Here is a 57,671-nt window from a genome sequence, read left to right on the forward strand (position 1 = left end):
CCCCGTTCAGGCTCAGGTACATGCACCACTTCTTCATGGTGGCGTTGTAGTAGACCTCGGGCGCCCACATGTTGCCGGTCACGTCCGGATTGGAGGACTGCTTGGGCCATGCCTTCCAGATGGGATCCAGAATGCGCTGGTAATCCCGGCTCAGATTGTTGGTGAAGGGCTCCCAATGCTTGAGGTCGGTGCTGCGGGCCCAGGCCCGGTGGGAACCGAAGATGTAGTAGCGCCCTCCGGCCTTGACCACGGAAGGGTCATGCACGGAGACGCGCGAGTAGGCGTTCTGACCGTCCTTGGAGGTGCCCCTGACAATAAGCCGGTAGTCCTGCTGGATGGCTTTAACGTCCCGGGATGACCTCGAGACCTTGTTGGCCTGTAGCCGGGCCGTCAGCGTAACTGGGACATCCCGCTTGCCGGGGACCACATGGGCCCTGCCGGTAGCCGCATTGACACTGACCGTTCCAGGAGCCGAAGAGGTCCACCCCACTGATGCGACAGTAGTGGAGACCGGCAGGTTGAAATCACCGTCCACGGCTGCGGGAACCGCCAGGGATGTGGCCTGCTGGTCGATCAGATCCCCAAGGTCCTCCGAAGGCAGGGTGGCGACGATCTGGTCGGCATCCAGGGCCTGTGGATAGACAGCGAATGACTGCACTGCGCCGTGGAAGAGTGCATCGCCTATGCCGGGGTATCGGGACTGGCCGATTACGTTGTGATGATGGTCGCCAAAAGCGGCAGGATTGACCGTGGCCTTGCCCTCAGCCACCTGTAGACCGTTGATATAGAGCCGGACCATATTGCTCTTGCCATCGATGGTGGCAGTCAGCGTGGAGAAGCGGTCATCAGGCAGATTCTTGGATGCCGGCAGATAGGTCTCGCCCTGGCCGTTGGCCTTGGAAGTGATGGAGGTGTAGAGGGAAGTGTGGGTGGAGGCGGTCCAGGAGCCGACGGCCTGCTGACCGGTCCCCCCTAGCGACCAGAGGTAGGTCCAGGGGTTTGAGGCGTTGAACCGGTCGTTGCGCACGCGGATGGACACCGTGGCGCTGGCACGTCCGCTCAGTATGTCATCAGGAAGCTTGACATAGGTGGATCCATCGAACAGGAGCGCGTCGTCGGTCTTGACTGCCCCTGTCGGCTGACCATCGGCGTCCAGGATGCGGGCCGGGCCAAAGGGTGAGTCTGAGACAGTATTGTTTGCCTCCTTGGCCCCTGGAGCAAGAGCAGAAAAATCGTAGCCGAGCAAGGGCTGTGGCTGGTCGGCTGACATCCTGGTTGTAGCGCTGCTGTCGGTTTGGGATTGATCCGCCCAAGCTGGAGAAGCGACTGTGCCGCCCGCCAGTATCATGCCCACGAGGGCCGCTGCTGCAACTCCTCCTCGGCTCCGTCGTCCTGCGCCTGATGACGATTGATGACGCATGTTCACACCTTTCCATGTCGGCATCGGAGCGACTGCGCTCCGACCGGCAGGCCTCCATGGTCCGCCGATGCCACCTCGAATCGTTCGAGAACGTCTTCAGTATATTACAACGTTAGAAATCAAGAAACCAGGAACACCCGGAAAAGAACATCAGCAATCAGACGGCAATCTCGTTTCCTGGCAGGGCACGGGTTGAATTGCGGACCACCAGCGAAGAGGACACCTTGCGGAAGACGTGCTCGCCTTCCTTGGTGTTCAACGGCTGCGCCCCGTTGATCCTGTCCTTGAGAACACGAACCGAGAGCCTGGCCACGGCCTTGAGCCCGGGCGAAATGCTGGTCAGCGAGGGCGACAGATACTGGGAATCGTCCGAATTGTCGAAGCCGATGACCGAGATGTCGTCCGGCACCGACATACCGTGCATTTGTATGGAATGCAGAACCCCTGCCGCCAGCATGTCGTTCAGAGCCACCACCCCGTCGGGGACGATACCCTGGTCCAGCAGGGAGTTCATAGCATTGACCCCGTCGATACGGTGCCACATGCGCGATGGGGCCACCAGCCGGGGATCGTAGTCCAGGCCGGCCTCCTCCAGACCCTGTCTGTACCCCTCCAGGCGAAGAGCAGCCGAACCCAGCTTCTCGCCGGGATGGGTGCCGATGACCGCCACCCGACGGCAGCCGGTATTGATCAGATAGGCGGTGGCGTGCTTGGCACCCTCAACGTTCTCCGTCGCCACATGATCAAATTGGTCGCTGAAGATCCGCTCCCCCACAACCACCAGGGGATAGTCCACCCGCAACTGGTCCAGGTCGTCCATGCCCAGCTCCAGCGGGCTGTAGATGAGGCCGTCGATCATGGATCGTTGTGAGCCATGCAGGGCCTCGATTTCACCCTCGCGCGAGTAGAGGGTGGGCTCCACCAGCACACGCATCCCCAGCTTCTTGGCCTCCTCGATGACCAGGGAGGAGAGCTGAGCGAAGTAGGGCATGGCCAGATCCGGTATGGCCAGGGAGATCATTCCCGTGTAGCCCAGCCGCAGGTTTCTGGCCGGCACGTTGACCCGATAACCCAGCTCCTCTATGGCCTTGTTGACCTTGCCCCTGGTGGCCTCGGAGACAAATTCGTAGTCATTGACCACGTTGGAGACGGTCTTTACCGACACTCCTGCAGCCTGGGCCACATCCTTCATGGTCGGGGTGGAACCACGTCCTGTGCCGGGGGAAGCGGCTAAACTCATAAGACCCTGACCTCCAAGGTTACCGTGGCGCGGGTGGGGTCAAGCTCCTCATCCGTCTGCATATCCAATACGGGCATCCCCTCAGCAGACCAATGTACCCGCCGTACCTGACTGTCGCGGCCAAGGTAGCGGTCCTGATCATGCTCGGCATTGTGGAAGACGTAAATCATGGTGCCGTCCTCGTCCTGGGACCACATTCCGTGGCCGGTGCCCAGCTGCCAGTGGCCATTGTACTTCCCGGACTTCTGCAATGGGTAGTCCAGCTTCTTCCACACGCCGGGATCGCATAGATCGGCCCCGACTCCGGCCGGCGCAGTCACCAGTCCGGTGGTGTAGTCGATGCCCACCAGGGAGCCGGAATAAATTAGGAAGATCCGGCCGTCGTGGACCACGGCGTTGGGCCCTTCGGCAATCATGTTGTCCCAGGCGAACTCCGGGACGATGATCTGGCGCGGCGTGCTGGTCAGACGGTCGGGCCGGGCCGGATCGAAGGCGGCGATCCAGACTGACCCCAGCTGCTGCCAGGCGTAATACCAGCGGCCGGTATCGTGCAGGACCGTCATGTCCAGGCTGATGCGCTGGATGGGGTTGAGGGGGGTGCCTTCAGCCCGCAGGATGGGTCGGGGCTTGTCCCAGTTCTCAGGCCGGCGCGGGTCCAGATCCTGGCCCTGGTCGTCGCGGCGCAGCTGCATGATGTGGCAGCAGCCCGTCCACATGTCCGGCTTTCCGGCCCGATCATTGGCGGTCCCGTCCGGGTTGGTCTGCGGACCATCGAAGCAGGGCATGAAGAGAATGGAGAGCCTGCCGCCGATCAGATGAATCTCCGGGGCCCAGAAGCAGCCGGTCATGACCCGGCCCTCGCTGTTGCGATCGCCCCTGCGCAGCAGGTCCACCTCCTTTTCATGGCCGCCGGCCTGATCGCTCAGACCCTCGATGGTATCGGCCACCCGCAGGGGCATGTGCGTGTGCCCGTTCAAGGGGTCAACACAATTGCCATCCGCATCCTCGGTGGCGATGAACATGAAGAGGCGCTGACCCCTCCAGGACCAGCGGAAAATGGAGGGATCGGCCCGCTGCCGGGCGAAGGGGACCGGGTAGGCCGTCTGCCGGACCCGTCCACCTATCAGCCTGGTCTGACCAGGATTCAGACGACCCTGGTCCAGATCACTGGCCAGGCGCTCCAATTGACTCTGTTCCCAATCCACTCCGCGCAGGGCGGTGGATCCGTCGCTGTAGAGGAGCCGCGCCTGGGCCTGCCGGACCGATTCCAGGCCATCGCCCCGGGTGACCTGAACCGGATCCACTTTCACGTCCGTATTGTAGATGCGGCCGAAGCGTTCCAGCAGGCCCCGCTCACAATCGGCGCTGACCAGCACCACATTGCCAGCCAGGATGCCCTTCATGCCGCAGTCCTCCTCCAGGGCCCGCCGCCGATCCAGGGGCAGGGGGTCGCCCTGGGCCAGGGGATTGTCATCCTCCAGGACCTTCATGTCGGCCACCATGCCCATCCGCGTCGGGTCGTCCACCGTGGCCATGCACAGCCGCCCGCGATCGTCGTCCCAGTAGAGTCGGCAGCCCCGGCCATCGTCCAGAAGCCGCGCCCTGGGCCGGTGGACCCCATGAGCGCCCAGGATATGGACCTGCGGCAGCCGTCGATATGTCAGCAGATCCGGTGAAAGAGCAGTCATGAAGGAGTCGGACTGGGAACCGTCCAGCTGGCCACCCCTGGCCGTCCTGGTGGCCAGAATGACGAAGGTACCGTCCCTCAGGGGCAGCAGGAAAGGGTCGATCAGACTCTTAAGGATCAGATCCTGCCCTGGGACCACCGCCAGTTCCTGAGCCGCCTGTGAAGCCTGGCCACCATCGGCATTGTCGCCGCCATCAGCATCAGCATTGGAGCCCTCGCCCTGATGAGCGTCCAGTCCAGGATTTTGCTCGCTTTCTTGCGGCGCCGCCTCGCCTGGCAGGGCAGCCCCGGCCGTGCAGGCCCCGCGGGCGCTATCCGGCACAGCCCTGGTGGGCACAGCCGCAGCGAAGAAGATGCCGTAGTCACCGTTCAGGGGCTCCCAATGACCGGTCGCCCGTGAACGCAGGGCCAGGTGCATGCTCAGGGCGACATCCTCGTTGTTGGCCTCCTGCCGATCGGTGGGATGCCGGGTATAGCACATGAGTGCAACCCCATTCCCAATTTCGCGTCCACCGTCCAGAGCATCCTCACCCATGACGATTCCTTCCATCCGGCTTGCCGGCTTCAACGCCGACGACTATCGTTTCTAACGATAGAAATTATACATGGAGACCAGTCCCCGACGCCCGATGCCCGCATGGATGAGGCCGGGCTGTTCGCTCATCCAAACCGACTCCGCAAGGTCGGCCATACGTCGCGGGTCGTTATCGATGTCGATCGGACTGCCTTCACGGAAAGCGAGGAACCATGAGAAGACCCAAACGCACCGGACGGGCCATGAAGGCCTTGACTGCCCTGACGGCGGGTCTGGCGATGCTGTTGACAGGGGCGTTGGCCGCCTGCTCGAGCCAGCAGCCGTCAGCCGGCGGAACAAAAACCGCCGCCACCCAGGAGCCCAAGCGCGTCTCGGTACACGATCCCTCCGTGGTTCGCTCCGGCAAGAACTACTATGTCTTCGGCTCGCATCGGGCCTATGCCCGCAGCACGGATCTGGTCAACTGGACCCCCTTCACCAACAACCTGAGCCGCGATTACAAGAAGATCTTTGCCAAGATATGGAAGGACTGGCCCAAGCAGTCCTCCAATCCGGATGTGACCGGCAACATGTGGGCGCCCGACGTCTACTACAACGCCACCATGAAGAAGTGGTGCATGTACCTGAGCCTGAACGGGGCCGAGCATCGTTCGGTCATTGTCCTGCTGACCGCCGACCGGGTGGACGGCGACTGGACTTACGTGGGGCCAGTGGTCTATTCCGGCTTCACCCGGGCCAATTACATGCGCACCGACGTTCCCAAGGTGCTGGGCTCGGACCCGGAGTTGGACCGCTATCAGTCCTACACGGATACGGGTATCAATGCGATTGATGCCTGTGTCAAGGATGACGGGCAGGGGGGCCTGTGGATGAGCTTCGGCTCCTGGTTCGGCGGCATCTGGATGATCCGTCTGGACCCCAAGACCGGGCTGCGCGACTACTCCACCACCTACCCCACCCAGGCCAACCAGTCCGACGCCTACTACGGACACAAACTCGCCGGAGGCTTCGGCAACTCAGGCGAAGGATCGGCGCTGCTGCACACCAACGGCCACTGGTACCTCTTCCTCTCCTACGGCAAGCTGGTGCAGACCGGTGGCTACCAGATGCGAATGTTCCGCTCGGACTCCATCACCGGCCCCTACCTGGACCAGCGGGGCAACCCGGCCATCGCCACCAGCGGCGAGGCCGACAACTGGACCAGCGAGACAGGCATCCGCCTGATGGGCTCCTACCAGTGGAGCGGGGACAAGAAGGGCGACATCGAGGTCTCGCAGGGCGGGAACACGGCCCTGCACGACAAGGACGGCCGGGACTATGTGGTCTACCACACCAGATTCTCCGACCGCAAGGAGGAGCATCAGATCCGGGTCCGGCAACTGATGCCCACCGCAGACGGCTGGCTGGTAGCCGCCCCCTATGAGTACCTGGGCACCAAGGCCAGAGGCCCATACAGCGCCAAGGACGAGGCCGGCACCTATGAGCTGGTGGAGCACGATCCGACCATCTTCTTCAAGGGACCGCGCAAGGTGACCGACACTCACAGCACCCGATACCGGGGCGTGGTCAAGGCCGTGGACATCCGTCTGGAGCCCGGCGGCCAGGTGACCGGAGCACGCCAGGGCCACTGGCAGGTCGACGACCAGGGACGGTTGTCCATGGACCTCCAGGAGGAAGACGGGACCGTGACCTACCAGGGCGTCTTCGCCCGGTTGCCCAGGGACAAGGACCACCGCAAGGTCATGACCTTCAGCGCCCTGGGCAACAACGTCTGCATCTGGGGCTCCAAGCGCTGATCTCCTCAGCGGGGATCCAGAGCCACCCAGACCACGCCGTGTGCAGGCACCAGGGCCACCAGATCCCGGTCGGCACCCTGTCCTTCCAGGCTGACCTGGGCGGACTCAGTGGCCCGGCCCTGCCACAGGTCGACCGGGGCCCAGGCACTATCCGCCCCATCCAGACCCACCAGGGAGGACAGGGCCGTCCTGACCCGCCGGGGGCGATCCCCGGTCCAGAAGACAGCCGCATAGACCCCGCCGGCATGGGCCGAGGGGGTTCCGTCGGCCCAATCCCTGGCCAGGGCCCTCCAGACGATCTCCTCGCCTAAGATTGCCTTGTCTTGGTCATCCCCGCCCTCGACCGGCTCCCGGATGATCTCACCGTTGTCGGCCGAACCGGCGGTGACCTCCTCCAGGGCCGGGTTGTCCAGCAGCGACAGGGTGGCCTCATCGCTGCTGGGAAGGTCGCCGCCCACCATCAACGGCGAGCGCCCCATGGCCCAAAGGGTCAGCATGGTGCGTTGCTCGTCGGCCGTCAGGAGGCTGGACCGGTCCCCGCCTCTCTCGGCCCGCAGCCCGATATGCCCCAGGGGCAGCATGTCCGCATCGGCCCAGTGGCCTGTGCTCTGCAGAGGTGCCCAGCGGGCCAGACGGGCGAACTGGGCATAAAGGTCCTGCCAACGATCCCAGAGGTCGTCCGAAATCCGCCAGAGTTGAGCATGGTCCCGCAGGAAACCAAGATGGGTGGTGGGCACCCGGGTGCCCGGGGACAGGGAGAGGGTCATGGAATGCCCATGGGCCTGCTCGGCCTTGCGGATGGCCCGTGCGTAGGCATCGATCTCACGGTCCATGAAGGGGGCCTGCATGTCGTCCACTTTCAGGTAATCCACCCCCCAACGGGCGAACTGGTCGACCTGTGCGTCGTACCAGGCCTGGGCTCCCGGATGGGACTGGTCCAGACCGTAATTGTCGGGATTCCAGGCACAGACATGGGTGGTATCAGCCACCTGGGCGGCCGTATAGGAGGTGCCGAGGACGGGCAGATTCCGCTCGACCGCCAGCCTGGGGATACCCCGCATGACATGGATGCCGAAGCGCAACCCTAGACCGTGAATCCGGGCGGCCAGAGGAGCGAACCCCTGGCCGTCGGCCGCCGATGGGAACCGGACCGGATCGGGCAGCTGCCGACCATAGTCATCCAGGACCAGAGGCGCCTTGGCGTTGTAGCCATGGGCCCTGGCGGTCGGGTCATACCAGGCGATGTCTATGACGACCGTGTCCCAGCCCGCCGGAAGCAGTCTGTCGCGCATGACCTGCGCGTTGTTCAGCACCTCCTGCTCGGTGACGGTGGTCCCGTAGCTGTCCCAGCTGTTCCACCCCATGGGTGGTCTCCAGGCCTTATCCATGTCTTGCTCCTTTCTCGGTCCTTTTGTTTCAGTTCCGCCACGCCAGGGGGCGCAGACGTTCGTATTCCTGCCGGGTCAGGGACAGAACCCCGCCGTGCTTGGTATGGGGGCGCAGGTGGAAGTCCTGCTCCCGGGCGTAGTCGAACCCGGCATCCGGATCATCACTGACCATGGGCCTGTAGCCCACGGAGGGGATCACATCCACCAGCAGGTACCAACGGTTCAGGGCATGGTCGGCATAGAGGGCCGGACCCTCCACACCCGAGGGGTTGCCATCGGCGCACCAGCCGGCGCCGATCCGCTCCTGGATGGTGGACCACCGGGCCTGCGGCAGCCACCATCGGGGATCGTCGGTGCTGTCCAGCCAGATGCCCCGGCCAAAGCCGTTGTCCTTGGTGGCCCGGTAGGTACGCAGGCCGCCCCCGGGCAGAGGACGCTGGACCATGGTGGTGTCGATGGCATTGCGACCGGTATCGATAAGGACTCCGCCATAGCGGAAGTGCTCCTGGGTGAAGTCGGTGGTCGACCCCCAGAGCACCCGGTCGTAGGCCGACGGGTCGGTATGGTCGGAATCGGCCCGGTCAAAGAGTTTGGATGACCAGTAGAGGACGAAGGCCCCCTGTCCCGGTCCCTCATAGTCGGGCACCCATAGGCACTCCGGCGCCCAGGCCATGCCCAGCTGGACCCTGCTGCCGTCCTGCTGCAAGGACACATCCAACGGCCAGGGACCCGACCAATGAATCAGGTCGTCAGTGGACCAGATCATCAGCTTGGTGCTGCCGTGGTGGGACCAGTGCTCCCAGCCGCTGCCCTGCGACTGATCGCCGCCGAACACCCGTAGATCGGTGGCCATGACATAGACCCGGCCGTTGCGCGGGTCACGTACCATGTAGGGATCCCGCAGACCGGTGGTGCCCAGGTGCGAGGTCAGCAGCGGCCTGCCCCCGTACAGCGGATCCCAGCTCAGAGGGTCGTCGCCTCGCGACAGGTCGAAGTAGAGGCGCTCGGCATACCCCTGGGGGTCTTCGATGAAGTGCACCATCAGATACCCGTAGGGGTCGGCTCCTTCGACGTCCTTGTGAACCGTATTGCTCAACGTCTGCTCCTTTGCCCTGGCTGCCGAACCAGTCGGCTTTGACTTGTCGTTACTTATTTTACAACGATGTAATACTGCTAGCTGGAGACCAGTACCGACACATAGGTCAGCCTGCTATTGGGCAGAGACAGCCGAATCCTGCCGAACCTGGTTGTCCTGTCCTGCATCATCGCCAGGCTGTGCCGATTGCGCCTGGTCGCCGTTGGCTGTGCGGATCATGGCGTACTGGGACTCATGCAGCCTGTAGTAGGCGCCCCTCTTGGCCAGAAGCTCCTGGTGGGTGCCGTGCTCCACAATCTGCCCATGATCGATGTAGAAGATCTGGTCCGCATTCTCGATGGTGGACAGCCGGTGGGCGATGACGAAGGAGGTCCGCCCTTTGAGCAGGTGGGCCAGTCCGGCCTGGAGGGCCTCTTCGGTGCGGGTGTCGATGCTGCTGGTAGCTTCGTCCAGAATCAGGATGCGGGGGTCGGCCAGAAGAACCCTGGCAAAGGCGATCAGCTGCCGCTGACCTGCGGAGAGGGTGGAACCGCGCTCCTCGACCTTGGTGTCGTAGCCGTCGGGCAGCTCCATGATGAACTCGTGGGCATGGACGGCCTTGGCGGCCTCCTCGATCTGCTGGTCGGTGGCATCCAGGCGGCCGTAGCGGATGTTCTCGCGCACGTTGCCGGTGAAGATGAAGGTGTCCTGAAGCATGACCCCCATCTGCCGGCGCAGGGATGCCAGGGTCACGTCGCGCACGTCATGCCCGTCCACGCAGACGCTTCCCTCGCTCACGTCGTAGAAACGCGAGAGAAGGTTGACGATGGTGGTCTTCCCGGCGCCCGTGGGCCCCACCAGGGCGACCGTGCTGCCTGCCGGCACATGGAAGTCCACCAGGTTGAGGATGTTGCGGCCTCCGGGCTCGTACTTGAAGACCACGTCGTTGAAGTCCACCCTGCCCTTGACCGGCGGCAGCTCTATGGCCCCCGGGCGGTCCTCGATCTCCGGGCGGACGTCCAGGGTCTCGAAGATGCGCTCCAGGTAGGCCGAGCAGGTGATCAGCTGGTTGTAGAAGTTGCCGATGTTGATGATGGGGTTCCAGAAGTTGTTGGCATAGCCGACGAAAGCGATCAGCATGCCCGTGGTCACCTGCACGCCGCCCAGGCCGGTGATCCCCAGATAGTAGATCAGCGCGATGGTGATGGTGGAGATGTTCTGCACTCCCGGCCACATCAGGTACTGGATGTGCACGGCCCGCATCCAGGAGCTGCGAACCTGCCCCTGCTGCTCCTGGAAGGTGTGGAACTGCTCGCGCTCCCTGACGAAGGTCTGCGTGGTCTTGACGCCCGCGATGGACTCATGGATATAGGCGTTCAGATTGCTCTGCTTGTTGGACAGGCGCTGGTAGGCCCGCCGCTGGAAGCGTTGGAGTACCAGCACATAGAGCACCAGCAAGGGCATGAGGACCAGGGACCAGAGGGTCAGTCTCCAGTCGATGACGAACATGACCACCAGGGTCAGCAGGAAGGTGAAGATGTCCGCGATCACGTTGATCAGACCCGAGCTCAGGGTATCCGAGAGGGTGTTGACGTAGTTGACCACCCTGATCAGGATCTTGCCGTGGGGCCGGGAGTCGAAGTAGGAGAAAGGCAGGGTCTGTATGTGGGTGAAGAGGTCCCGGCGCATGTCCTTGAGCATGAGCTGGCCCACCTGGGTGATGGCCACGGTCCGATAGCGCAGGAGGAGCTCGTAGACCACGATGGCCAGCAGGAAGACCGCGCCCAGGGTGAAGAGCCGGACCGGATCCTTGGAGGGGATGACCGTGTCGATCATGGTCTTGGTCATGTAGGGAATGGCCACGGCGATGGCGCTCATGGACAGGACCGCCGCCAGGATGATCACCCCCTGGCGCAGGTAGGGCTTCAGATAGGCCCCTATGCGCTTGATGTCACCGAAGTCGATCTGCTCCTCCAGGTCCTCGTCCTCGCGGAAGGTGTTCCTGCGCGCGGTACCCGTCGAACGTTGCTTTTGCTGCTTCATCGTCTCACCTTGCCAAGCCTGCTGATGTGTCAGAATCCCGCTGACTGCCCGGATTGCAGCCCAAGCTGCTTGCGGTAGATCCGGTAGTAGCGGCCGTGGGCATGGACCAGATCCTCATGGGACCCGCGCTCTACGATCCTGCCGTGGTCCAGGACCAGGATCAGGTCGGAATCCTTGATGGAGGAGATTCTATGGGCGATGGTGACCATGGTCCTGGTGCCCTCCATCTCCTGCAGATGCCGCTGGATGGTGGCCTCGGTCTCCATGTCGACGGCCGATGTGGTGTCGTCCATGATCAGGATGGCCGGGTCGTCAGCCAGGGCCCGGGCCAGGCTGAGCCGCTGCTTCTGGCCACCCGACAGGCCAACTCCGCGCTCGCCCACCACGGTGTCATAGCCCTCGGGCATCCGGTTGATGAAGGAGTCGGCTCCGGCCATGGAGGCCATGGTCCTGACGTACTGCTCGTCGTCGCGGTGGGCCCCGAAGGCGATATTGTCGCCGATGGTGTCCGAGAAGAGGAAGGTGTCCTGGGCCACGATGTTGACCTGCCGCCGCAGCAGGTCCAGGGGCCACTGCCTGGCGTCGATCCCGTCGATGAGCACATGGCCCACGGTTGGGTCGTAGAAGCGAGCCACCAGGCTGACCAGGGTGGACTTGCCCGAGCCGGTCTCCCCCAGTATGCCCAGCCGGGTGCCGGCCGCCACATGGAAGTCGATGTCCTTGAGGATGGGGGTCTCCGGGTCGTCAGGGAAGGCGAAACTGACATGGTCGAAGCGGATGTCCCCGCGAATCCTGACCGGATCACCTGTCTGCTCGCCGTTGACCTTGGCACGGACCGTGGCCGCCTGGACCACGCCGGCCTGGGCGTTCTTGCGCTCGACGATTCTGGGTTCGGCCGTCAGCAGCCGACGGATCTTGACGCAGGAGGCGTTGAAGCGCTCCACATCGTTGATCAGCCAGCCGGACTGGCGCACCGGGCCGTCAATCATCCACAGGAAGCTGTTGAAGGAGACCAGGGCGCCCAGGGTCATCTGCTGGCGGATGACCAGCCAGCCGCCCAGGATCAGGGTGATCAGCTGGAGCATGTAGGAGCAGCCGTCCAGCCAGGGCATGTAAGTGCGGCTGTTGCGGGCGGAGTCCATGTTGCGCTGCATGTAGTCATCGTTGTGCCGATCGAACTTCTCGGTCTCATAAGGCTCGCGGACGAAGGCCTTGACCACTCGGTTGCCCTCGATGTTCTCCTCGACCATGGAATTGAGTGATGCCAGCGAGTTGCGGATGGCGTAGAAGAGCGGGTGGGCGTGCTTGGAGAGCTGCCAGGTGAAGTAGAAGAGGAATGGGGTCACAGCCAGCAGGGCCAGGGCCAGCCGCCATTCGATGGTGAACATGACGGCCAGGGACCCGGCAAAGAGGCAGACGGCATCCAGGATGTTGTAGGAGACCCAGGAGACGAAGTGACGGATGGCATCGGTGTCCGAGGTCATCCGGCTCATGATGTCGCCATTGCGGGTGTGGTTGAAGTAGGTGAAGTCCATGTCGTGGAGCTTTTCGTACTCGTCGCTGACCAGTCGATAGATGGTGTTCTGGCCGAAACGCTCCATGAACATCTGATAGCCATAGCGGCAGATGCTACGACCAAGGGTGACGGCTATCATGGCGAAACAAAGCTTGGGCAGCCGATCCTCATGCCCCTGGCCAATGACCTGATCCACGATCATGCCTGCCAAAATGGGCATAAGCATGACCAGGACCTTATCCCCCGCAAAGAGCACGAGGGCGGCGGCGATTCTACCGGCGTCCGGCCTGCAGTAGGGGAGGATCCATCGAAGGTTGTTGCTGTGCTGATTCTTCGCAGAATCGACGTACATTGGAGGACACCCTCACGTTCCCTGTTGAGCTTCTCTGATCTGGTCTCTTCTCATTGCCGTGACCGTCCGGGAGAGTGACTGACCGATGGTGACGCCCGGCTGTGTTCCTCGCCTCTGCAACGCCGCGCGTGTCCGCCCTGGATTCGTCAAGCGTTGCCTATTCTATTGGAGCCTGAATCAGATGCAACCCCGGATCCCAGGCGTGTCTAGACCCGGAATCCGGAGTTCATATGTGACGCGGATGCCCCTGAACCAGAAGGTCCAGTTCGGGTCCTGACAAGCGCTTCAGATTGACACCGTCTGCTGTTACAGCGACCTGGAACCTGGTGCCACGCACTTCCAACTCATAGGTCAGCGAGCGCCAGGACGAAGGCAGGCGGGGATCGATATTCAGCCCGGTTCCGCCGGTGTCGCGCAGGCCTCCAAAGCCGCAGACCAGGCTGGACCAGACGCCTCCGCATGCGGCCAGGTGGATGCCATCGGTTGTATTGGCATGCAGGTCGTCCACGTCCGTAAACAAGGACCGACGGAAGTACTGCATGGCCAGCTGTTCATGCCCCACCTCGGCGGCGAGGATGGACTGGGAGGCTGCAGACAGGGTCGAATCCCCGGTGGTCAGCGGATCGTAGTAGTCGAAGTCAGCCAACTTCTGTTCCGGAGTGAACCAGGAGCTGAGCAGGTAGAGGGCCATGACCACGTCGGTCTGCTTGAGCACCTTGTGCCGGTAAATGACCAGTGGATGGTAGTGCAGCAGCAGGGGCCTGGCCGTGAACCGGTCGAAGTGCCAGCGGGGGCGTTGCATGAACTGGGCGTCCTGGGCATGGACCCCCTCCTGATCGTCGAAGGGGACAAACATGGCCTCAGCCGCGCTGGACCACTTGTCGGCCTCAGCGTCGTCGAAATGCAGCCTTTCGCGTATGGTGCCGATCAGGTCTGGATGCTTCTCACGCAAGTGCTGATAGGCCTTGTAAGCGGCCAGAAGGTTGAAACGGGCCATCTGGTTGGTGTAGAGGTTGTCGTCAACCAGGACCGTGTATTCGTCGGGGCCGGTCACACAGTGGATGTGGAAGCGGCCGTCCTCCTTGTAGCGCCCCAGGCTCATCCAGAGACGGGCCGTCTCCACCAGGATGTCGATGCCCTCGGCCTGCAGGAAGTCTTCATCGCCGGTGACCTGTACATACTGGGCCACCGCGTAGGCAATGTCGGCATCGATGTGGTACTGGGCCGTGCCCGTGGGGAAGTAGGCTGAGGCCTCCTCGCCGTCGATGGTCCTCCAGGGGAAGAGGGCGCCATTCAGGTTGAGTGTGCAGGCCCTGCGCCTGGCGGCGGGGAGCATCATGTAGCGGTAGTGAAGGACGGCTCTTGCCCGAGCAGGTGCCGAATAAATCAGGAAGGGGAGAATGTAGATCTCGGTGTCCCAGAAGTAGTGGCCGCTGTAGCCGGATCCGCTCAGGCCCTTGGCACCCACACCGTTCTCGATCTGGGCCGTGGACTGGGCCAGCTGGAAGAGTTCCCACCGCACCATCTGCTGGGTACGACCCCCATCGTCGGCCTGGATGCGGATATCCTGACGCTCCCAGAACTGATCCAGCCATTCCCTTTGGCGCTTCTCCAGCTCATCCAGAGAAAGAGTACTGACCTCCTCCAGCCTATCGCGGCAGTCCTCGACCAGATTCCTGGTCCCCTCGCCCCGCGTCTGCACGACCAGACCGTTGCCGCTGGTGCCGGCCGGAAGAATGGGGTGGCTGCGGTAGACGGCATAACGGACCAGACGGGTGGAACCGCCCTTGGGCACATCCATGCGCCAGCCCGATCCCTCGACAGGTCGGCCGTCCCTGAACTGCCGGACACCCAGGGCCAGGCTGAGCCGTGAATTATTGCAACGGAAGACCCTGCAATCCGCACTCAGTTCGCCATAGACTGCATTGTCCAGCACCTCGTGGATTCCGCACCCGTCCACAAAGTTCGACTTGCGGGGGTCGCTGGAGTTGACATGGCGGGGGTTGTCGACATTGACCGGACCCTCGACCACCACAGCCATGTCCCGGTCGGGCGACTCAACGGTAAGCGTGCAGACGCTCAGACTGCGGTCATACAGGCAGACCATGCGGGTGAGCACGGTCTTCAGGTGGATGCCATGGCCCAGATCATACAGATTGGTGGTGGTCGCGATTCCGGTTCGGAAGTCCAGGCGCTGAGTGGTCTTCTCCGGCCTACCCAGAGGTAGCCCCTCCACCTTGATGGTGAAGTCCGAAGCATCGGGCACCCCCTGGATCAACTGGCCCACCTTGGCATATCCGTAGGCGCTTTCGGGATGGGCTATCCGGAAGGTGTCATGGAAACCGCTCAGGAAGGTGCCGTTGCCCAGGCAGCGTTCCCCGCCACCTTCGCCCCTGACACCGACGGAGCCGTTGGTGACCGAGAAGACCGTGGCACTGACCGCATCGGGCCGACCGACCTCGCTGAACCCCCAGTCCTCCACAGGGAAGCGATCCTCATCCAGACCGGGGTCCTCCCCCTGCCCACGCTCGCTGGCATCATCGTCGATCAGTTCGATCAGTTGGTCCACCACCAGGTCCGCACCCGCCTTGAGCAACTGCTCACGGCCGGCGCCCCTGTCCACGCCCACAACCAGGCCGAACCTGCCCGCGTGACCGGCGGCCACGCCAGAGAGGGCGTCCTCGACCACAACAGCATCCTCATTGCGCAGGCCCAGCACCTTGGCCGCATAAGCGTATGTGTCCGGGGCCGGCTTGCCCTGAAGACCCATCTCGTCCTTGAGGTTGCCATCCACCACGGTGTCGAAGTATCCGGCGATTCCAGCGGCCTTGAGGACCTGGGCCGTGTTGCGCGAACTGGACACCACGGCCAGACGCTTCTTGTCGGCGCGCAGGTGCCTGAGCAGATCCACCGTGTCCGGGTAGGGATCAATGCCCTTCTGCTTCAGCATCCGCTCAAAGGTCATGTTCTTGCGATTGCCGTATCCGCAGACGGTGTCCAGCTGCGGATCGTCATTGGGGCTGCCCCAGTCCAATTCGATACCCCTGCTGCGCAACAGGGCATCGACACCGTCATAGCGGGGGCGACCATCCACGTAAGCGTAGTAGTCCTGCTCCGTGTAGGCCGGGACGTTTGCAGGCAGGACCTGATCGAACAACGCCTTCCAGGCGGCCTTGTGCAGGATGGTCGTGGGCACCAGTACCCCATCCAGATCGAAGAGCACACAGGCGAATTGGGCAACCTTCATGGTTACTCATCCTATGGGTCTTCCATGACGAAAGAACCCGGCGGTTCGAAGAACCGCCGGGCGAGAAGAGAGAGAAGAAGGGGTTCAGTTATCGGGGCCGCATGACCCCCATCGGCCAGTACCTCAACCGACAGAACAAATATAACCAGCGCTACCTTGGAGGAAGTGCCCGAAAACCTCAAAGTTCTCTGTGAATCACAAAAGCCGTCCCGGGCGCGTCGACCGTTACTTGCCTTGGTCGCCCAGTTTGGCCTGCTCAGCCTCGAATCTGGCACGCTCCTTGGCCTTGCGGCGGTCCAGCTGCTCCTGGAAGCGGTCCAGCTCCTCCTGCACGGCTTCCTTGGGAATACGCGGGAAGATGGGTGTGGGCTGATCGATCGGCGTACCATCCCTGAGGGGCTCGCGCGTCCAAGGATGGACCGTCTCCCCCAGCCGGTAGTCGCCGGTGATGATGGGATAGTGGAAGTCGGACCGATCCAGATCGTCAACCTCCTCGACATGAGGCAAGGGCGAGAAGGTGCCCTTGCCGCCCATGGTCTCCCAGACCCGCTGAGAGGCATGGGGCAGGAAGGGGGCCAGCATGATGTTGGCGTCCAGTACAGCCTGGGCGGCGGTATGCAGGACGGCAGCCAGACGATTCCGGTCGTCCTTAATTTTCCAAGGCTCCTGGGCAGAGATGTACTTGTTTATATCGCCCACCAGGGCCATGGCCTCGACCAGGGCGGCCTTCTGACGATGATGCTCAATCAGCGATCCCACGGTATCGAAGGCCTGCAGGCTGCGGTCCAGCAGGGCATTGTCCTCCTCGGTCAGCCAGTCCTCCTCGATGTGGGGGATGCTGCCGAAGTCCTTGTTGAGCAGGTTGGCCACGCGATTGACCAGGTTGCCCCATGAGGCGGCCAGCTCCTCGTTGTTGTGCCGGACGAACTCCGCCCAGGTGAAGTCCGAGTCCGAAGTCTCCGGTCCGGCGATGGAAATGTAGTAGCGGACCGCATCGACCGGATAGCGTGCCAGGATGTCCTTGACGTAGATGACGATGCCCCTGGAGGAGCTGAACTTCTTGCCCTCCATGGTCATGAACTCGCTGGCCACCACCTGCTCAGGCAGATTGAGCTCGCCGTAGGGGCCCGGCTGTCCACCCTTGGATCCCTGGCCGTTGTATGCCAGAATCTCCGAGGGCCAGATCTGCGAATGGAAGGTGATGTTGTCCTTGCCCATGAAGTAGTAGCCAAGAGCCTTGGGGTCATTCCACCACTTGCGCCAGGCCTCGGGATCGCCCTGGCGGCGGGCCCATTCGATGGATGCCGACAGGTAGCCGATGACGGCGTCGAACCAGACGTAAAGCTTCTTGTTGGGGTCGTCGACCCAGCCATCCACAGGCACGGGAATCCCCCAGTCGATATCGCGTGTAATAGCCCGCGGCTTGACCTCCTTGAAGAGCCCCAGGGAGAAGTTGAGCACATTGCTGCGCCAGCCCTTCCTGGTCTTCAGCCAGGCCAGGTTGGCCTCGGCCAGAGCGGGAAGATCAAGGAAGAAGTGCTTTGACTCCTCAAAGCGAGGGGTCTCCCCATTAATCTTGGACACAGGGTTGATCAGCTCGTCCGGATCCAGCTCGTTGCCGCAGTTGTCGCACTGGTCGCCGCGAGCGCCATCAGCGCCACAGATGGGGCAGGTACCCTCGATATAACGGTCCGGCAGGGTCCGGCCCGTGGAAGGCGAGATGGCCACCTTCTGCTGTCCCTCATAGATGTAACCATTGGCCCGGCACTGGCGGAAAAGCTCCTGCACCACCTTCTCGTGATTGCCGGTCGTGGTCCTGGTGAAGAGGTCGTAGCTGAGCCCCAGATCGCACAAATCCTTGACAATGACCCGGTTGTAGCGGTCAGCGATCTCCTGAGGCCCCACTCCTTCGGCGTCAGCCTCAACCAGGATGGGAGTGCCATGCTCGTCGGTCCCCGAAACCATAAGGACATCATTGCCCTTCATGCGTTCGTAGCGTGCATAGACGTCCGAGGGGACGCCGAACCCAGCGACGTGGCCGATGTGACGGGGCCCATTCGCGTAGGGCCAGGCGACGGAAACAAGGATATGACTCATACCAGCAAGATTATCGACTCAGGCCTACAATCCCCCCGCTCGTCCACAGGACCGCTGCCGAGCAAGCGAATTATCCACAAATGCACAAATTTTGGCCCTCCCTCAGGCAAACCCGGGCACGACCATTTACAGTCGAACCATGAATCGAGAACACGCGCTCGGGGGAGCGCCGCGGACGCCTACCACCGCCATTGGCGCCAGCCGCCCCCCTAGGGCTACCACCAAGCCGCCAAGTCGACCACTACAAGCCGGGGGAGCGCCGACACATACTCGCAGCCGTCCTTCTACGACCGGGTTCGGGGCCCAGGCCCCCGAACCCGAGCCACTGCCCAGTCTGATCCGAACCGAGGATTTGCCCGGTCCACTCAGCCTCAGTCTGCTGGTGAAGGAAGGGATCGTGACCTGTCTGGACCAATCCTGCTGCTATCTGAACGAACAGGCTGAGGGACTCTACGGTCGCGCCTCCATCGTCACGCCCATGGTTCCTTACGGCGCAGCGGCATGCGGCGGTCTGGCGCTCTGGATATGGATCAACGGCCAATTCCCCGATGCGCTGGACATCATCTCCAACTCCCACTTCCGCACGCCGGTTCACGGCAGGCCCCTGCGACCCCACCAGCGACAGCTGGATGCCCGCTATCTGATGAAGCTCGGGAAGCTCTGGGTGACTTCGCCGCTCTGGACGGCCTGTGATCTGGCCTGCGACTCCTCGGGCCAATGCAACGGGGAGGAGATTACAGCGGTCTTGCATGAGCTCATGGAGCGGTATCAGGTCAGCTGTGGAGCCTGCGAGGAGCTCCTGTCCTCCAACCCGCGCTGGCCTGGCCACGCTCAAGGACTTGAGACCATAAGACGACTCAAGGCGATCCTATGAACCAGACGATGATAGGCAGCCAACGTGGGCATAGCCATCATCGGCACCGCGGCCGTCGTGGATTCTCCGCTGCTGAGCGCATGGCCCGGCTCATGACTGCCGTCAGCAGCCGGTCGCTCCCCCGGGCGGAAGACAATTTGAACCGAGACGATTCCGATAGCTTGGACTCCGATAGCTTGGAACCAATGGCCGAGGTACGCGCCCCACCGCCAGAGCCTCCTTTGGTGCCAACGGCCCTGATGGCCACAGACCCAGAGACCGACCCGAGCATCCTCTGGGCCATCGCCCGGGAGGAGCCCCAGCTACGTCGATGGCTGGTAGCCAATCCCGCTGCCTCGCCCGCCTTGCTGGAGGCCGTTTCTCAACTGGGCGGGCCCGGTGTGCGCAGGGCACTGGAGGTACTGCTGGAAGGGGGGAACGGGAATCAGTCCTCTTTATCCTCTTCAACGGCCAGGGCATAAATCCTTTTGCGATTGGGCAGACTGCCATCGGCCAGGGGATGCTCGCCGGCCACCCGGGCGATGGCCTCCTTGAGCCGCAGGCCCTCGGACCGGGACAGGTCACGTGCCAGAGCAGCCAGCTGCCGGTCATCCATAGCATCAGGATCATTGCGCCTGGCCTCCAGGGCGGAGGCACCGGCCACGACCAGGACCATCTCACCCCTGGGAGGGTCCTCCTGAAGGGAGCGCACAATGTCGCCGATGGTGCCCCGCCGGATCTGCTCATGCTCCTTGGTCAGCTCCCGGCAGAGGGCCATGAGCCTGTCGGGGCCAAAGACCTCCTGAAGGTCCTGCATAGCCTGATCAATGCGGTGGGGAGTCTCGTAGAAGACCATGGTCCGCTCCTCACTACGCAGAGTGCGCAGATGCCGTAGCCGCTCCTGGTGTCGGCGGGGAAGAAACCCCTCGTAGCAGAAGCGGTCGGTGGGCAGGCCGGAGAGGGCCAGGGCATCCAGCACGGCGCTGGGTCCAGGAGCGCAGGTGACCGGTATGCCTCGCTCGATGGCCCGCCTGACGATGGCCATGCCCGGATCGTTGATGGTGGGCATGCCCGCATCCGAGACCACCAATGCGCAAGCTCCGTCGCGAACCTGGTCCAGAATGGGATCGGCCATCCGCCGTTCGTTGTGATCGTGATAGGCCATGACCCTGCCGCCTACGCGCACTCCCAACCGGTTGGCCAGATCATAGAGCCTGCGCGTGTCCTCCGCAGCCACCAAGTCCGCCGACTGCAGGAGCTCCACCAACCGTGTCGAGGCATCAGCGACATTGCCTATGGGCGTGGCCGCCAGCACCACTGTTCCACGTGAAACACTGGATGAAATCGGCTCCTTAAGACTTTCTCCGCCCTGTGTATGTCCATCGCTCCGGCCATTCATGCTGCTCATGCCTTTAGTATGGCCTAATCTAGGGGTGATGACATCTTTGGTAGGGCTTTCTTCGCAGCATCGCTCCTCCAGACACGGCAGGCACGCCGCCCACCGGTCCGGTCGCCCTGCCATGCTGTCCATCTTCAGCAGGCCCAAGGGTCAGCATACCAAGAGAGGGATCAACTGGATTCCCCGGCTCTCCCATCGGCAAAGCGGCTGGCTGGCCTGCATCCTCATGGCTCTTCTAGGCGGGCTCCTGCGGTTTGTACGGCTGGGCAGCCCCCGGGCCATCGTCTTCGACGAGACCTATTACGTCAAAGATGCCTGGACCATGCTGATGACCGGCGAGCCACGCAACTGGCCGAAAACAGCCGGCCCGCTGGAACTACCCATCGACCAGATCTTCGCCCAGGGGCACACCAGCGGCTGGCTGCCTCAGGCCGAATACGTGGTTCACCCGCCGGTGGGCAAGTGGTGCATCGCCCTGGGTCTCAAGCTCTTCGGTGGAGCCGGCAACCCCTTCGCCTGGCGAGTGGCTACTGCCTTGGCCGGCACCATCGCGATCCTGCTGCTCTGCCGTGTAGCACTGCGCCTCTTCCATAACCTGCCAATCGCTCTGACCGCCGGCTTCCTCATGGCCATAGACGGTCTGGGCATCGTCATGAGCCGTACCGGCCTGCTGGACAACTTCGTCATGATCTTCGTCCTTGGAGCCTGGCTGTGCCTGATGGGCCATCGGGACTGGGCTCGGGCCAGGCTGCGACAATCCTGGGCCAAGGACCAGGCTGACTTCCGTCTGCATTACCGGGTGAAGGTCGTTCAGTCACAGGGGCATCAAGGGCAGGAAAGCCGTGTCGAGCTGCCCGTGGCCACCACCGGCCCCTTCATCGCCTGGTCCTGGTGGCGGACGGCCGCCGCCCTGCTACTGGGTCTGGCCACCGGCACCAAGTGGTCAGGTGCCTATTTCTTCGCCGTCTTTGCCCTGATTTCGGTGCTCTGGGACGGCTGGGAGCGCCATCAGGCAGGGTACGGATCCTGGCTGCAGAGCGCCGTGTTCAGGGACGGGCTGCCGGCGGCCTTGCTTATGATTCCCGTCTGGGCAGGCACCTATCTGGCCTCCTGGACGGGATGGTTCCTGCACGGTGATTCCTACATGCACAGCTGGGCAGCCCAGCATCCTGGCCAGGGTCTGACCTGGTTGCCGGAGGGACTGCGGTCCCTGGCTGAATACCACCGACAGATGTGGCACTTCCACACCACCCTGCATACCCGCCACCCATACATGGCCAACCCCCTGACGTGGCCCTTGCAGATCAGGCCCACCAGCTTCTACTGGCAGAAGCTCACGGGCTTCCCCGGTCTGTGCGGGCTGGCCAAGGACTCCCCCTGCGTGGCGGCCGTCACCTCCCTGGGCAATCCCCTGACCTGGTGGCTTGGCAGCATCTGCGTGATCCTGGCCATCGTCATCGCCGTCGTGGTCAGGCACGGAGATTGGCGCATCTGGGGTGTGTTGGCAGGCATGCTGGCCGGCTGGCTGCCCTGGATCCAATACATGAACCGGACCACCTTCACCTTCTATTCCATCGTCATCCTGCCCTGGATGATCCTGGCAATCTGTTACGTGGTCAACTGGCTACGGCAGAACTCGGACAGCGTCCTCTACCGGCAGACCATGATCATGGGCCTGACCCTGCTTGGCCTGACTTCGGTCTTCTTCTATCCGCTGTGGACCGCCATGCCCATTCCATACGACTTCTGGCGCATGCACATGTGGCTGTCCAGCTGGATCTAAGACAAAGGCGAGGCGGTCGGACAGCGATGCCCGACCGCCTCGCGGACGCGTTTATAAGCCTTCGTGCTCAGACTACCCGGTCGTGGATGATCTGCGCATACCGCAGACCGGAATCCTTCCAGATTCGCTCCTGGGTGTCATAGTCGACCCTGATCAGCCCAAAGCGCTTGGTGTAGCCCAAGGCCCACTCAAAGTTGTCCAACAGGGACCAGGCGAAGTAGCCGGTCACACGGGCACCGGCCTGAATGGCCCTGGCCACGGCGCGCAGGTGCTCGTCCAGATAGGCTACTCGCTGAGGGTCGTGTACCCCTTTACCTCCAGGGAAGGATGGATCCGCGCTGACCTGGTCCTCCCAGGCAGAGCCGTTCTCGGTGACCATGAGCTCCAGCTCAGGGAAACGCCTGGAGACCTCCATAAGCAGATCAGTCAACCCCTGTGGCTCCTGGTTCCAGCCCATGGCAGTCAACGGCCCCTGAGGAGGCAGCGTTTCGACCATATCCTGGGCAGGCATGGGGTTGCGCTCGGAACCAGCAACGCTTCGACCCCGCACATGGTTGGTTGAATAGTAGTTGATCCCCAGCACGTCCAAAGGCTGATGAATTTGCTCCAGATCGCCATCATGAACGAAACTCCAGTCAGTGATACCCTCAGCGGTATCATGGATGCGCTGGTCATAGGTTCCGGCCAGCATGGGACCCAGCCAGACCTCGTTGGCGAAGAGGTCAGCCCGGGTCTTGGCCGCCTGATCCGCCGGGTTGTCGCTATCGGCTCGGTTGACCTGCAGATTCAGGGTCACCGATACGCGCGCCCTGTCGCCCAGCTCGGCACGGATGGCCTGGGCTCCCAGCCCGTGGGCAAGATTCAGATGATGGACCGCTGCAAGAGCCTGCCCATAGTCGCAGATGCCAGGGGCATGACCGCCATTGCCGTAGCCCAGATAGGCCGAGCACCAGGGTTCGTTCAGGGTAGTCCAGGTCTGCACCCGATCGCCCAAAGCCTTGGCCAGGACGGCCACATAGTCGGCATATCGTTGGGCGGTGTCGCGATTGCCCCACCCCCCAACCTCCTGCAGGTACTGGGGCAGATCCCAGTGGTAGAGGGTGACCACAGGCTTGATGCCGTTGTCCAGCAGCATGTCCAGCACCCGCCGGTAGTGGTCCAGGCCGGCTTGGTTGATGGCACCGCCTGCCTGCGGCACGATTCGAGGCCAGGCCACAGACAGCCGGTAGGCCCCCACCCCCATCTGCTTCATCAGAGCAATGTCCTCTGGGTAGCGGTGGTACTGATCGCAGGCGATATCGCCATTAGAGCCATCAACTATCGTCCCCGGCTGCCTGCAGAAAACGTCCCAGATTGACTCTCCCCTGCCGTCCTCATGCGCTGCACCCTCTACTTGGAAGGATGCCGTTGCCGTACCCCAGGTAAAGTCCTGCGGGAATTTACACAACATATCGTTCTCCATGCCTATCTCACTTTCATTATCTGATTTCAGCTTATCTGTCACACGTGGAGAGCCCATCTAAAATGCCCTATAGACCTGACCACCTATATATCCATTGCTCATCAACCCTTTACAGCTCCGGCCATAATACCGGAAACCAGCTGGCGTCCGGCGAAGAAGAAGAGAAGTATCAATGGCAATGTAGTGAGGATGACACCTGACATGACCACCGTGTAGTCGGTAAAATGTGCACCTTTCAGAGCTGCCGCCGCCACCGTAAGCATCTTGTTTTTATTGGGACCGAGCACAAGCATGGGCCAGAAGTAATTGGTCCACTGACCGATGAATGTGAAGAGGAAGAGCATGGCTGCCGCAGGCCTCGCCGCCGGCAAGGCCACAGACCAAAATGTCCTGATCATCGTCGCCCCGTCAACCCTTGCTGCCTCAATCAGTTCATACGGCAAGGCATCTTGCAGATACTGGGTCATCCAGAAAACGCCAAATGCACTGACCAGGCCCGGAATGATCACAGCCCAGATCGACCCGAAGAGCCCTGCCTTGTTAGCAAGGATATACAGTGGAATCACACTCAGCTGTTGAGGAATGGTCATGGTTGCGACAACCAGTGTCAGCAGAACACCTCTCCCCCGGAACCGAAGCTTCGCAAAGGAATAGCCCGCTAGCGTACTGAAGAAAACTGTAGAGACAGACACAATGGCAGCCACTGTGAAGGTTCCTCCCAATGCCTGCCAGAAATCGATGTCATGAAAGGCTCTGGCTATATTGCTAAACAGACTTCCACCTGGTATTAGCGCTCTGACACCGTACTGCGTACTGGGACTGTCCTGCGAAGCAATTGAAAAGGCATAGTAGAGAGGAAAGATGCTCAAAAGCAAAGCGACGACCAGGATCGCGTAACTCCCGCTGCCGGGCCTGCGCCCTTCTGAGGTAACAGCCAGGCGCTTCTTTCTGGCCGCCCGGGCCACGCCTTTCCCATAGAGCTGATCCAGGGTTTCAACACCCAGTTCCCTATTATCGGATCCAAGCGTTTTCCGCACCATGATGCTTACCTTTCCTCGTCGTGACGGATGAGCGAACCAATCGATCCCGGACCATCAGAATTCACTTGGACATCGTGACCAGACCGGCCAAGGCGTGCGACGACCCCAGTATTTACAGCTTGCTCATACTCCCGGAATCTGACCGCTTTAGCGGTCTTTGCCGTCTGCCGCGTATTCCGCGCACCACTCCCGTTAGTCAACCGCTTGGTCAACCAGTAGTTGAGCAAGGCTATAACCACGATGATGACAAATAGGAACCAGGCAACCGCAGCGGCTCGCCCCATATTGGGCTGTCCTATAGTCACGTTATTGAAGCCCAGTGTCCATAAATACATGGATATAGTCAGATACTGCTGATTGGGCCCGCCATACCCCGAGGTACCATTGTGGAAAAGCTGGGCTTCATCGAAAATCTGCAGACCTCCAATGGTGGAGTTGATGATCACAAAAATCAGTGTTGGCCTGAGCAGGGGCAGAGTCACTGAAAAGAATGTTCGTGCTTTGCCGGCCCCATCGACGACCGCTGCCTCCATCACATCATTGGGAATGGCCTGCATGGCCGCAAGGAATATCAATGCGTTGTATCCGGTCCACCGGAAATTCACGATTGTGGCAATGGCTATATGAGACCAGATGGCACTGCCATGCCACATAATGGTCGGCAGCCCGATAGTTTGGAGGAGTACGTTGATGGCGCCCATCTTGTCGGAAAAAATCTGCGAGAAAATGATGCCGGCAGCCGAAGGGGCAACAACATATGGCAGAAGCACGCCCATTCGCCAGAAGGTTTTGGCTTTAAGATTAGCATTGAGGACCCATGCCAAAAGGAGAGCCAGAATCATTTGAGGAATGGTGCTGATAAGAAATATAGAAAGCGAGTTCCGCAAGGCCACATAGAACGAGGGTTGGTGCAACACCCATAAGAAGTTGCCCGTCCACCCGGGTGTGGCATTGTGGCAGACCGATCCGCACACAGCCCATCCGGCATCTCCGGTAAGGGTATTGTACTGGCGCATAGCCACCCAGACCGTATAAATCAGTGGAACCAAACCTACAAACATGAAGAGTATGAAGAAAGGTGCTACATACAGGTATGGCGATGCCTTCCATTCGAGGATGCCTAATCTTGACCTCAAACTGGAACCGCCCGGTTTCACATGAGTACTGACATGACTCTCAGTCATTTTTACTCCAGTATCTGTTATGAGTTATGAACAGCATGACGATTCTGAGACGGTCATGCCGAAAACCGTTCACATTGAAAGGCCAATCATCCAACCTCAGAGAGCCGGATGATTGGCTGATTATCAAGAAAGGGCTTTAACGTCCTGCTCGAAACGCTTCCAAGACGCATCAGGATTCTGTTCCTTGGTTACGTCCACCCTGCCCAAGGCGTCACCCAGCTTCGCATCGATGTCATAATACTGACTGCCTGTATAGGGAACGATTTTCACCGCTTTTGCCCGATCCGTGAAGATCTTGCCCACCGGTGCATTGTTCATCGAAGGGTCGAGCTTGCCGGAAACTGTCGGGTTCTTTTGGGCCGTTGGAGAGCTGGGGAAGTTGGATGCTGCCTTGAAAGTGCTTACCTGTTGCTCGGGTGCCGTCAGCCAGGCAACCAGCTTGGCAGCCTCATCCTTGACTTTGGAGGTTTCGGGAACCACCAGCCAAGAACCACCTTGGTTGCTTCCGCCACCAGGAGTCACATCGGCAATATCCCATCCCTTGAAGTCACCGGAGTTGCCCTTGATGTTGTTAAGCAGCCAGGCGGGGCACATGATCGTAGCAAAACCGTTATCAGCCTTGAATTGCGAGTTCCAGTCATCAGACCACTGGGACAGATGCGCTGACATTTCCGTGGTGGCAGTCAACTGGTCATAGAGGTTCTTGATTGTTGAATTCGTTGCGATTATTGTTCCGTCCTGTTTGACGTAAGACTCCTTAATCTGGGTCTTCATAGCGCCCCAAATGCCGCCCATGGCATCATACCAGGGCTTCCCTGTCTTCTGGTGATACTCAGCGCCTACTTTGAAATATTGATCCCAAGTGGCAGAATCACCGCCAAGGAGGTCCTTGACTTGCTCACGGTCAGTAGGTATACCTGCCTTAGCAAAGAGATCGGAACGGTAGCAGACGGCTGTAGGCCCGATGTCGTTGCCAGCGCCAATCGTCTTCCCGTCGGCAGCCTTGCCACCCTGAACCTTCCAGTCCATCCAGTCATTGTTCTTAATGTAAGAGGATAAGTCAATGAATTTATTGGGCATGGCGGTGATGGAGGGCATCCAAGCTATATCTGCGGCATAGATGTCATAAGCCCCAGAGTTGGAGGAGATGGCGGTGTTGAACGTTGATCTGGCATCATCCGAAGAAGCGGCGACAGTTTCCTCCACTTTGATGTTCGGGTGTTCCTTTTCGTACTGCGCCCAGAGGTTGGCGCCCGGCTTCTCCGAGGTACTCTTGCCATATCCGAAGTTGTTAAAGGTCTGAATCTTGATGACGGTCTTCCCGTTCTGCTTCGCGGCATCTGCAGATCCCCCACAGCCGCCCATGCTAACCAAGCCCAGAACCACAAAGGTCGCGGCTATGGCTTTGAAACTACCTTTCATGTCAATTCCTTCCATTCATACATCCGTGTACGAATCGGCTACTGTCTTTCAGTTTTTAAATTCGGAAGCCATTCCTTTCAAATCAGCTTTGAATTTCACCATTGAACAGTTAACACTAACGTTTTGGAACCGGTTCCAAAACTGTTATACCACATTCCCCGCCTCGGTGCATTTACTTCGTGCTGACAACCGGTCCAGAAACCGGCCGTAAACCACAAACCCTTTCATGAAGAGGACATGGAATGCCATCTACTGTGGCCAAACCGAAAAACTACAAATATCGGTTTAATCCCCTGACACTCAAACCGAGCCACGAGTAATCAGCTTCACCTCGAATATCTTTTTCCTGGTGACCCAAACACCCGTTTCTATTCGTTTGGTCAATATGTCAGTAGCCATTTTGGCCATATCTGAAACGGGTTGGGCTACGGTCGTTAGAGAAAGAGGCTGGACGTTGGCGACATCCAAGTTGTCGAAACCAACAATTGACACATCCTCTGGGCACCTTACCCCATGCTCCCGCATAGCTTGCATGGCTCCTACCGCAATCTGGTCGGATTGGGCAAAGACCGAATCTGCATCTAACCCAGATCTGATATGTCTTCCCATGGCTTCGTAGCCATGTTGCAAGGCAAAACGCCCCTCGTCCACCTCAACCTCGCCACCAGCCTGGGCGAACACTTCAGCGAAGCCCTGCGAACGCTCCTTGGGAGCCCGCATATCCTTGGGGCCCGCAATCATCAATGCCTTGGACCGTCCCTTCTGCAGCAGAGCGCCGGCCGCCAATCTGCCACCCTGCCGGTTGTCAATGTCGACATAGGGGTAGTCCAAATTGTCCGGCGGACGACCAATAAAGATGGTTGGCTTTCCAAAGTTCTCAATGACGCTGACGAATGTCTTGGAATACCGGAAACTAGTGATAACCATACCTTCGGCACCAGAGCTCTCCAGCAATCTGACAAACCCGCTTTCATCCTTGGAATCCACCAAGGCCAGAAAAGGCAGATATCCGAGTTTGGACAAGGAAACCGTCAGCTGGCTCACAACAGCCGCTATAAAAGGGTCATGAAAAATAAAGGTGGTCTCTTCTGGAATGGCGATGGCAATGATTCGAGTATGGCCGTTGGAAAGTTGACGCGCCGTTGCACTAGGGGTGAAATGCAATTGCTCAGCTGCCGCCCTCACCTTCCTCCGAGTTTCGGGAGAAGCCGACCCTTTGCCCAAGGCGCGGGAAGCAGTGGAGACAGCCACTCCGGCCAATGCCGCCACATCACGTATTGTGGCTATATTCATACGTTTCCTAGGCATGTTCACATCATCTCATAGCCTGTAGTTCGTGCTACTGCTCGATAACGCAAGTTTGTTAGAATTTACAGACCTGGAGCTGCAGCATAAGAGAGTGGGCCGGGATAAGGCTTCACAGACATCAACAGCTAAGATTGCTCCTTGAAGAGTGCTGCCAAGCAACCCTCGCGATCGGCGCAAGAACCAATGCCGCTCTGCTCTGAACTGGGTTGCTATTCGCTTCCTCACGCGAGTGACTTTCCACACGTCTCCTGCCCTGAGTACTAATCAAATCCGACATTGATCCATGTAAATTGCCCTTCCGCCATCTTCGCTGGTCTCCGCCCACCATTGCACAGAGAAAAGCGCTGTACCGATTGCAGCGCAGCTTTTTATTGCTCCTGTGTCCAATGAAAGGATACAGAGAACCAAATTTGGATTGGCGCCATAAAAGCAATGGTAAAACCATAAAACTCACCGGAAAAGAGACCGTTGCAAGTGCCAAGCTGATTCTTGTTGTCTCGGTGCAGCACTTTTTAAGGCAACCAATTATCTGGTTTTTCAATAACATTTATACTATCTATACTCAAAAGTTGCGTCGGTTGGCTCATCCTGCAAGTACCTTGACTCAGCTCACTAAGGCTGAATCAGTAGCGAACAAACATCCATCCCATAGTTGGAGTGTCCATTTGGCAATGTAGCAAATTAGTCCAGCGTCTTGTTTCGCAGGAAATCCAACACCTATCCGCTTCAACAGAATTAATGACCATGAGCATCTGTCGCATACATCGCAGCTGTCTAGGTTGTGTTGTCCTCGCAAGGAATAGGACCAGCGGGTACCGGGCGCCAGGACCAGCTTGTTAAAGTGTGTCTCGGTTCTGGAAAAGCACACATCGACGGAATGGAACACGATTCATGGGGTTCGTCAACTGGCTGATACACCTGCTCAAGGATCCGCGCAGCGCCATCGCGAGCTGGATCGCCATGGGGCTGGTACCGACCTACGGGTTCATCTTCCTGATTATCTTCATTGAGACCGGCGTGGTTTTCATGCCTTTCCTGCCGGGAGATTCCCTGCTCTTCGCAGCCGGCGTCTTCGCCCATGACCCATCCAGCGGCATGGCCCTGGACGTGCTCCTGCCAGTCGTCTGGCTGGCCCCCATCCTTGGCGACCAGAGCAACTACTTCATCGGGCACTTCTTCGGCCGGGCCATCGTTCGCTCGGGGCGTGTGAAGTCATTGACCCCCGAGCGAATCGCCAAAACCGAAGGTCTGATTGACAAGTGGGGCCCCCTAGCCGTGGTCCTGGGACGTTTCCTCCCCTTTATCAGGACCTTCATGCCCTTCATATCGGGCATTTCCGGAATGCGCTGGCGGCGCTTCACCCCCTTCAGCGTTCTAGGCGGGTTGGTATGGTCGAGTCTCTTCACCCTCCTGGGCTATTTCTTCGGTGGCATCCCCGCAGTCCAGCAGCATTTCGAGCTGGTCATCATTCTGATCCTGGTCATCTCGGTCCTGCCCACAGTCATCGGCCTGCTCAAGGCAAAGTTCGGCAAAAAGCACGAGAGCACGTCAAAGCCAGCGGAGACGGAATGAGCCTACTTGTCAGGCGTGCTTGCCCAGTGCACATGTCGATGTCTGCTCTCCTCCGAGCGATATAAGCCGATGTGATTTTCACCTCTTGCTTCGACCATGAAGGCGGCGCCTTTGCAGGGAACCGCCAAACAGCAGGACCCCCTCCGCCAGAACGGCTACCACATCTGCAGCAAGCAGCCCGACTTTCCAGGGACTCGGAGATACGCCTAGTCGCGACCGAGGGGGAACCCCGTTCATGGCATTGGAATTGACCGTCATATAGAGTATGCGATGGATGGCCTGACGCATGACAGCCCTTGCGGTTGGACTGTCATAATCCTCAGCATTGAATCCTGGGGTCTGAATCATGTACATATCGCTGCCGGCACGCAATGCCAGGTCGCGCTCTGCATGGGACTTGGATAGAAAGAGGTCGGTTATTACCGCCCCATGAAAGTTCCATTCGCCACGCAGAATATCCGTGAGCATGCCACGGTGGCCAAAGCCGATGACCCCTCCGATCAGGTTCTGCGCAGACATGATCCCGGTCGCAGCTCGCATGACCTTCATATGCCGCTTACCCTTGGTGTCCAAGTAGGGCACGGCAGTGATGGCCTCCCGACAGACAATCTGGAAGGGTTTGAGGTATATCTCCCGAATCGCCTGCTCGTTGGCCCAGGTGGCCAGCCCCTCTGAGCGGAAACTTTCCTGGTCATTGAGCACCATGTGCTTGAGGTAGCTGAATACGCCCTTATCCCCAGCTCCCTGAATGCACGCGGCTGCCAGCTTGCCAGACAAAAGTCCATCCTCGGAATAGAATTCGTAGACACGCCCGGCGAAGGGAGAGCGATGTATGTTGACACCAGGCGCATACCATCCATTGAGCCCGGAGTGCAGCGCCTCCTCACCCAGGCAGGAGCCCATCCGCCGAAGAAGATCCTTGTTCCAGGTGGCTCCCATCACGTTGGCTCCAGCCCAGGAGGAAGCTCCCTTGATACTCCAACCCATTGCCCCATCCTTGTCGACGGTCATAGGCTTGCCCAGAGAGAGTAGATCCTTGGTCTGATAGGCGGCCATAAACAGCAGCTGCTGGATATCGCTCCTGTCCTTTTCCCAGTCAATCTGATCCAGAAGCTGCTGCCAGTCAGGGTCGGCGTAAGGCTTGGCCCGTAGATCGATCAGCGACAAACGGTTTTTAGCGCCGCTGACCGGCTCCTGGTCGCAATGGACCTGGCTGGTCTTCCCATTGCCCATCGTCGGATCGCAGCGTGGATCAAATCGTTCATAGCGTTTGAATTCATCCAGGGCCGGCTGAGGGGCAGCTTTGGTCCGAGCAGGTATAGGTCGCAGCTGACTTCCCCTCCAATCGCTCCGAGTCAGCTGCACCACCGAGGGATCATCCATGTAGACGTTCAGGCTTTCGAAATGGTTGCTGACCGGCCTCCATGTGCCCGACTCCGACTTACCAGTGGGCCTGCCCTCATCATCAAGCGAAGACTGTGCCAGACGGTCGCCCTCCGGAAGATGCTGCCCTTGGAAAACCTGTGTACAATCGACTGTTATTATGGCTGAGTCGATCAGATCGTGGGCATTGGCCTTCAACTGGATTGCATAGTCGCCCGCCTCAAGCACATAGGCGCCAATGGTTCCGTCTTCGTTGGCATGATGATAGTCGTATGAAGCCATGTCATCACGCAGAAAGGTGAGAACAACCTCTTGGCCGGCTCCGGGTTCAAGAATCCTGGTCTTGGCAAAGGCAGCCAGAACAGTAGCGGATTTCTCAATATGCTCTGTTCTGTCATACTCGGTATAAGGAGCCGAATAATATAGCTCCACCACGTCCTTGCCTGGCCGCGAACCAATATTGGTTACATTCACCCTCGCTTCGATGAAACCGTCATCGCGCAGATACACCCGGTCAAGTGTCTGTCTGAAATTGGTATAGCTCAGGCCGTAGCCGAAAGGATATGCCACGGCGCCCGGCGACTCCACTGCTCCCTTGCCGTCCAGCTGTCCATATCTGAATTCCGAGTCTTCAAGGGCTGCGGTCTCGTAATACCGGTATCCCAGGTAGATGCCTTCCCGATATTCAACAAAAGGCCGATCAATGGTTCCGAAGCTGCCATGGGGAACCAAATCACCGATAAGGGTCCGATCGGTAACAGAGGCGTTGTTGTAGTGGAACTCACCGAAGTCTGTAAAAGTAGGATCTGCAGTGAAATCGGTAGGGTAGGTATCGGTTGTCCTGCCTGAGGGGTTGACCGAGCCGGCCAGAATGTCGCTAAAGGAGTCGAATCCCCTCGATCCGGTTGTTCCGATCCACAGGATTGCGTCGACTTCATGAGTGCCGGCCATCAACGGACCGAGCTCCATCGGGTTGGCCGTGTTCAGAGCCACCACTACTGCACCGCAGAGCCGCTTAGCCGCGTCGATGGTACCCAGCTCAGCCTTGGTCAGAGCCAGATAATGGCGGGTCCCATCCTCATAAGGCTCTGTCCGTTTGTCAATGCCTTCAGACCCGTCCCTCCTTATAATCACCAGCCCCACCGTTCCAGTGACCTGCTCCTCCAAGTTCCTATATATGGCTGGATCATATTCCGGAATCTGGGCTGATCGGCCCTTGTCCATGACCGCCTGAAGGGAGTTCCTGTCAGCATCCAAGGGTCTGGTGCCCGCAGCTGCCTTAGGATAGGAGGTCTTAGCCGATTGCATGACATGGCAGGCGCTCTCGTCAATGGAAAAATGCCTGGCAAGGGCCTGGGCCGGGGTCACCCGATCCCGGTCGGTCGTCGCGGCAGCCCCGGTCCCAGCGTAGGCCGGATCCAGATAGGCTCTGCCAAAAGGCGTGATACAGGTACCTTCCTGCAAGGGCAGGAGATCCTTGTTCTTGAGAAGCACGATGCCTTCGTTGGCCATCTCCTGTGAGACCTGATCGCTGGCAGCCTTGGCCGCTTGGAGGGAATTCGTGACAGGCTGATAGTACCTTGCGTCCCAGTCACGGGTCCCCGGAGCTCTGTCAATCCTTAACTTGCCTGGGCCAAGATAACTGTCCAGAACGTTAGCGAACAGTTTTCCAGCCACGTTCCCAGCTCCCATGACCAGGGGCAGGGCCACTGCCAGAACCGACCGGGCCCCTCCTCCGGAACCAGATCGACGCAGCCTGCCATCAATCTTTCTATTCATAGGACCCTCCCTTGTTTAGCGACGTGAATAAACGCTCATCCCGCCGATTCCCCACAGTGAAAGCGAGAAACCGACGGGCGGCTGAGCTCAGACAGCCAATGGATTCGTGCCGGGTCGAACCAGAACCGGCAGCGTGTGGTAGTCATAGGTCTCCTCATACCAACGGCCTGGCTCATAGCTCTTGTGGGTGAGAAGATTAGTCCAAGGCTTTCCTGACTGGTCGCCGCCAGCATCCGGCACGTAGAAGCGAGCGCTGCCATCCTCAGAGAAAATGGGGGCCACCAGGATGTCATCACCCAGCATGTACTGAGTGTCAATGTCCTCGCAGGTGGGATCGTTCTGGAATTCAAGAACCATGGCCCGCATCATGGGCAATCCAGTCTCATGGGTCTCCATGGACATCTTTTTGAGGTAAGGAACCAACTTGAGCTTGAGCTTGGTGAATTCCCGGGCCACGTCCACGGCCTCGTCACCGTAGAGCCAAGGCACCTTGTACTCCCGGGATCCATGATAGCGAGAGTGGGAGGAAAGAAGACCGAACTGGGTCCAACGCTTATACAGGTCAGGGGTGGGCTTGTCCTCGAATCCTGCGATGTCATGGCTCCAGTAACCGAAGCCGGACATGCCGAAGGACAAGCCGGCCCGGAGGGATTCGGCCATGGACGGATAGTTGGACCAGCAATCGCCGCCCCAGTGCACAGGGAACTGCTGACACCCCACCGTGGCCGAGCGAGCGAAGAGGATGGCCTGGTCGGCGCCCTTGACCTGGGCAACCAGATCATAGACCGCCTTGTTGTAAAGGTAGCTGTAGTAGTTGTGCATGATATGCGGATCCGAGCCGTCGCGGAAAACGACACCTTCAGTAGGAATTCGCTCGCCAAAATCAGTCTTGAAGCAATCCACGCCCTGGTCCATAAGGTGCCTGAGCTTGCCTTGATACCAGGCGGTGGCCTCGGGATTGGTGAAGTCCACAATGGCCATGCCCGCCTGCCACTTGTCCCACTGCCAAACCTGGCCATCGGTTTTCTTGATGAAGTAGCCTTTGGCCGCACCTTCGTCGAAGAGCGGCGACTTCTGGCCTATGTAAGGGTTGATCCAAACACAGACCTTGAGCCCTCGGTCGTGGAGCTTGGCCAGCATACCCTCAGGATCTGGGAACTTGTCCGGATCCCAGATGAAGTTGCTCCACTCAAGTTCCTTCATCCATCGGCAATCAAAGTGGAAAACGCTCAAGGGGATGTCTCGCTGGGCCATGCCATCCACGAACTCCATCACGGTCTTCTCATCGTAATCAGTGGTAAAGGAGGTCGACAGCCACAAGCCGAAGCTCCAATCGGGGACCAGGGGCGGCTTCCCGGTCAAATCAGTGTAGGTGTTCAGCACCGATTTAAGATCCGAGCCGCCGATGACGCTGTAGGTCATCTCCTGACCCGGCACAGAGAACTGAACCCTAGTGACGCGTTCGGATCCGACCTCGAACGAGACCTCGTCAGGACTGTCGACAAAGAGTCCATAATTCCTATTGCTCAAATAGAAGGGGATGTTTTTATAGGCCTGATCGGTATCGGTGCCTCCGTCGGCATTCCAAATATCAACGCTCTGGCCGTTTTTGACGAAGCTGGTGAAACGCTCGCCCAGACCATAGATCTTCTCGCCGACCGCCAGATCCATCTGGTCGGACATGAAGACCTGGCCTTGGGGATCAGTCACCAGGCCCTTGGCGCGGAAGCCGGTGCTGGTTATAACCTTGCCATCGTAAAAATATTTGAATGATGGGAAATCGCCCTTGTCGACTTTCAGGGTCAGGCGTCCGGAAGTGAAGGTCCAGCCCTGATCGTCTTCATCGATGGCGACATCCGGATCGGTCGCGTTCAGGCGGAAGGCCGGGCAACGGCTTCGATCCGTCCGGTAATTGATCAAACGCGTGGTGATGATGTCGGGCCTGGGGCTGGTTATCTCGATGGTCATGATGCCACCATCGATTGTTTGCCCAGCCTCATGAATGGGCCAACCGTATGGGCAATACAGGGTCAGCTTCTTAGGTTCGATCTTGGCCTGGTAGACATTGGCCGCATAACGGACATCAAAGCCCTTTTTGACCATCCACATGCCATCTAGAAATTTCATGGTTTGCTCCTTTGCTTGCTTCATCGCTTCATTGTCGAGTTACTCTATACTCTCAGCTGGAGATGCCGGAGCCCTATTACAGGCTGTTCAAATCACCGTCTCAGCCACCAGCTTTCGGTATGTCCGGGCGCTGCCCTTGGGGGTACGGTCATAGGTGCCGCCCGATCGGTCCACGGAACAGAGGCCATAGTGCATGTCATATCCACTGATCCATTCGAAATTATCCAGCAGTGACCAGTGGAAATACCCCAGCAGCGGGAAGCCATCGCGCGCCAGATCTACCAAGGGCGGCAGAGATCTGCTGATGAAGCGGGAACGAACCTGATCATCGGGTGTGCAGACCCCATGCTCGGTCACTAGAACGGGTAGACCGGTCAGTTCCCGGATGTAGATCACGGCATTGACCAAGGAGCCAGCACAGACCGGTGCACCGGATTCGCTGATATCGGCCCCCTCCGGAGCCGCCAGTGGACCTTGATCGCCCATGGTTTCCCGTTCATAGTTTTGCACCCCAATGAAGTCATCGCCTTGGACGGCCTGAATCCAAGGCCGATAACAGGCATCCCTTCGGGCCTGAGCCAGGGCCTTGCCCTTCTCACTGACATAACTTTCATCAATGACCGCCAGAGACAGGCCGACGAGCAGATTCGGGCACTGGGAACGTATTGCTTCCACAGCACGGGCATGCGCCCTCCGGAAGCCTAGTTCCAGTTGTTCTACTTCCTCGGGAATCACCACATTGCCAACACGATAACGTTCGACACCCGCCTTGCGGCTGGCCGCTTCCAGGCATTGACGCTGGGCTTCAACAGCTTGGGGCGACAGAGCGCCAGTGCTGAGGATCCTGGGCAGATTCGGCTCATTAAAGGTTACAGCCATGGCAACGCGATCGCCAAGGACCTTCAGCACCCTTAGGCACTCATCGGCAAACAAGGAGGGAGCGTCGGGATTGAACCATCCTGCCTTAGCCCCGAACCATTGCGGACAGACGAAGTGGCTGAGAGTAATCAGCGGAGTGATACCACGGTCCAGACATCCGTCGACCATGCGGTCGTAATGGTCCAGGGCGGACTGGTCTACGACCTTTTCCTCGGGTTCTATGCGCGCCCATTCCACCGAAAACCTGTAGGAATTCAAACCCATGCCCGCAACCAGGTCCAAATCATCCTGCCAGCGCTCCCAGCTCTTGCAAGCCGACCCCGCCGGTTCCTTGAAAACCGTCGGCTGCACATCCTCCAGAAAGCTGATATCGGATGTGGTGTCCCCTCCGTCCACCTGGTGGCCGGCAGTGGAAACTCCCCAAAGGAAATGATCAGGAAACACTCTTGCCACGGTCTACCCCTCCTCTTGCTTCAAATCAATCATTGATCAAAATCCTTGTTCTCGGCCTTTCCTACTGCGACAAGTCCATGCCTTTGCAGGAATCCGGCCACAGCGCTCTCGACGGCTTTAGCATCTGGGAGGAAACCCTGCTGAGAAGCCACCTGAGGAAGTTTGTCAACAGGAGCATCCAGCCAAGGTTTTGCGATGTTGCAAAAGCTGAGATCAGCCTGACTGCCTCTATAGGAGGGAGAGCCAACGGCCGACAAAGTCCGAATCAGATCAGCCAGCAGATCGGGGGCATCAATCAGATCGCGTATAGTGCGGATCCGGGTTTGCCTCTTCGGTTTGACATTAGGATCCGGCAGGATCCAGGAATAATCGCCATGGTCACATCGACCACTGACGCCTCCTGGAAGTGCCAGATTCACACTGACACCCACCGGCAGGGACAAATGCACACTGACAGTGGCGCTGGAATCCTGGCGTTGCCAGGACAGATTCACCGGCCCGTATGGGGTTACCAGACGGAGTTCAACGAATGAAAGCTGCGGGATTATCAGTGGAGCTACAGTCACCTTTCGCCAACCGGCTGCATCCATACGCAGGCCAGCCAGCCCCTGGATCAGCCAGGAGACCACAGAGCCCAGAGCGTAATGGTTGAAGGAGGTCATGCCATTAGGGTTGATTGACCCATCGGGCAGCATCGAATCCCACCGTTCCCAAACCGTGGTAGCGCCCATATTCACTTGGTAAAGCCACCCAGGGCAATGGTCCTGAAGGACCAGCCGGACAGCCAAGTCGGCATGTCCGCTGATGGTCAGCGCCCGGCATATGAACGGCGTACCCAAGAATCCGGTGGAAATACGGAATCCGCTGGCTCTTACCAGATCCGCCAGGCGTTCGCCCGCTCCTTGACGTTGTCTGTCGGTCTCCAACAGACTCCAATCCAAGGCAAAAGAGTAGACTGATGGGCAATCCGAAAGAATACGCCCGTTGGGGCTGACATATTCGTCACGAAAACCCTGAGCCATGCCATCAGCCAAGGATCGGTAATGTTGCTCCTGATCCTTTTGGCCTAAGCAGGCATGAGCCTGGGCGACAAGAGCGGCCGAATGGGCCGCGAAAGCAGTGGCCACCACGTCAGGATCGGCTTTGGATTTCATGGGCTGGTCCGCTGGTGCGTCAGGATCCAGCCAATCACCGAATTGAAAGCCTCCCTGCCATAGGCCCCGACGAGTCAGATCCTGGACTCCGTCGACGAACCGGTCCATCATGGGCAGGAAGCGACGAAGGACAGCCTCATCGCCAGTCGCCCTGTATAGGGCCCAGGGCACGAGCACCGCCGCATCACCCCAACCGCAGGTCAGACGAGGTCCGTCCAGAACATCAGGGACCACCAGTGGAATACCTCCATCTGCTGCCTGGCTGTTGGCTACGTCAGTCAGCCAAGAAGAAAGGAAGGCATCGGCATCGAAAAGCTCCAGTGCAGATGGCGCGAACATGGCGATGTCTCCAGTCCATCCCAGACGCTCATCTCTTTGCGGGCAGTCGGTGGGCACGGTGATGAAATTATCCATGGTGGACCAACGAACGTTCTCAAACAAACGGTTGAGCCGATCGTCCGAACAAGTAAAGGATCCCGTGGACTCCATGACGGCCGAGACAAGGCAGGCCTGAAAATCACCTGCCTTTACATCGGCATCGGGCTCCAGGCCCTCCACCTGCACATAGCGGAACCCATGCTGGGTGAACAGAGGCTCGACCACCTCGTTGGCAGTGCCGGAGAGAATGTACTCGTCAGTGGCCTTTGCCTGACGCAGAGGTTTCAGAGCCAGTTCCCCATGATCCAGGACCTCGGCATGACGCAGTTGCAGGCGGCCCCCAGGCCGGCCCCCTCTGACCACCATACGGACCCATCCGGCTACGTTCTGCCCAAAGTCCACGACGGTTCGGCCTGATGGCGTGGTGATGATTTTCTGACCCGGCACACAACGGATGATCCGTGCCGGAGGGGCCTCCTGGGGTCTGATGCTCGTATGAGGCATGGGCAGCAGTTGTACGCGGCGTACTACCCCTCTGGCCTCAAGCAGGGGAATTCTCATATCCCTGCATTCGCCGTCGTAGAGGTCATTCGAGCTTATGGGCGATGGATGCCAGGTCCATTGATCATCACCGCTCAGGACCTGCTCCCCCCGGCTGTCGAACCACTCCAGCTGGGCCATGAGCCACAGACGATCACCGTAGAAATCAGTGAGGCGCTGCCAACCTAGGTGCCCCCTGTACCAGCCGTTGCCCAGCAGGACATCCAGCCGGTGACTGCCTGGCGTCAGAGCATCGGTCAAATCGTAGGTCAGAGCATTGATTCGGTGCCGGTAATCGGTCCAGCCCGGACATAGCTGATCCTGACCGATACGCTGACCGTCCAAATAGGCAACGAAGAGACCGCCTGCCGTCAAATGAATCCGGGCCTTGGCACAGGTCCCTTCCACAGTGAACCTTCTGGAGAGCACCGGTGCCGGGTCCTCTCTTCCGACTGGATCACTTGGCGACACCGGGCAACCCGACCAGTCCTGGTTGGAGAGGAGACCGCATTCAACCCGTGCCGTGACCGACCAGGGGGACCAGATGCCATCTTGTCCAGAGACTCTGACCCTTACAGCGGCGGATTCTCGGGACTTCAATGGTTCACCCGGCCAGGGCAGACAGATCTGATCCGCCACATGCAGGCGATGTACGCTCACACGACCATGATGATCAGTGATCTCAACTTCAACATCTTCCTGCTTCCAGCCCTCAGGAGCTTTCAACAAGCGCCAGGACAAGGACGGGCAAGGTTGGTCGTAGCCCAATGCGCAGCCAGCCCAAGGTCTGTGCCCGAACCGAACCGGCGACACTTCCAGCCTTGCCAAATCAACCATTATCGATGCCTTTCCTTGCTGCCTTTCAGCCGATTACTACTTCACGCCCTTGATGAGCGGGATGGCAAAAACGCTGCAGAGGCTCAGAGCCGCCGCAATGAACCAAAGCAATCCGTAGTTGTGTCCACCGGCGGTGTTGATGATCAGAGGAGCCGCAGCAAGAACGACCACACTGGACAGGTTGATTGCTAGTCCGAAAACGCTCATGTCCTTGCCGGTGTCCTCGCTGTTAGGCAGGACGGCTGCGCACAGCGCCAGATCAACGGTCAGATACATGGCCTGACCCACAGCGAACAGTAACCATGCTATAAGGAACTGTGTGAAATTATGAGAAGTCGCACCGAGGCAAAGGGCTGCCGCCATAAGGATGGAAGCCAAGATCACAAAGGGCTTCTTGCGCCCCAAATGATCTGTCAGGAAACCGGACCCCGTGAAGAAGATGATGGAAATGGGTGCCGAGCACAAGGTCAGAAGACCAGCCTTGCTGCCTACCTGATTCAGAGGGATATGCAGTCCGGAAATCAGGTAGTAGATGAAATAGGACTGCATAGCGGCCATGGCCAGACCGACCAGGAACCGAGATAGCCAGGTCCAGCCGAAATTCGGGTACTTCCGTGGGTTGACAAAGAAGGTGCCAATGAATTTCTGGACGTTCATAGGCGGCACCTCGCTCTTGGTCTTGGCAGGATCCTTGTAAAGGAGCAACAAGGGAAGGGATGCGACCAGGCCCAACAGCACCGGAACCGTCATCAGCAGCAGACCATTGCCTACCAGAGCACCGGTAAGATAAGTGCCGGCCGAGAAAGCAAGAGCTCCGCACAGACCCATCAAACCCATGACCGTACCGCGGCGGTTGTCGGGCAGCCCTTCGACAGCAATCACCGAATAAGCGTTGAAAGCCGACTGCATGCCCATGGCCGACAGGATGAAGAAGACTCCCATCACCCAGACGTTACTGGATAGACCGACCACGGCCCCGCAGACGATGGAAAAGAGCAGTCCGCCTAGAATCCAGGGCCTACGACGGCCAAAGCGGCTGATCGTCCGATCTGACAGAGCGCCGGCCAGTGGCATCATGAAGAGCATAAGGAATGTACTCACCGAGGTTATATGGCTGTAGACCGAATCCTTTCTGTCCGGCATGATTGCTGCGATATGCAGCGACAGCGCCGTGCCCAGGCTCATGTTCATAATGTAGAGGCCAATGGCAGCGATGAGCACCAGCACAATCGTCTTGCGAGGATTAGGAAATTCAGGTGGAAGATATCCAGGATCGTGACTGGGCTGTGCTGCCTTATCAGTATCTTCAATATTGGCATGTGCCTGCTCTGGCGACCCAGCCGTATCCACCGAAGCAACAGGATCTCCGGCTTTGGGCCCATTCGGAGACTGATCCCTGTCTCGCTCAACTGTATTGCTCATCGCAAGCCCTCCTTTGGACTTCTTACCATCGGCCGACGTGACGTGCTCGACCTTGAAATGTTAACCTCCCGCCCAAGTCCCGTCGACGTACTGACCTACCTATAAATCTGGGACTTTGGACAGACGCAGGTGACAGTATCGCCGACAGGACTTGAACTTTGTCCGCACCGACTCATGCGATCCATCATGTCTGCCTCCTGTAGGTTGATTTTGTTGTATCGGTTTTTCATCGCAGATTTGAAACTGACTTCCACTGAGTGGAAATTCCGTCGTCCTTACCCTCCCCAAAGCCGTAGCTTGTAAGCAAGATGACCGAGTACACAATGACGTATCAGCAGGAATCAGAGGGCCGGCCGCTCAGACGCACTGGCGTCCTGGATCGTGCCTTCGCGATCCTCGACTGCTTTACCTCTGACGAACCCACACTGACCCTTACGCAACTCACCCGCCGGACAGGGTTGGCAGCCAGCACTACCAGCCGACTTCTGAAGAGCCTGTGTGAGCACGGAGCCCTGATACGCGAGAGAAGCGGAGCATACTCCATCGGACCAAGGCTCATGGAGATCGCTCAATTTGCCCGCCCAATGCTTTCCATCAGGGAGGCGGCCTCGCCGATTCTCGATGATCTGAACAGAACTACAGACCAGCACATCCAGTTGGGCACGCTGGATGGGGCGGAAATGGTCATCCTCGACCGCAGGGAGGGCAAGCATCCCATACCGGTCTACTACCATATAGGCGATCGACTGCCCCTGGCCCCTACTGCAGCGGGACGGACACTACTCGCCTACGCCGGACCGGGCATCATCGGGCAAATAGTGAACACTGGAACTTTCACCTGGCCTACCTGGCAGATCCCCCGCCCCTCCTCAGATGAGTTGATGGCCTCGCTGGCTCTGATTCGTCAACGCCGTGTCGCTGTACTCCAAACGCCCGGCGCCTCGGTTCATTCGGTTGCTGCCCCTATTTTCGGGAGGACCAACGCTGTCATCGCGGCTGTCAGCATCGTTCTATCGGCTGGAAGCACGAGTCTGGAACGTTATGTGCCACTTATCAAAGCCGGGGCCACTGCCATATCGAGAAGAGTAACCGGACCAAAAACGTCCCGGATACTGCCGCCTTGGGACCAAGCCTGAAAGGTCATATCCGATATGAATTCATCTCAAGCACGACACAGATGTAGCGGTCTGCCACAAGAAGCACAGGAGTGCACTTGGCCTAGAGAAACTGTGCTGGAACAAAGAACCCTAAACAATCCCGGAAGCCACGCCCGATATCCTTAGTCGAAGAGAAGGGGCCCAGGGAAGAACGGCAACCTTACAGCTGAATTTAATTTCAGTCCGACTAGCACCTTATTGGTAACCCGGAAAATTGCGTTTGGCCGGGGCACGCGCTAAAGTAAACTTCTGTTGTTCGGCTACGGTCGGGCAACGAATGGGGCTGTAGCTCAGTTGGTAGAGCGCTTCGTTCGCATCGAAGAGGTCGGGGTTTCGACTACCCTCAGCTCCACAATGTCGAGATGTTCGATTCCTTCTTATTCCACCCTGCTGCGCATCGATACGCTCGGCAAGGTTTCAGGTTGCTCGCATAGCTGACAACAGATTCAATACAATCCAAACATACCAAAATATCACAGCTAGTCTTGCCATGGCAGATCGATCGGTCGGACACACATCATCATCAAGCAGTCTCATAAGCAAAACCCCGGCAGGGACCAGGGTCAATACGCGCAACAATTCTGGAATCAGTAAAGTCGTGGTTTCTCAGCGAACACTCAAAATTATTTGGGCCAAGGCGGCGTATCCAATCAGCATCGATAACCACCAATGGGCGCATTATTGAAATACGCCCTTCAGTGAATCAGCGCCTGGAGGCAGAGCGGAAGGGGTTGTCATCGCGACGATGATGACGATGACCACGGCGGAATCCACGACGGTCTGCGTCAAAACGAGAGCCAGCGCGGCCGCTGCCGTATCCATGATCGTGACCATGGGTCCGCTGGCTGCTGCCGGCATGACGATGGCCTCTGGTCCGGCCGTCCAAGGGGCCATCCTCACGATCGAATCTCGGCCGGTCATCTGACCGCCTGGAACGAGAAGGCCGGCGATCTCGATCCCTGCCTGTAGCCCGACCCTGACGACCGCGATCGAAGCGCTTGTCTGACCTGGGACGGCCCCGATGTCCGCTGCGGCCGCCACGCCCGCTACGAGCAGGCCGACCACCGGAAACCTGCGGCTGCTCAGCCTGCAAGGACCAGCCGTGGATCGGCTTGGCCACGGACCCTACGAGCTCGGTAACTTCGGGCGAATCGGCAGTCACCTGAACCGGCTTGGCATCGATATGGGCCATGCGCAGCATCCGTCTGGTGTCACGCCACTGGTCGGGAAGAACCAAGGTGACCACATCGCCGGGACGACCGGCCCGGGCTGTGCGGCCCGACCGGTGCAAGAAGGACTTGGGATCGGCTGGCGGATCCACCTGGACCACAAGGTCTACGTCACTGATATCCACGCCTCGGGCGGCCACGTCAGTAGCCACCAGGACTTTCACTTCGCCCCGAGAAAAAGCCCCCAGGTTGCGGTCGCGCTGGTTTTGGGAAAGGTTGCCGTGCAGCTGTGCAGCCGGAATGCCGTTGTCGATCAGGTTCTTGGCCAGCTTCTTGGCCTGGAACTTGGTCCGGGTGAAGAGAATACGCCGGCCAGTGCCCGAGGCCAGCTTACGTACGAGATCGTGCTTGGCTGCCTGAGTGGTGCGGAAGATGTGGTGGGTCATCAGATCCACATGCTGGGTGGCGGAATCCACCTCGTGGACCTTGGGATCCTTGAGGAAGCGCTTGACCACGGCATCCACACCGTGATCAAGGGTGGCTGAGAAGAGCATGCGCTGACCGCTCGGACGAACCTGGGCCAGGATTCGCTCCACAGCAGGCAGGAAGCCCATATCGGCCATCTCGTCGGCCTCATCCAGCACGGCGATCTCCACGTCCTCCAGGCTGAGCTTGTGCTGGCGGAGCAAATCCTCCAGACGGCCCGGGCAGGCCACCACAATCATGGCCCCGCGCCGAAGGGCATCGACCTGACGACCCTGGCCAACACCACCGTAGACGGTGCAGGTCCGCATGCCGTAGGCCTGAGCCAGGGGGTTGAGAACCTCGTCGATCTGATTGGCCAGCTCGCGTGTAGGAGCCAGGACAAGACCGTGCGGGCGGGGCAGACTGCCTGAACCGGCAGCACCACCGCGGCCATGGCGGGCCTGTCCTTCCTGATCGGCGGCAAGTCTAGCCACCAGAGGGATACTGAAAGCCAGGGTCTTGCCGGAACCGGTCCGGCCCCGGCCCAGGATGTCACGGCCAGCCAGGGCATCAGGCAGGGTATCCCGCTGGATGGGGAAGGCGCTGGTCTTGCCGTCCTTGCGCAGGACGCGGACCAAGGGTTCAGGTACACCCAGCTGGTCGAAAGTCATAGTTTCTACGGCAGATTGGTCGGAATTAGAAGAATTGGAATCGGGCATGGATGAAGCAGTCACAATGACCTTTCACAACAGGGAAGAAAACGGTACTGTCGGTCGACAGTTCGCAGGCCGCGTGCAAAGCAGAGAATGACGAATTTCGCGCAAGCGGTTTCCCCGTACTCAAAGCAATCAGGCGACGATCAGCCGCAGCTCTTGGGCGAGCGGCCAACCTGTACACCATAGCACAGGCCACTCACCTGTCTCAGGAACGTACGCTCCAAACGATCAGCGATTTGGAATCAGTCGGATCTGCCTCGTCATGCGTCGTGTCCTGCCGCCAGAGCCGGGCCCTGCTGGAGCGCCTGACTTCGACAACACGGCCATCGGCGGCGGCTGCGAACATACTGGACCCCTGTGACTGGTGGGAGCGACGCAGCTGACGCCTCAGCTGACGATTCTCCTCTGCCAAGGCCAGGATCCTGGTCACGCCAGCCAGGTTGATGGACTCGTCCTGGCTCAGATGCTGGGCCTGACCAAGCCGGTCCAGATCCCGCAGGGAGTAACGGCGCGCACCCCCCTCGGTACGTTCCGGCACAATCAGACCCAGCCGGTCGTATTGGCGCAGGGTCTGCGGATGGATGTTGGCCAACTGCCCGACCTGGCCGACGCTGAAGACCGGCAGTTCGATGTCCAGACCGGCATCGTCGGCAGCATCCAGGCTGATGCGCCCGGCCACCAGACCGCGAGCGCAGGCCAGATAAATCCGCCTGGTCTCGGAATCCACCCTGACCATGATCATCACTCCTTTCCGCTGTTCGTTCCGACTTAATCCGGCACCCGGATCGTCATATCTTCATGCGTTCCCCGGCAATCTGCTCGTCGAAGTCGCCACTGGACTTGGCAAAGTCGCGCATGGCCTTCTTCTGGGCCATGCCCAGCCGACCGGGCATGCGGATTTCAAGCCGCCCAACCAGGTCTCCCTTGCCGCGACGGTCCTGAACCCCCTTGCCGGCGATGCGAATCTCGTCGCCGCTGGAGGAACCAGCCGGGATCTTGAAGGTGACGACCTGGTCGTCGATGTCCCGGGCCTGGACCTTGGCCCCCAAGGCAGCCTCGGAGACCGTCACCGGCAGGTTCATAACCAGGTCCCTGTCCTTCATGGTGAACCGCTGGCTGGGCTGGACGCTGATCTGCAGGTAGAGGTCGCCATTGACGCCTCCGTCCCTGCCGGGCCGACCCTTGCCAGCCAACCTGATCCGCTGGCCGTTACGCACCCCAGCGGGGATATGCGTCTTGAAGCGCTTACCGCCCACGCTCAGGGAGACCGTGGCCCCCTTGACCGCCTGGCGGAAGGACAGGCCGATTTTCGAATTGCGATCCTCGCCCTTGACGGGCCTGGGCCTGCTCTCCTGGTAGGCGGTCCGGCCGCCACCGCCGGCACCCCCGCCGAAGGAGGAGAAGATGTCAGCGAAGTCCGGCTGCCCCGAACCGTCGCCGAAACGGATGCGGGTGCCTCCCGGCGCCCCGGCCCCGCCGAACATGGAGCCGAAGATGTCCGAGAACGCATCGGTGTTGAAGCCGCCCTGGCCGGAACCTCCGGCGAACCGGGCTCCCCCCATGCCGAACTGGCGGATGGCATCGTACTTCTGGCGCTGCTCCTTGTTGCTGAGCACGTCGTAGGCCTCGGAGATGTCCTTGAACTTCTCCTCGGCCTCCTTGGTCTTATTGAGATCGGGATGGTATTTGCGGGCAAGCTTGCGGTAGGCCTTGGTGATCTCCGCTTCGCTGGCGTCCTTGGAGACACCAAGGACCTTGTAATAGTCCTTGCTCAGCCATTCATTCTCAGCCATCCATGTCTCCTTTCCTCATAAGCTACGAATATATCGAATTGGAATCCGCCCTTTCGCGTGCGGCGGCGGGCGGGACCATAACCCACCCAGCCGCCGCATGCGAAGGCGTCGATTCAGCCTGCGGAAGGTCCGCAATCACCGTCCCTGCTACTGCCCGGGCGAGGTCACCACTACCCTGGCGGCCCGGATCACCCGGTCGCCGATCCGATAGCCTGCCTCGACAACCGTGTCAACTGTCTCTTTCTTGGCCTCGGGGTCCGGCTTGTGCAGGATGGCCTCATGCTTGGTGGGGTCGAAGTCCTCGCCTTTTTCGCCGAACTTCTCGACGCCGAATTTCTCAAAGGTCTTGTCGATCTTCTTGGCCACGGCCTGGAAGGAGTCGTCCATCTGCCCGTGCTCCTTGATCCTGTCAATGTCATCAAGGGCCGGAAGGAGGGCGGTCAGCACATCCACAATGCCATGCTGGCGGAAGATGTCCTGCTCCTTCTTGGCGCGGTTGCGGAAGTTGACGAACTCGGCCCGCTCACGCTGGAGGGCCTCCAGATAATCGGCGGCCTCCTTCTTGGCCTGGCCCAGAGGAGTCAGTCCATCTGATCCCTTGTCGGCACCGTCCTCCTTGGCCGAGTCAGCATCAGTCTTGTCATCAGCCTGAGCATCCGCTGGCGACCCGTCCTTGGCGGAGGAATCCGACGAAGTCTGGCCGGCCGCCTGGCCCTCGTCTGCTGCGCTCTTGTCGGCGTGATGTCCGCGAGCCGCTTCCTGGTCGGGCATCGAGGCGGCGTCAGAGGCCTTGGCCTCGTTTCCGTCCGGTCCGCCGGCGGCGGCCGGGTCGCCCTTCAGCGGCCCGGCATCATCCTTGTCGAAGGCCGACATGTCACTCGCCGTCCTTCTTCTTGTCGTCGTCGTCCACGACCTCGGCATCCACCACGTCGTCATCAGCAGACGAGGAGGAGCCTGCACCCGATGCAGCACCAGCGGCACCTGCAGCGCCCTGAGCGCCTGCAGCGTCAGCGGAACCCTGCTGGGCGTAGAGGGCCTGGCCGATCTTCTGGGCAGAGGTCATCAGCTCACTCTGGGCGTTCTTGATCTTGTCCATGTCCTCGCCCTTCAGAGCCTCTTTCAGAGCGTTGACCTTGTCGGTGACCTCCTTGGCCACCTCGTCGGAGATCTTGTCCTTGTTGTCGTTGACCAGCTTTTCGGTCTGGTAGGCGGCGGACTCGGCGGCATTGCGGGTGTCGGCATCCTCACGACGCTGCTTGTCCTCGGCCTCGTGGGCCTCGGCCTCCTTGACCATGCGGTCGATCTCGTCCTTGGGCAGAGCGGAACCGCCGGTGATGGTCATGGACTGCTCCTTGCCGGTGCCCTTGTCCTTGGCGGAGACGTGCACGATGCCATTGGCGTCGATGTCGAAGGTGACCTCGATCTGAGGAACGCCACGCGGGGCCGGAGCGATGCCGGTCAGCTCGAAGGTCCCCAGAGGCTTGTTGTCGCGGGCGAACTCACGCTCGCCCTGGTAGACCTGGATCAGCACGGAGGGCTGGTTGTCCTCGGCGGTCGAGAAGACCTCGGACCGCTTGGTGGGGATGGCGGTGTTGCGGTCGATCAGCTTGGTCATGATGCCGCCCTTGGTCTCGATGCCCAGGGAAAGCGGGGTCACGTCGATCAGCAGCACGTCCTTGCGGTCGCCCTTGATGACGCCGGACTGCACGGCAGCGCCGACAGCCACAACCTCATCGGGGTTGACGGTCTGGTTGGCTTCCTTGCCGCCGGTCAGTTCCTTGACCAGGTCCTTGACGGCGGGCATACGGGTGGAGCCGCCGACCAGCACCACATGATCGATGTCCTGAACCGAAATGCCGGCATCGTGCAGCACGTTGTTGAAGGGCGTGCGGCAGCGGCCCAGCAGGTCGGAGGTCATCTCTTCGAAGTGCGCCCGGGTCAGGGTCTCGTCCAGGTGGACTGGGGTCCCGTCGGGGGTCATGGCCAGGTACTGCATGGAAATGCTGGTGGACGAGGAGGAGCTCAGCTCCTTCTTGGCCTGCTCAGCAGCTTCCTTGAGCCGCTGCAGGGCGATCTTGTCCTTGGACAGATCCACGTTGTACTTGTTCTTGACCTCGCTGACCAGCCAGTCGATGATCTTCTGATCCCAGTCATCGCCGCCCAGCTTGTTGTCACCGTTGGTGGCCTGGACCTGGATGGTGGAGAAGCCATCGTCATCCTTGCCGATCTCCAGCAGGGAGACATCGAAGGTGCCGCCGCCCAGATCGAAGACCAGGATGCGCTCATCCTCCTTGCCCTTCTCCAGACCGTAGGCCAGAGCTGCAGCGGTGGGCTCGTTGATGATACGCAGGACGTTCAGACCGGCGATCTTGCCGGCATCCTTGGTGGCCTGGCGCTGAGCGTCATTGAAGTATGCAGGGCAGGTGATGACCGCGTCGGTGACGGGCTCGCCCAGGTAGGACTCGGCGTCCCTCTTGAGCTTCATGAGGATCTGGGCCGAAATCTCCTGCGGGGTCCACTTCTTGCCGTCGATCTCGACGGACCAGTCGGTGCCCATGTGGCGCTTGACCGAGCTGATGGTCCGGTCCACGTTGGTGACCGCCTGGCGCTTGGCCACTTCGCCGACCAGAATCTCGCCGGACTTGCTGAATGCCACCACCGACGGCGTGGTCCGCGCGCCCTCAGCGTTGACGATTACCGTGGGCTCGCCGCCCTCCAAGGTTGCAATGCAGGAATTGGTGGTTCCCAGATCGATGCCAACTGCACGTGCCATACTCGTTACCTCCTGATGTAATTGAGGCGTGGGTTCTGGCCCGCACCTCATCGTTCACGTTCTCCGCTCGCGCTTCGTTCGTGGTCCCGATGGCCGGCTCCCGTCGGCCCGGGCAAGCAGCCATCATGACCACTCCGAAACTTGAGCCTACATCACTCAACTTCTTCTGGCAAATATTATTCCCTTTTTCACGACAATCCTGACTTCAATCATGTCAGACACTTCATATCCCACAACGGCCAGACCCCTAATATGCCGTTTTCGCCACTTACCAGACACAACTTGAGACGCAGCATGGTTAGTATTTGCAAACGTTGTCATCAATGCTTCATATGATAAAAGACGAGTGCGGACCAATGCGCTTTGCATTAGCACTAGACACAGGAAAAATCACATACACAAGTCAACGACGACGCTTCTAAAGCGAAGCAGCAAAAGGAAGAACATGCATTCATATCAAAGCAGCAGCGATTGGTGGAAACAGGCTGTCGTATATCAGATTTATCCGCGCAGCTTCAAAGATTCAAACAATGACGGTATCGGCGACATTCCAGGAATCACTTCAAAAATCGATTATCTCGCAGATTTGGGCATCGATGCCATCTGGCTTTCCCCTTTTTACCCATCGGCCTTAGCTGATGGCGGCTATGATGTCATCAATTACCGTGATGTTGACTCACGCTTGGGCACAATAGCGGATTTCGATAACATGGTCGCCGCCGCGCATAAGGCTGACATCCGTGTGATCGTAGACATCGTCCCAAACCACACCTCCAATCAACACCCTTGGTTCAAGGAAGCGCTGGCTTCTCCAAAGGGTTCACCAGCCAGAGATAGATACATATTCCGTCATGGCCGCGGCAAGAATGGTGAGATACCGCCGACTGACTGGATTGCAGAATTTGGCGGCTCAGCATGGGAGCTTGTTGGCGATGGTGAGTGGTATATGCATTCTTTCGCGAAAGAACAGCCCGACCTCAATTGGCTTAATCAAGATGTGCGCAAGGACTTTCTTGAGACCCTGCGGTTCTGGTCCGATCATGGAACCGATGGATTCCGTATCGATGTTGCCCATGGACTGGCTAAAGATGTATTGACTCGTGATCTCAATGATCTAAACAAATGGAGTCTGCAAGATAAACATAATCCTGACGGGGCCAACCCACTATGGGACCGACCGGAAGTGCATGATATATACAAGAAATGGCGGAAAGTTTTCAATGAGTATACCCCTCCTAGGTTTGCAGTAGGGGAAGCCTGGGTGGACCCGGATCATCAATACTTGTATTCCTCTGAAGATGAACTAGGCCAAGTCTTCAATTTCGAATTTGCAAAGGCCGCGTGGACAGCCGAATCGATGAAACGTGCAATCTTGGCTGGACTGATGTCAGCCGACCGATCGAAATCAACTGCTACGTGGGTCATGAGTAATCATGATATTGTGCGCCATGCCAGCAGATACGCGCTCCCACAAGTGCCCGCAAGGACTCAGCATCAAATTGCCAAGGACTGGGTACTCAGGAACGGTGAATCATATTTTGAGGACAGAACGCTTGGAACCAAAAGGGCACGAGCAGCTATTCTTCTTGAACTGGGTTTACCAGGATCTGTATATGTTTATCAGGGCGAAGAACTGGGTTTGTTCGAAGTTGCAGACATACCATGGAACATGCTCGAAGACCCCACTGCGGTTCGATCACAAGGGGCTTTAAAGGAAAAGGGACGCGACGGATGTCGTGTACCACTTCCCTGGTCCTCTCGGGATATGCCAGATCCAGCCGTTTGGAACAAGCATTTTGGTACTGGCGCATCCTTCGGATTTTCGGATACTGAAAGTCGCACTCCCTCTAACCCCCATCTTCCACAGCCTTTATGGTTCAAAGACTTCACCGTCGAAGGCGAGCGCGAAGATAGCTCCTCTATGTTGATGCTGTACAAGAGCGTTATAGAGGTGAGGAAAAAGCTCCTCACCAAAACAAGGGATACAAAGCTTTCGTGGCTACGGAAATACGATAGCAGACATGTCATAGCATACAGCAGACCAACTATTCATAAAGACTCTAGATTAGCTGTAATAACCAACTTTGGAGAAACGCCCATCTCTCTACCTGACGGGAGAATCATCATTGCCTCCTCAGATTGTCCTGGAGGAAAGCTACTAAAAGATACGACAGCGTGGGTCAACCTGAACATATGATTCCAAGGGCGGGTTGCATGTCCACAAGAATATGACAACTCGCCCTTATTCATTTCATTGGGATTCTTGATAGAAAGGTATCGATGGGAGCAACCATACAAGAAGTTGCCGCCGCTGCGCATGTTTCTGTATCAACTGTATCCAGAGCGTTCAACAGGCCCGACCTCGTCTCGGCGAAAACCAGGCATCGCGTCATAGAAATGGCTCGAAAACTTGACTTTACTATTCTTCGATCAGCAACAGCTCTAAAATCCGGCAGAGCATTCAGGATTGCTTTATTAGTCAGCGGCCCAATCCGCTCATGGTTCAACGCTTCGATTCTGGAAGGATTGAATGCGGTTCTTCGCCCAGCAGAGTACGATCTCGCAATCTGGCAAATCGGAACTTACGGGGAACAGCAGTGTTTTTTCGATGATCTGCCTGAGCGCCGCAACGTAGATGCCGTCATTGTCTCATCATTCGATATTAAGACCCGCGAAATCGACCGATTAGCGACTATGGGTGTCCCACTAATCGGCATAAATTCGCCTATCGATTCAAGGATGGCCGCCTCCGTTAATACGGATGATCTTCACGGAGGAACTATTATGGCCAACCACCTCATGTCATTAGGACACCAGAACATCGTTTTTGTCGCAACTCGAACGGCAGAACATATACTGCGCTTCAGTGCAAATAGACGTTGGGAATCATTCGCTCGGACTTGTAAACTCAAGGGTATCAATCCGCGACTAATAATGACTGAGCGCAAGCCGAATATGGCAGAAGTCCTATCTGACAGACTTTTGACGATGAAGAGCCGACCGACAGCTGTAGCTTGTCAGGACGACGAAATTGCCATTCCATTGTTATTGGAATTACGACGTAGAAACGTTGCGGTCCCTGGTCAATTCTCCATAATCGGATTCGACGATAGCCGTTATGCCAGAGAAATGGGATTGACAACCATAAGGCAACTGCCGATTCAGCTGGGTATAATCACCGGCGCCAAAATACTTGACCTGCTCAGTACAGGAAAGACGAATGCTCCTTTTGAAAGCTGTACTGCCGCTCTCATCGAGCGAAGCAGTACAGCTCCACCGAAGAATCTTGATGCGATACTGGTCAATTAGCGTAATCCGCGATGCAACTCCATATGCGAAAGATGAATTGATCCGTTCGTCACGAAAGCCCCGAGCGTACCGCCATGGTGGCTGTACATTCTGCTGGTCAACGCCACACCGTTAACATACATTGTAACTATTGTGTCATCGACAATCACCTGAAGATGACAAACTTGCCCCGGCGCCAATTGGATAGGCCTATTTAAACCTATATTCATAACTGTAAACCAAGGATAATTAGGCACACCATCGAATTCAACGCGTTGCTCACTCACATTGAATATGTATCTATAGGCTTCGCCAGTTTTCGGATTACCATTGATTAAAACACCAAATGAGCTCGTCCCCTTGTCATATGACAAATCAGCTTCAAATGCGAATAGGGAGCCGCATTCTGAAGCGAGCGTCTGAACGCTGCGCTCATACACTCCAGTTAAAGTGCGACTCGGCAGACACTCTCCTTCAGCAAAGGCCGACCACAAGGTATCAACCGGTGCGGCTGCAAGTGTTCCGTCATCGCGTTGAGATATCTGGTGAGGCACGAAAGTACCTCCCCATTCGTAATTGCCATCATCGGCATTATGCTCTTTGGTACCAACCCAGCCAAATAGCACTCTTTTGCCATTCAGCTCGAAAGTACGACCCGCATAATATGCACTGCCATCAAAAGCATCATCCCATTTGGCAATCCAGGGACCTTTCAAGCTATGGGACATCCTATATGTCATTCCATGCCGATCACTGTATTCAGTGACAATGTGATACCACCAATCCCCAATTTTAAAAAGGTCTGGCATTTCATGCATGGTATACATTCCAGGAGCCCAGAAGTCACCTTCAAAATTCCAATGTTGCAAATCCTGAGAGGAAAACTGAACGGTTCGGCCTGTCTGCATAGTTTTCGGCCCTTGCAAGCGAGTCCCTAGGATCAGCAAATACCGCTTATTGTCAGGATCCCATATAATCCATGGGTCACGCCAGTCATCTGCATCATATCCTGGCTGAGGTTTGAAAGTAAGCTCATCATTAGTCTTATGCCAATGAAGCAGATCCGTGCTGGTCGCATGCATGAGAACTTGAGAAGTTAGCTGTTTTGCTGAATAGTCACGATTATAGCCAGTATAGAAAATGTGATATTGACCTTCTGCCTCACACACACTCCCTGCATATATGAACTGATCCTGATCATCCTTCCCTCCAGGGGGCAATACCACCCCGTGATCCTGATAGTGGACAAAATCCTTGGTCGTTACCAAGCTCCACCCAAATGGCTCACCAAACGGAACAGGCCTACGCGTATCCCTCTGGTGGAATAGATAGAATTCATCACCTTTGCCAAACGGCATACAGTCACCGAACCAAGTGCCCGGAAATTGATAATACAATTTGTTCATCATGCGCCCTTTCATGAGCCACAACCTGCTGGGCGATTATGCGCAACAGGTTAATTGCAATTAAAGGAATTTACGATCTGCGGAGATGCGGACCGAATTCCGTGGCTAAACAGCAACACCTTTACATTCAGTTGCAGTCGACACGTTTGGGCTCCACTTAAACCGAGAATCGATTCCAATGCTTGGTTATTTGATACCGCTCATTGTCACCCCCTGGATGAAGTACTTCTGCAGGAAGATGAACAGCAAGAGAATCGGGGTAACGACCAGTACCGCACCCGCTAAAAGAATGCTATAGTCCGTAGCCTGCTGACCCGTGGAGTACAAGGACAAGGCAACAGGCAGCGTATACATTTTGTTTGACTGCGCCGCAACGAGTGGCCAAAGAAAGTTATTCCAAGAAGAGAGAAATGTTAAGACAGCCAGAGTCGCCATAGGTGGCTTGCATTGAGGAAGAACGATCTGGAAGAAAATTCGCAACTCGCCTGCACCGTCTATCCTTCCAGCCTCCAATAGAGCATCTGGAATACCCATCATGAATTGTCTCATCAAAAAGACACCTAACGGCTGCGTCAAGAAAGGCAATATCAGGGACATGTACGTATTGAGCATGTGCATGTTCGTAATGATGACAAACAACGGCACAAAAGTTGCCACACTCGGCACCATCAAAGTTATCATTACCAGTCCGAAGAGTAAGTTCTTGCCGGCGAAATCGATTTTGGCCAGAGCATACCCAACCATTGAACAGAATACGAGATTCCCTAATGTTGTGACGACGGCAACAATAGCACTGTTTATAAAGAAAGTGCCGAAATCAAGTTCGGTAAACCAGCGCGTGAAGTTACTAAAAGTCGGGTTCTGGGGAAGAAAGGTAGGAGGTATTCTCATGATCTCGCGTTGGGTTTTCAGCGATCCCAAAATCATCCAAAAGAAGGGAAAGATCCAAATGCAAGCGAAGAGAGTAAGAACAGTGTATGTAATACCGTGAGCTTTACGAAACCTCCTCCATAACGAAGGGCGGTTATCAGGGACGATTTCGTCCGTCATTCTCAATTGACGCTGTCGACTCGATGGAACTGCTACCGATGATTTCATTGATTCAGTCATCCTTATTCCTCATCAATCTGAATTGAAGAGCACTGACCGCTGCGATGATGATAAATAGGACATAGCTGGCTGCGGAAGAAATACCATATTGCCCGAATCCGAATTTTTCGTAAATGTAATACGAAGCTGACAAGGTAGACCCAAGAGGCCCTCCTTCAGTCATCACAAACGGTTCATCGAAGAATTGCAGATACGAGACTGATTGCAGAACCGCGCCAAGCAGAAGCGTAGGTTTCAGCAGCGGCAACACAATGCACCTGAACTTTGTCCATTCTCCAGCCCCATCCATAGATGCGGCTTCCAAAACCTCAGTTGGTATGGCCTGCAAACCTGCGATGAAGATAATCATCAAGGTTCCTACATTCCGCCAGGTTGCCATTACGATCAAAGAAGGCAACGCGGTTCGTGTATCATGTAGCCAGTCAGGACCTTGCACATTAATTATCGCAAGCAATGAATTAAGTAAGCCATCGTTCTGAAGAATGTATCGCCACACGACTGCTATGGCTATGGTTGATGCCACCACTGGCGCATAGAACAGTGCCCGGAAAAAGGCATTAACACGGCGCAGTCCCTTGTTCAGAGCCACAGCCAAAGCCAGAGCGACAGCCATGGTAAGGGGCAAACCAACCAAAACAAACAAGGCCGTAACCCGCATGGAACTCCAGAATTGCTTATCGCTGAACAAAGACATGAAATTGTGGAATCCCACGAAGTTCACGTTGAAAGGCGTCTGAATATCACTAGAGCCTATGTCCGTGAAAGACATTGCCAGCGATGACAACAGAGGCACCAGCATAAACAGCACGAAAACAATGACGAATGGTAAAGAGAATCCCCAGGCGATGACGGTCCTGCGGCGGCGCAGGACCGTCATCGCCTTCACGTCAGAGGATTGGTTCCTATCTCGACGCATAAAACCAATTCACTTTCCTACGCCCAAGGAGTCGGCTTGCTTTTGAATGTCTGCTAGTCCGGCATCAACAGTTACCGTACCTTTGCAAATATGTTCAAACTCTTTATCAGAGTATGCAAGAAGCTGGGGCCAGGTAGAGGCATATGGCACAGACTTAACATCCTTAACCTGTTCGAGGAACGGGACCATCTTTGGATTATCGGACAGGACCTTATTTTGAGTAGCCTTGGTTGACGCAGGCAAATCACTGGATGCCTTATAGAATTCAACTTGTGTCTCTGGCTTAAGGAACCATTGAATATACTTCCAAGCCGCCTGCTTGTTTTTCGAATTTTTCCAAACAGCCACATTGGCACCGCCAACGAAGGAAGTTGAAGATTTGCTTTTTGGCAAAACAGCAGTTGCATACCTATTATTAAAATCTTCGCCGCCTAGCTTTTTAAGCTCTGTGAGCGCATATGGCGAGGTGAACATAATGGGTATTTTCCCGGCTACGAACTGCTGCAAATCCGCTCCCGCTTCAATACTTACATTCGGATCCGCGATACCAGTCTTAAATAGATCAGTGGTATATTCCAAAGCTCCTTTGAACTCAGGCGTATCAAAGGTATATTTCGAATGATCGGCATTCATTATTGAAGCTCCGTTGGAGTAAGCCCAGAAGAGATAATTCTGGAAGGAGTCAGTACCTGCCGGTCCTATATAAATTCCAGAGCTGACTCCATCTACCTTCCGAACGTCTGAAGCCATTTGCTTCAGTTCATCCCACGTTTTGGGAGCGCGGTTCCATCCGGCTTGTTGGGCGATATCAGTGCGGTAGAACATGACTCGCGGATCGGCATAGAAGGGTATTGCTATCTGTCGTCCGTTGACATTCGAGATTTTTCGCAATGACATCGGAATATCCATTAGGTCAAAATTCGATGGCGCAGGCGAGAATGCATCAGAAAATGCCGCTAGATCGGCATTGCCCGCCATCGAGATGTCCGGACCGGTACCTGAGGCAACAGCAGTACGGAATTTCTCTCTATAGCTGCTCCAGGGGAGAGTGGTGAGCTTGATTTTCACATCGGGATTCTCCTGTTCGAATTGTTTAATGAACTTGGGCATAGCCTCCCCCTCGGCACCCATAGCCCACATTGTTATTTCGCCTTTGGCTGGTTTAGCATCAATCGTCTTTAATGCAGTATTGTCCTGGGCCGAAGATGAATCGCTTTGTCTGCCACATCCACCGATTGAGATCATGCACGCTATGCTTGCAAGAGCTCCGATGGCCTTCATCCGGACTTGCATCTGAACCTCCTTGATCAGATTGATGAGGCTTATAGCTGGCTCCATCACACCGCTTAATCGCTTAAACATTTAAGCGATTAAGCATTAATATAGACCGGCGGTTTTATGTTTGTCAACTCACTATTCCGTTAAGCCAGCAATGCCATTGGTTATCTAATGCTTATCAGTCAAACATGTTTGACCGATCGACGTTTCACCACTGGACACGGCACCA

37 protein-coding genes, 1 tRNA gene and 2 pseudogenes (1 of these 40 running past the window's edge) are annotated in these 57,671 nt (G+C 58.0%); 9 read left to right on the plus strand and 31 right to left on the minus strand.

Annotated features, from left to right (window positions below; translation table 11 throughout):
- The 4 genes and pseudogenes from GKC41_RS09035 to GKC41_RS08245 all read right to left on the minus strand — a co-directional run.
- Positions 1–268, minus strand: a pseudogene (locus tag GKC41_RS09035) (arabinan endo-1,5-alpha-L-arabinosidase); the annotation flags it as partial.
- A 402-nt stretch (positions 269–670) separates the two neighbouring features.
- Positions 671–1,444, minus strand: a pseudogene (locus tag GKC41_RS09040) (LamG-like jellyroll fold domain-containing protein); the annotation flags it as partial.
- Between the two features lie 133 nt (positions 1,445–1,577).
- Positions 1,578–2,660: a LacI family DNA-binding transcriptional regulator gene (locus tag GKC41_RS08240; protein WP_154313776.1), complete on the minus strand. Its 1,083-nt coding sequence runs from the start codon at positions 2,658–2,660 to the stop codon at positions 1,578–1,580.
- Positions 2,657–4,882, minus strand: a complete 2,226-nt coding sequence (locus GKC41_RS08245; RefSeq protein ID WP_154313777.1) for a family 43 glycosylhydrolase — start codon at positions 4,880–4,882, stop codon at positions 2,657–2,659. Before GKC41_RS08245 ends, GKC41_RS08240 begins: the two co-directional genes overlap by 4 nt.
- A gap of 212 nt (positions 4,883–5,094) precedes the next feature.
- Here GKC41_RS08245 and GKC41_RS08250 point away from each other — a divergent pair, with 212 nt between their 5' ends.
- Entirely contained in the window at positions 5,095–6,678 is a 1,584-nt protein-coding gene (locus tag GKC41_RS08250) for a glycoside hydrolase family 43 protein (RefSeq protein ID WP_154313778.1), read from the plus strand.
- 5 nt (positions 6,679–6,683) lie between these two features.
- Here GKC41_RS08250 and GKC41_RS08255 read toward each other — a convergent pair whose 3' ends face one another.
- The 6 genes from GKC41_RS08255 to metG form a co-directional block, all read right to left on the minus strand.
- Complete coding sequence (locus GKC41_RS08255; RefSeq protein ID WP_195760227.1) at positions 6,684–8,042, minus strand: glycoside hydrolase family 27 protein; 1,359 nt, start codon at positions 8,040–8,042, stop codon at positions 6,684–6,686.
- A gap of 52 nt (positions 8,043–8,094) precedes the next feature.
- The gene (locus GKC41_RS08260) at positions 8,095–9,162 is read right to left on the minus strand and encodes a glycoside hydrolase family 43 protein (protein WP_229281735.1); all 1,068 of its coding nucleotides are present in this window, start codon (positions 9,160–9,162) and stop codon (positions 8,095–8,097) included.
- A 114-nt stretch (positions 9,163–9,276) separates the two neighbouring features.
- A complete protein-coding gene (locus GKC41_RS08265; RefSeq protein ID WP_154313780.1) occupies positions 9,277–11,184 on the minus strand; it encodes an ABC transporter ATP-binding protein in 1,908 nt (635 codons plus the stop codon).
- Between the two features lie 29 nt (positions 11,185–11,213).
- Positions 11,214–13,052 (minus strand): ABC transporter ATP-binding protein, encoded by a 1,839-nt coding sequence (locus GKC41_RS08270; RefSeq protein WP_154313781.1) that lies wholly within the window; start codon positions 13,050–13,052, stop codon positions 11,214–11,216.
- A 226-nt stretch (positions 13,053–13,278) separates the two neighbouring features.
- Positions 13,279–16,299: an HAD-IA family hydrolase gene (locus GKC41_RS08275; RefSeq protein ID WP_154313782.1), complete on the minus strand. Its 3,021-nt coding sequence runs from the start codon at positions 16,297–16,299 to the stop codon at positions 13,279–13,281.
- A gap of 225 nt (positions 16,300–16,524) precedes the next feature.
- Entirely contained in the window at positions 16,525–18,396 is a 1,872-nt protein-coding gene (gene metG / locus GKC41_RS08280; RefSeq protein WP_154313783.1) for a methionine--tRNA ligase, read from the minus strand.
- A 382-nt stretch (positions 18,397–18,778) separates the two neighbouring features.
- Between metG and GKC41_RS08285 the strand changes: the two genes are divergently transcribed.
- Positions 18,779–19,270 (plus strand): hypothetical protein, encoded by a 492-nt coding sequence (locus GKC41_RS08285; RefSeq protein WP_229281736.1) that lies wholly within the window; start codon positions 18,779–18,781, stop codon positions 19,268–19,270.
- A 185-nt stretch (positions 19,271–19,455) separates the two neighbouring features.
- Positions 19,456–19,731: a hypothetical protein gene (locus GKC41_RS08900; protein WP_154313785.1), complete on the plus strand. Its 276-nt coding sequence runs from the start codon at positions 19,456–19,458 to the stop codon at positions 19,729–19,731.
- Here the strand turns inward: GKC41_RS08900 and rsmI are convergent.
- The gene (rsmI, locus tag GKC41_RS08295) at positions 19,695–20,648 is read right to left on the minus strand and encodes a 16S rRNA (cytidine(1402)-2'-O)-methyltransferase (RefSeq protein ID WP_154313815.1); all 954 of its coding nucleotides are present in this window, start codon (positions 20,646–20,648) and stop codon (positions 19,695–19,697) included. The two genes, GKC41_RS08900 and rsmI, sit on opposite strands and share 37 nt — an antisense overlap.
- A gap of 226 nt (positions 20,649–20,874) precedes the next feature.
- Between rsmI and GKC41_RS08300 the strand changes: the two genes are divergently transcribed.
- Complete coding sequence (locus GKC41_RS08300) at positions 20,875–22,431, plus strand: dolichyl-phosphate-mannose--protein mannosyltransferase (RefSeq protein WP_154313816.1); 1,557 nt, start codon at positions 20,875–20,877, stop codon at positions 22,429–22,431.
- Positions 22,432–22,498: 67 nt separating this feature from the next.
- Here GKC41_RS08300 and GKC41_RS08305 read toward each other — a convergent pair whose 3' ends face one another.
- The 5 genes from GKC41_RS08305 to GKC41_RS08325 all read right to left on the minus strand — a co-directional run bounded on the left by GKC41_RS08305 (position 22,499) and on the right by GKC41_RS08325 (position 28,832).
- On the minus strand, positions 22,499–23,881 hold the full coding sequence (locus GKC41_RS08305) for a GH1 family beta-glucosidase (RefSeq protein ID WP_154313786.1): 1,383 nt from the start codon (positions 23,879–23,881) through the stop codon (positions 22,499–22,501).
- Positions 23,882–23,994: 113 nt separating this feature from the next.
- Positions 23,995–24,933 carry a carbohydrate ABC transporter permease gene (locus GKC41_RS08310; RefSeq protein ID WP_154313787.1) on the minus strand — a complete coding sequence of 313 codons (939 nt, stop codon included), beginning with the start codon at positions 24,931–24,933 and terminating at the stop codon, positions 23,995–23,997.
- A gap of 5 nt (positions 24,934–24,938) precedes the next feature.
- Positions 24,939–25,994 carry a carbohydrate ABC transporter permease gene (locus GKC41_RS08315; protein WP_229281737.1) on the minus strand — a complete coding sequence of 352 codons (1,056 nt, stop codon included), beginning with the start codon at positions 25,992–25,994 and terminating at the stop codon, positions 24,939–24,941.
- Between the two features lie 246 nt (positions 25,995–26,240).
- Complete coding sequence (locus GKC41_RS08320) at positions 26,241–27,539, minus strand: ABC transporter substrate-binding protein (RefSeq protein ID WP_418904400.1); 1,299 nt, start codon at positions 27,537–27,539, stop codon at positions 26,241–26,243.
- Between the two features lie 300 nt (positions 27,540–27,839).
- Complete coding sequence (locus GKC41_RS08325; RefSeq protein WP_229281738.1) at positions 27,840–28,832, minus strand: LacI family DNA-binding transcriptional regulator; 993 nt, start codon at positions 28,830–28,832, stop codon at positions 27,840–27,842.
- Between the two features lie 906 nt (positions 28,833–29,738).
- On the opposite strand from GKC41_RS08325, the gene GKC41_RS08330 reads away from it, so the two are divergent.
- Positions 29,739–30,419, plus strand: coding sequence for a VTT domain-containing protein (locus GKC41_RS08330; RefSeq protein WP_154313791.1), 681 nt, complete (start codon positions 29,739–29,741; stop codon positions 30,417–30,419).
- Positions 30,420–30,497: 78 nt separating this feature from the next.
- On the opposite strand, the gene GKC41_RS08335 is transcribed toward GKC41_RS08330, so the two are convergent.
- The 5 genes from GKC41_RS08335 to GKC41_RS08355 all read right to left on the minus strand — a co-directional run bounded on the left by GKC41_RS08335 (position 30,498) and on the right by GKC41_RS08355 (position 41,371).
- Positions 30,498–33,581, minus strand: coding sequence for a glycoside hydrolase family 3 N-terminal domain-containing protein (locus GKC41_RS08335; RefSeq protein WP_154313792.1), 3,084 nt, complete (start codon positions 33,579–33,581; stop codon positions 30,498–30,500).
- A gap of 87 nt (positions 33,582–33,668) precedes the next feature.
- A complete protein-coding gene (gene yicI / locus GKC41_RS08340; RefSeq protein ID WP_154313793.1) occupies positions 33,669–35,708 on the minus strand; it encodes an alpha-xylosidase in 2,040 nt (679 codons plus the stop codon).
- Between the two features lie 87 nt (positions 35,709–35,795).
- On the minus strand, positions 35,796–37,040 hold the full coding sequence (locus GKC41_RS09045) for a glycoside hydrolase family 1 protein (RefSeq protein WP_154313794.1): 1,245 nt from the start codon (positions 37,038–37,040) through the stop codon (positions 35,796–35,798).
- A 29-nt stretch (positions 37,041–37,069) separates the two neighbouring features.
- A complete protein-coding gene (locus GKC41_RS08350; protein ID WP_324612116.1) occupies positions 37,070–39,772 on the minus strand; it encodes a family 78 glycoside hydrolase catalytic domain in 2,703 nt (900 codons plus the stop codon).
- Between the two features lie 213 nt (positions 39,773–39,985).
- Positions 39,986–41,371, minus strand: coding sequence for an MFS transporter (locus GKC41_RS08355; protein WP_154313796.1), 1,386 nt, complete (start codon positions 41,369–41,371; stop codon positions 39,986–39,988).
- Positions 41,372–41,679: 308 nt separating this feature from the next.
- Between GKC41_RS08355 and GKC41_RS08360 the strand changes: the two genes are divergently transcribed.
- Positions 41,680–42,507, plus strand: coding sequence for an IclR family transcriptional regulator (locus tag GKC41_RS08360; protein WP_154313797.1), 828 nt, complete (start codon positions 41,680–41,682; stop codon positions 42,505–42,507).
- A gap of 300 nt (positions 42,508–42,807) precedes the next feature.
- Positions 42,808–42,880 (plus strand) — tRNA-Ala (locus GKC41_RS08365).
- A 351-nt stretch (positions 42,881–43,231) separates the two neighbouring features.
- On the opposite strand, the gene GKC41_RS08370 is transcribed toward GKC41_RS08365, so the two are convergent.
- The 5 genes from GKC41_RS08370 to dnaK all read right to left on the minus strand — a co-directional run bounded on the left by GKC41_RS08370 (position 43,232) and on the right by dnaK (position 49,444).
- Positions 43,232–44,881 carry a DEAD/DEAH box helicase gene (locus tag GKC41_RS08370; protein ID WP_154313817.1) on the minus strand — a complete coding sequence of 550 codons (1,650 nt, stop codon included), beginning with the start codon at positions 44,879–44,881 and terminating at the stop codon, positions 43,232–43,234.
- A gap of 202 nt (positions 44,882–45,083) precedes the next feature.
- A complete protein-coding gene (locus GKC41_RS08375; protein ID WP_154313798.1) occupies positions 45,084–45,614 on the minus strand; it encodes a heat shock protein transcriptional repressor HspR in 531 nt (176 codons plus the stop codon).
- A 52-nt stretch (positions 45,615–45,666) separates the two neighbouring features.
- Positions 45,667–46,671, minus strand: coding sequence for a DnaJ C-terminal domain-containing protein (locus tag GKC41_RS08380; protein WP_154313799.1), 1,005 nt, complete (start codon positions 46,669–46,671; stop codon positions 45,667–45,669).
- Positions 46,672–46,818: 147 nt separating this feature from the next.
- A complete protein-coding gene (grpE, locus tag GKC41_RS08385) occupies positions 46,819–47,544 on the minus strand; it encodes a nucleotide exchange factor GrpE (RefSeq protein WP_154313800.1) in 726 nt (241 codons plus the stop codon).
- A 1-nt stretch (position 47,545) separates the two neighbouring features.
- Entirely contained in the window at positions 47,546–49,444 is a 1,899-nt protein-coding gene (gene dnaK, locus GKC41_RS08390) for a molecular chaperone DnaK (protein WP_154313801.1), read from the minus strand.
- Between the two features lie 445 nt (positions 49,445–49,889).
- Between dnaK and GKC41_RS08395 the strand changes: the two genes are divergently transcribed.
- Together GKC41_RS08395 and GKC41_RS08400 are read left to right on the plus strand one after the other, a co-directional pair.
- Positions 49,890–51,641, plus strand: a complete 1,752-nt coding sequence (locus GKC41_RS08395) for a glycoside hydrolase family 13 protein (protein ID WP_154313802.1) — start codon at positions 49,890–49,892, stop codon at positions 51,639–51,641.
- A gap of 83 nt (positions 51,642–51,724) precedes the next feature.
- Entirely contained in the window at positions 51,725–52,753 is a 1,029-nt protein-coding gene (locus GKC41_RS08400; protein ID WP_154313803.1) for a LacI family DNA-binding transcriptional regulator, read from the plus strand.
- On the opposite strand, the gene GKC41_RS08405 is transcribed toward GKC41_RS08400, so the two are convergent.
- The 5 genes from GKC41_RS08405 to GKC41_RS08425 form a co-directional block, all read right to left on the minus strand.
- On the minus strand, positions 52,750–54,141 hold the full coding sequence (locus GKC41_RS08405) for a glycoside hydrolase family 32 protein (RefSeq protein WP_229281739.1): 1,392 nt from the start codon (positions 54,139–54,141) through the stop codon (positions 52,750–52,752). The two genes, GKC41_RS08400 and GKC41_RS08405, sit on opposite strands and share 4 nt — an antisense overlap.
- Before the next feature lie 183 nt (positions 54,142–54,324).
- Positions 54,325–55,248: a carbohydrate ABC transporter permease gene (locus tag GKC41_RS08410; protein ID WP_229281740.1), complete on the minus strand. Its 924-nt coding sequence runs from the start codon at positions 55,246–55,248 to the stop codon at positions 54,325–54,327.
- Positions 55,241–56,125, minus strand: coding sequence for a carbohydrate ABC transporter permease (locus GKC41_RS08415; RefSeq protein WP_229281743.1), 885 nt, complete (start codon positions 56,123–56,125; stop codon positions 55,241–55,243). Before GKC41_RS08415 ends, GKC41_RS08410 begins: the two co-directional genes overlap by 8 nt.
- Positions 56,126–56,173: 48 nt before the next feature.
- Positions 56,174–57,457, minus strand: a complete 1,284-nt coding sequence (locus GKC41_RS08420) for an extracellular solute-binding protein (RefSeq protein ID WP_195760225.1) — start codon at positions 57,455–57,457, stop codon at positions 56,174–56,176.
- 167 nt (positions 57,458–57,624) lie between these two features.
- Positions 57,625–57,671, minus strand: partial view of a LacI family DNA-binding transcriptional regulator gene (locus tag GKC41_RS08425; RefSeq protein WP_154313806.1) — the final stretch only. The gene runs 1,009 nt beyond the window's last position; the window shows 47 of its 1,056 coding nt (coding positions 1,010–1,056); its start codon lies off the right edge, out of view; it ends in the stop codon at positions 57,625–57,627.

Origin of the sequence: Bifidobacterium asteroides (assembly GCF_009683175.1) — a bacterium.
GTDB lineage: Bacteria > Actinomycetota > Actinomycetes > Actinomycetales > Bifidobacteriaceae > Bombiscardovia > Bombiscardovia asteroides_H.

What these genes read in the sequence shown, in the direction of transcription:
- GKC41_RS08310 (WP_154313787.1), bottom strand. Translation starts at nt 24,933, where the DNA reads ATGGTGCGGAAAACGCTTGGATCCGATAATAGGGAACTGGGTGTTGAA.
- GKC41_RS08900 (WP_154313785.1), top strand. Translation starts at nt 19,456, where the DNA reads ATGGCCGAGGTACGCGCCCCACCGCCAGAGCCTCCTTTGGTGCCAACG.
- GKC41_RS08240 (WP_154313776.1), bottom strand. Translation starts at nt 2,660, where the DNA reads ATGAGTTTAGCCGCTTCCCCCGGCACAGGACGTGGTTCCACCCCGACC.
- GKC41_RS08275 (WP_154313782.1), bottom strand. Translation starts at nt 16,299, where the DNA reads ATGAAGGTTGCCCAATTCGCCTGTGTGCTCTTCGATCTGGATGGGGTA.
- GKC41_RS08320 (WP_418904400.1), bottom strand. Translation starts at nt 27,539, where the DNA reads ATGAAAGGTAGTTTCAAAGCCATAGCCGCGACCTTTGTGGTTCTGGGC.
- GKC41_RS08380 (WP_154313799.1), bottom strand. Translation starts at nt 46,671, where the DNA reads ATGGCTGAGAATGAATGGCTGAGCAAGGACTATTACAAGGTCCTTGGT.
- GKC41_RS08395 (WP_154313802.1), top strand. Translation starts at nt 49,890, where the DNA reads ATGCATTCATATCAAAGCAGCAGCGATTGGTGGAAACAGGCTGTCGTA.
- GKC41_RS08265 (WP_154313780.1), bottom strand. Translation starts at nt 11,184, where the DNA reads ATGAAGCAGCAAAAGCAACGTTCGACGGGTACCGCGCGCAGGAACACC.
- GKC41_RS08300 (WP_154313816.1), top strand. Translation starts at nt 20,875, where the DNA reads ATGGCTCTTCTAGGCGGGCTCCTGCGGTTTGTACGGCTGGGCAGCCCC.
- metG (WP_154313783.1), bottom strand. Translation starts at nt 18,396, where the DNA reads ATGAGTCATATCCTTGTTTCCGTCGCCTGGCCCTACGCGAATGGGCCC.
- GKC41_RS08335 (WP_154313792.1), bottom strand. Translation starts at nt 33,581, where the DNA reads ATGAATAGAAAGATTGATGGCAGGCTGCGTCGATCTGGTTCCGGAGGA.
- GKC41_RS08420 (WP_195760225.1), bottom strand. Translation starts at nt 57,457, where the DNA reads ATGCAAGTCCGGATGAAGGCCATCGGAGCTCTTGCAAGCATAGCGTGC.
- GKC41_RS08415 (WP_229281743.1), bottom strand. Translation starts at nt 56,125, where the DNA reads ATGACGGTCCTGCGCCGCCGCAGGACCGTCATCGCCTGGGGATTCTCT.
- GKC41_RS08270 (WP_154313781.1), bottom strand. Translation starts at nt 13,052, where the DNA reads ATGTACGTCGATTCTGCGAAGAATCAGCACAGCAACAACCTTCGATGG.
- GKC41_RS08325 (WP_229281738.1), bottom strand. Translation starts at nt 28,832, where the DNA reads ATGAATATAGCCACAATACGTGATGTGGCGGCATTGGCCGGAGTGGCT.
- rsmI (WP_154313815.1), bottom strand. Translation starts at nt 20,648, where the DNA reads ATGAATGGCCGGAGCGATGGACATACACAGGGCGGAGAAAGTCTTAAG.
- GKC41_RS08255 (WP_195760227.1), bottom strand. Translation starts at nt 8,042, where the DNA reads ATGGGGTGGAACAGCTGGGACAGCTACGGGACCACCGTCACCGAGCAG.
- GKC41_RS08410 (WP_229281740.1), bottom strand. Translation starts at nt 55,248, where the DNA reads ATGACTGAATCAATGAAATCATCGGTAGCAGTTCCATCGAGTCGACAG.
- GKC41_RS08250 (WP_154313778.1), top strand. Translation starts at nt 5,095, where the DNA reads ATGAGAAGACCCAAACGCACCGGACGGGCCATGAAGGCCTTGACTGCC.
- GKC41_RS08375 (WP_154313798.1), bottom strand. Translation starts at nt 45,614, where the DNA reads ATGGTCAGGGTGGATTCCGAGACCAGGCGGATTTATCTGGCCTGCGCT.
- GKC41_RS08245 (WP_154313777.1), bottom strand. Translation starts at nt 4,882, where the DNA reads ATGGGTGAGGATGCTCTGGACGGTGGACGCGAAATTGGGAATGGGGTT.
- GKC41_RS08360 (WP_154313797.1), top strand. Translation starts at nt 41,680, where the DNA reads ATGACCGAGTACACAATGACGTATCAGCAGGAATCAGAGGGCCGGCCG.
- GKC41_RS08355 (WP_154313796.1), bottom strand. Translation starts at nt 41,371, where the DNA reads ATGAGCAATACAGTTGAGCGAGACAGGGATCAGTCTCCGAATGGGCCC.
- GKC41_RS08315 (WP_229281737.1), bottom strand. Translation starts at nt 25,994, where the DNA reads ATGTTTGTAGGTTTGGTTCCACTGATTTATACGGTCTGGGTGGCTATG.
- GKC41_RS08370 (WP_154313817.1), bottom strand. Translation starts at nt 44,881, where the DNA reads ATGCCCGATTCCAATTCTTCTAATTCCGACCAATCTGCCGTAGAAACT.
- yicI (WP_154313793.1), bottom strand. Translation starts at nt 35,708, where the DNA reads ATGAAATTTCTAGATGGCATGTGGATGGTCAAAAAGGGCTTTGATGTC.
- GKC41_RS08330 (WP_154313791.1), top strand. Translation starts at nt 29,739, where the DNA reads ATGGGGTTCGTCAACTGGCTGATACACCTGCTCAAGGATCCGCGCAGC.
- dnaK (WP_154313801.1), bottom strand. Translation starts at nt 49,444, where the DNA reads ATGGCACGTGCAGTTGGCATCGATCTGGGAACCACCAATTCCTGCATT.
- GKC41_RS08305 (WP_154313786.1), bottom strand. Translation starts at nt 23,881, where the DNA reads ATGTTGTGTAAATTCCCGCAGGACTTTACCTGGGGTACGGCAACGGCA.
- GKC41_RS08405 (WP_229281739.1), bottom strand. Translation starts at nt 54,141, where the DNA reads ATGATGAACAAATTGTATTATCAATTTCCGGGCACTTGGTTCGGTGAC.
- grpE (WP_154313800.1), bottom strand. Translation starts at nt 47,544, where the DNA reads ATGTCGGCCTTCGACAAGGATGATGCCGGGCCGCTGAAGGGCGACCCG.
- GKC41_RS08400 (WP_154313803.1), top strand. Translation starts at nt 51,725, where the DNA reads ATGGGAGCAACCATACAAGAAGTTGCCGCCGCTGCGCATGTTTCTGTA.